The organism is Burkholderia sp. Bp9099 (genome assembly GCF_003857805.1).
Classification (GTDB): domain Bacteria; phylum Pseudomonadota; class Gammaproteobacteria; order Burkholderiales; family Burkholderiaceae; genus Burkholderia.
Genome location: NZ_QTPU01000011.1, coordinates 169,199 through 226,869, shown reverse-complemented (window position 1 = coordinate 226,869; position 57,671 = coordinate 169,199). Strand labels below are relative to the sequence as shown.

Genomic DNA, 57,671 nt, shown 5'->3' with positions numbered 1-57,671 from the left:
CCGCGACGTAACGTGGTCGGCCGCGGGCCGAGCCTCGACGGCCATGCGGTCGACGCGTTCGTCCACGACTTTCCGGTGCGATAGGCGCTGCGTGAAGCGAAGAGGGTGAAGCGGGGAAGGTGTAGCAGCGGGAGTTGAAGCGCGGCGCGCGGCACGGCGGATCATTTTCGCCGTGCCGCGCGCCGCTTTACATCAGTGCGTGACCGACAGGAACAGGTACGCCGCGAACAGCGACAGATGCACGACGCCGTGCAGCACCGTCGTGCGTCCCTGGCTGAGCGTCAGCGTGCTGACGAGCAGCGTCAGCGACAGCAGCACGGTTTCCATCGCGCCGATGCCGAGCGTGAGCGGCTGGCCGACCCAGATGAACACGGCCGCGACGGTCGGGATCGTGAGCCCGATGCTCGCGAGCGCCGAACCGAGCGCGAGGTTCATGCTGGTCTGCAGGCGATTCGCCCGCGCGGCGGTGACGGCCGCGAGCCCTTCGGGCAGCAGCACCAGCGCGGCGATCACGATACCGACCGCCGCTTCCGGCGCGCCGAGCTTCATCACCGCATGCTCGACGGCGGGCGACAGCAGCTTCGCGAGCAGCACGACCGCGACGAGGCTCGCGAACAGCAGCACGAGGCTGATCAGCGCGGTGCGGCCGCTCGGGGGGGCCGCATGCACTGATTCGTTCGCGCTGTCGTGCTCGGTGAGGAAGTAGTCGCGGTGGCGCACGGTCTGCACGAATACGAATGCGCCGTACAGCACGAGCGACGACACGCCGGCGAACGCAAGCTGCGATTTCGAAAAGAACGGGCCCGGCGCGGCGTTCAGGTAGTTCGGCATCACGAGCGACAGCACCGACAGCGACGCGAGCACCGCGAGCGCCTTGCTCGCGCCGCGCCCCTGGAAATCCTGCTCGCCATGCTTCCACGCACCGACCAGCAGGCAGAGGCCGACGATGCCGTTGCAGATGATCATCACCGCGGCGAACACGGTATCGCGCGCGAGGCCCGATTTCTCGGGGCCGGCGCCGAGCATCACCGACACGATCAGCGCGACCTCGATGACGGTCACGGCGACCGCCAGCACGAGCGTGCCGAACGGCTCGCCGACGCGGTGCGCGACGACTTCGGCATGGTGGACGGCGGCGAACACGGCGCCGGCGAGGGCGGCGGCGAACACGGCGATGACGAGGCCTTCGGCCGGCACGACGCGCGACAGCGCGAGTACCAGCCAGGCGGCAAGCGGGGCCACGAGGGTCCAGCGCGGGAGCTGGTTGGACGAGAGCGGCATGGACGGTTTCCTATGCGAGTGGCGGCGCGCGAAGCGCCGTCACGGGTTGACGAAGCCCGGCCGGATGATCCGCCGAACGTGGACGATGATGCTGATGGGCGGCAACGCGGAGCCGTGCTGCCCTGGATTCGCCGCCGTGAAGCGGCGAGGGGCGCGGGCGGGCCGAAGCCCGTCGCTGGATGAAACGGTTCGATGCGACCGGGTGCCGAGGGCGGGGCGCGGGTACGTCACGACAGGCGGGTGGCGCGATTCCGACCCCGAAAGGACGGCAGGCGGTGGACGGCAGCGGCGTGACACGCGGTTTCCCCCTGAAATTCGGCGATTTGTCGAATTTTATCAGGCGTTCGGGGGACACTATCTCATAATCGGACTCTTTCATTGACCTTTCGGTTTCAAAAAAGTGCCCCGATCGTTCGATTTTTTGTTCTTGCGCTTTTCGTAACGGTCTCTTGCACGACAAATTCGGGCTCGCCCTGACATAAATCTACCGACCGGTCGGTTTATAATCGCTCGCACTTCCACTTCATGACGGATCGCAAGCGATGGCTGTTTCTTCTGCACATTCGGTGAATTCGAGCGCGCTGGCGCAGTCGGCGGTCGTCGGCGTGATCGGCGCGGGCGCGATGGGCGCGGGCATCGCGCAGGTGGCCGCGGCGGCCGGTCATGCGGTGCTGCTGTACGACCTGAACGAAGCCGCATGCGACAAGGCGCTGGCCGGCATCCGCGCGCAGTTCGCACGGCTCGCGGAAAAGGGCCGGATGGAACCGGCCCAGGCCGACGCGGCCGGCAGCCGGATTCGCGCGGTGCGCGCGCTGGCCGACTTCACGGGCGCCGCGCTGATCGTCGAGGCGGCGGCCGAGCGGCTCGACGTGAAGCGCGAGATCTTCGCGACGCTCGAACGCCATGTCGACGACAGCTGCGTGCTGGCGACCAACACGTCGTCGATCTCGATCACGTCGATCGCGGCCGGGCTGCGCGCGCCGCAGCGCGTGGCCGGCCTGCATTTCTTCAATCCGGCGCCGCTGATGGCGCTCGTCGAGGTGGTCAGCGGGCTCGCGACCGCGCCGGACGTCGCACAGGCGCTCTACGACACGGCCGCCGCGTGGGGCAAGCGGCCGGTGCTGGCGAAGTCGACGCCCGGCTTCATCGTGAACCGCGTCGCGCGGCCGTATTACGCTGAGGCGCTGCGCGTGCTGAACGAGCAGGGCGGCACGCCGGCCTCGATCGATGCGGTGATGCGCGACGCCGGCGGCTTCCGGATGGGGCCGTTCGAGCTGATGGACCTGATCGGCCACGACGTGAACTTCGCGGTGACCGAGTCGGTGTTCCGCGCGTACTTCAACGATCCGCGCTATACGCCGTCGCTGATCCAGCAGGAACTCGTGAACGCGGGCTTCCTCGGGCGCAAGTCGGGGCGCGGCTTCTATTCGTATGCGGACGGCGCGACGCCGCCCGCGCCCGCGTTCGAACCGCCGTGCGATGCGCCGGCCGACGTCGTGCTGTTCGCGCAGGACGGCCCGGCCGCCGCGCTGCATGCCCGCGTTGTCGAACGCATCGCGCTCGCGCGGCAGAACGGCGCGCATGCCGACGAACTGCTCGCCGTGGCCGGCCGCGCGTCGATCGCGCTGACCGACGGCCGCACCGCGACCGTGCGCGCCGCGCAAACCGGCGTGGCCGACCTCGTGCTCGTCGATCTCGCGCGCGATTACGCGCAGGCCGGGCTCGTCGCGCTGACGCGCGCGCTGCAGTGCAGCGACGCGGCCTATGCGGATGCGGTCGGGCTGTTCCAGCAAGCGGGTTTTCGCGTCGTCGGCATCGCCGACGTGCCGGGCATGGTCGCGATGCGCACCGTCGCGATGCTCGCGAACGAGGCGGCCGACACGGTGAACCAGGGCGTGTGCTCGCCCGCCGATCTCGATCTCGCGATGGAGAAGGGCGTGAACTACCCGTGCGGCCCGCTCGCGTGGGCCGATGCGATCGGCATCGGCCGCGTGTTTCGCGTGTTGTCGAACCTGGCGGCGAGCTACGGCGAGGACCGCTATCGCGTGTCGCCGCGCATCGCCGCGCTGCACGCGGCCGGCCGCACGTTCCGCTAGCCGCCGGCCCGTCACCCCGATCACGATAACGACATCACTCCACTGGAGGAGCACCCCGATGACTCACCCGACGCACCCCGCCGCCGCCCTCGAGCCGATCGAGACCGCCAGCCGCGACGAACTGCAGGCGCTGCAGCTCGAGCGCCTCAAGTGGTCGCTGCGCCACGCGTACGACAACGTCCCGCACTATCGCCGCACGTTCGACGCGGCGGGCGTGCATCCGGACGACCTGAAGACGCTCGCCGATCTCGCGAAATTCCCGTTCTCGACCAAGCACGACCTGCGCGACAACTACCCGTTCGGCCTCTTCGCGGTGCCGCGCGAGCAGGTCGTGCGCGTGCATGCGTCGAGCGGCACGACCGGCAAGCCGACCGTGGTCGGCTACACCGCGCGCGACATCGACACGTGGGCGAACGTGACCGCGCGTTCGATCCGCGCGGCCGGCGGCCGCCCGGGCGACACGCTGCACAACGCATTCGGCTACGGGCTCTTCACGGGCGGCCTCGGGATTCACTACGGCGCGGAGCGGCTCGGCTGCATGGTCGTGCCGATGTCGGGCGGGCAGACTGAAAAGCAGGTGCAGCTGATCCGCGATTTCGAGCCGAAGATCATTCTCGTCACGCCGTCGTACATGCTGAACCTGATCGACGAGATGGTGCGGCAGGGCATGGACCCGGCCGAGTCGTCGCTGAAGATCGGCATCTTCGGCGCGGAGCCGTGGACGCAGGCGCTGCGCGAGGAAGTGGAGACGCGCGTGGGCATCGACGCGCTCGACATCTACGGGCTGTCGGAAGTGATGGGCCCGGGCGTCGCGTGCGAATGCGTCGAGACGAAGGACGGCCCGGTGATCTGGGAAGACCATTTCTATCCGGAGATCATCGACCCCGTGACCGGCGAGGTGCTGCCGGACGGCAGCGAGGGCGAGCTCGTGTTCACGTCGCTGACGAAGGAGGCGATGCCGGTGATCCGCTACCGCACGCGCGACCTCACCGCGCTGCTGCCGCCGACCGCGCGCGCGATGCGCCGGCTCGCGAAGATCACGGGCCGCTCCGACGACATGCTGATCGTGCGCGGCGTGAACGTGTTCCCGAGCCAGATCGAGGAAATCGTCGTCGCGCAGACGAAGCTGTCGGGGCAGTTCCAGATCACGCTTTCGCGCGACGGCCACATGGACCGGCTCGATCTCGCGGTCGAGCTGCGCTCCGAGGCCGTCGCGTGCGTGACCGATGCCGAGCGCGCGGCGATCGCGCGCGAGCTGCAGCACCGGATCAAGACGATGATCGGCGTGTCGGCCGGCGTGACGGTGCTCGCCGCGGGCGGCATTCCCGCGAGCGCGACCGGCAAGGCCCGGCGGGTGATCGACCGCCGGCAGGCCGCCTGAGTTTCGCCGTTCCCTGTTTCTACCCCGAGGAAACCTGTTCGATGGATGGATTGAAAACCCTGGCCGTGGCCGTCGATGCGCGCGGCATCGCGACTGTCGCGCTGCAGCGCGGCGACGTGCTCAACGCGTTCGACGAGACGATGATCGCCGAGCTGACCGACGCGTTTACCACGCTCGGCCGGCGCGACGACGTGCGCGCGATCGTGCTGCGCTCGGACGGTCGCGCGTTCTGCGCGGGCGCCGACCTGCAGTGGATGCAGCGCGCGAGCGCGAACGACGCGGCCGCGAACCTGCGCGACGCCGAGCGGTTCGCCGCGATGATGCGCGCGATCCGGCAGTGCCCGAAGCCCACGGTCGCGCGCGTGCAGGGCCACGCGTTCGGCGGCGGCGTCGGCCTGTGCGCGGCCTGCGACATCGTGATCGCGAGCGATCACGCGCGCTTTTCGGTCAGCGAGGCCCGTTTCGGGATCCTGCCGTCGGTGATAGGCCCGTACCTGGTCGAGGCGGTCGGCCAGCGCCAGGCGCGCCGGCTCGCGCTGACCGCGACGCAACTCGCGGCCGCCGAAGCCGTCGCGATCGGGCTGATCCACCAGGCCGTGCCGCTCGACGCGCTCGACGCCGCACTCGACAAGACGCTCGCCGAGCTGAGCCGCAACGGCCCGAACGCGCTGATGGAGATCAAGCGCTTTTTCGACGCGATCGGCGAGTACCCGCCGTCGGACGAACGCGCGGCGTTCACCGCGCAGACGATCTCCCGCGTGCGGGCGACGCCGGAAGCGAAGGAGGGCTTCGCCGCGTTCTTCGCGAAGCGGCCGCCGGCCTGGGAGCCGGGCGCCGAATAAGGCGGCGGCGCGGCCCGCCGGGCCCGGGGCGCGATTTGCGTCTCGCGCGCGGGCGCTTGCTCTACAATGCGTGACCCCCGGCGCGCCGCCGGCCCAGCCCCGACCGCTTCTTCGCACCCGATGATCGTCAATCGCCTTATCTCCGAGATCCTGTTCGGCTTTACCGGCCTGATCGGCATCATCAATCCGATCGGCATCGCGTTCCTGTTTCTCGAACGCACCGAGGCGCTGACCGAGCACGAGCGCAACCTGCTCGCGAAGAAGGTGGCGTTCAACGCGTTCATCGTGTTGCTGGTCGCGTTCTTCGCCGGCACGCCGGTGCTGCATTTCTTCGGGATCTCGATGGAAGCGCTGCGGATCGGCGGCGGCTTCGCGGTCGCCGTCGCGGGCTGGCAGATGCTGAACGAGCCGGACGGGCCGGCGGGCGGCGGCGATACGCCGATCAAGCCGATCGATGCGAACGCGATCATGACCCGCGCGTTCTTCCCGCTGACCGTGCCGCTGACCGTCGGCCCCGGCTCGATCGCCACCGCGATCGCGCTGAACGCGAACCGCACGCACAAGCTGTCGGAATTCATGCTGTCGAGCATCGTGTCGATCTCGGTGTCGGCGCTCGTCGCGGTCGTGATCTGGCTGACCTACAGCCGTGCCGCGCTGCTCTCCCGCTATCTCGGCACCGAAGGCACCAAGGTCGCGAAGCGCGTGTCGGCATTCCTGCTGCTGTGCATCGGCGTGCAGATCATGCTGACCGGCTTCTCCGAATTCCTGCAGCCGCTCGCCGACCAGATCAAGTAAGCCGTTCGTCGTTCGCGAGTAATCCGTTCGTTCGTCGACGCGGCAACCGGCGCGGCGCCACGCCGCGCATTCTGATCATGGATGCTGCGTGGCGCGTTGGTGTGCGCCGTCGAAGCCTTGCTCGAGTGGGATCGGGCTGCGGTTCCGGCGCGTCGGCGTTCCTGGGCGACCCGGCCGCAGCAGGCCGTCGCGTCGACTACGCGTTCGCGCGCTGCGCGATACCATGCGACGTCTGGCCGATGCAGCGCACGGCGTTCGTACCCGGTGCACCGAACCGGGCCGCGCATCCGGCCGCAACCCCACTTCAATGACGAGGCGAGCGATGGAATACGTGAAATTCGGGTCGACCGGGATGGACGTGTCGAAGCTGGTGCTGGGCTGCATGACGTTCGGCGAGCCGTCGCGCGGCACGCACCCGTGGACGCTGCCGGAAGCGGAAAGCCGCCCGATCATCCAGCGCGCGATCGAGGCCGGCATCAACTTCTTCGATACCGCGAACATGTATTCGGACGGCACGTCCGAGGAGATCGTCGGCCGTGCGTTGCGCGACTTCGCGAAGCGCGACGACGTCGTGATCGCGACCAAGGTGTTCTACCGGATGCGCCCGGGGCCGAACGGCGCGGGCTTGTCGCGCAAGGCGATCATGACGGACATCGACCAGAGCCTGAAGCGGCTCGGCACCGACTACGTCGACCTGTACCAGATCCACCGCTGGGACCACGGCACGCCGATCGAGGAGACGCTCGAGGCGCTGCACGACGTCGTGAAAGCCGGCAAGGCGCGCTACATCGGCGCATCGTCGATGTTCGCGTGGCAGTTCGCGAAGGCGCTGTATACGTCGAAGCAGAACGGCTGGACCCGCTTCGTCAGCATGCAGAACCACCTGAACCTGCTGTATCGCGAGGAAGAACGGGAAATGCTGCCGCTGTGCGAGGCCGAAGGCATCGCGGTGATTCCGTGGAGCCCGCTCGCGCGCGGCCGGCTGACGCGCAACTGGGACGAGTCGTCCGGCCGGCAGCAGAGCGACGAGGTCGGTCAGCGGATGTACGACGCGACGGCCGGTGCCGATCGCGCGGTCGTCGAGGCCGTCGCGGCGATCGCTGCCGCGCGCAACGTGCCGCGTGCGCAGGTCGCGCTCGCGTGGGTCGCACATAAGCGCGGCGTCACCGCGCCGATCGTCGGCATCTCGAAGCCGCATCATCTGGACGATGCGCTCGGCGCGCTGCAGCTGAAGCTGACGGACGATGAAATCGCGACGCTCGAAGGCCCTTACGTGCCGCACGCGGTAGCCGGCTTCAACTGAGTTCGACCGCGCGAAACCGGCGGGATGCCGCCGCCGCGCACGGCGTTCAGCGTGCGGCGGCGAGCATCGGATAGGTGAACAGCGCGAAGTGGATCACGTTCAGCCCCGCATGCGCGAGCGCGGATGCGAGCAGTCCGCCGCGCCGCCATGCGAGGCCGTAGCCGATGCCGGCCACCGTGCCGAGCACGATCCAGGGCCAGCCGCCGGCCGCGTGCGCGGCGCCGAACAGCCCCGCGCCGATCGCGAGCGCGGCCCACGGCCCCCAGCCGAACCGGCCGAGCACGCGCGTGAGCCCGCCTTGCACGTAGCCGCGGAACAGCGCTTCCTCGGCGAGCGTGACGAGCAGCACATTGTTGACGAGCCACATCCAGCCCGACGCCGGCCATTTCGGCGCCCAGCCGACCATGCCGAACGCGAGCGCGCCGGCCAGGCAGGCCGCCGCCGTCGCGACGGCCGCCACGGCGCCGGTGCGCAGCGCGCGTGCCGGGGCGACGTCCGGCGCCACCCACGGCAGCACCCACAGCAGCCACAGGCCGACGAGCGGCTTGTCGAAATTCAGGTACATCGTGAACGGCACGGCATCCGGCGTGAAACGCGTCGGCTCAATCACGCGCGGATTGTGGAAGCCGGGAAGCAGGTGCAGGCTCAGCGCGATCGCGAGCGCGGCAAATACGACGTGCGCGACGATCCGCAGCACGAGCGGGCGGCCCGGCGCGACGCCCCAGGCGGCGGCCGCGAGCAGCGCGAGCGGCGCGAGCACGATCGGTTCGAGCTTGCCGAACGCCAGCGCGCCGGCATAGCCGAGCGCGGCAACGGCGATGCTCAGGCCGTGCAGCGGGCGCTGCCACGCGAACGCGGCGGCAGTGAACAGCGCGAGCCAGATCGTGGCACACGGGAGAAGCGAGAGAGACATGGGGCGATGCAGGGTCGGACGAAACGCCGCGCATCATACCCCAGCGTGACGGCCGCCGGGCCGGCCGCGCGGGGCGGACGGGGCGGGCGCTCAGCGGCCGGCGATCTCGGTGACGCCGTCGCGGGTCGGGATGTCGACGCTGTTGCGCTCGCGCATCCGCCGCCGGTACCAGAAGGTCCACAGCAGCAGCGTGCCGAACACCGTGTAGCCCATGATCGGCGACACGACGAGCACGCGCTCGACGGGCCAGGTGACGACCATCCACAGGCGCAGCAGCATCTCCAGCGTCATGCAGGCGCCCCACACGAAGGTCATCAGGCGCAGCATCTGGCGCAGCCCCGGCTGCTCGGCCCAGACCGTCTCGAAACGCGCGGCGCCGCCGGCCATCTCGCGGGCCACCGTCGCGCGCGCGAGATAGAAGATCAGCGGACGATCGCGGAACAACGACAGCAGGAACACGACGCCGATCGTGCCGGACGCGAGCGATTCGCGCATCAGCAGCGTGCGCGCGCTGCCGCCGAGCGCCATGCCGGCGATCGACAGCGCGATGCCGAGCAGCACGACGACGGCCACCGCATCGATGCGGCGCGAGCGGATGAATTCGACGACGGACCAGACGATGGGCGGAATCGCCGACGCGTACAGCGCGCCGGTTTCGCCGAAATACGGATGCGCGACCCGGTACGCGACCCAAGGCAGCATCAGGTTGACGAAGAGTTCGAGGATCAGACCGGCTCGTGGTTTCACGGAAGCGGGCGCGCGGGTGGCGCGCGGGGCGGTGATGTCGCTTCGAGTATATCGAAGTCCGACCCCGCGCGCCGCACCGGCGCGGTTGTGCACGCACCGAAAACGGGCGGAAACATGCGGCGGCCCGGGGCGGGGCCGCGCCCGGGATGCCCCGGGACCGTTCGGCGCCGCGTCCGGCCGCCGCGCGGCCGTCATCGTCCTGTCAACGGTTCGTCAGGCGGCCGCGGGCTGGACGATGATCTTCACGTTCCGGTCCTTGTGGTTGACCAACTCCTCGAAGCCGTGCGTGACGATGTCGCCGAGCGTGATCCGGCCGGTGATCAGCGGCTGCACGTCGATGCGGCCGTCCGCGATGAAGCGGATCACGTCCGCGAATTCGCCGTTGTACGCGAGCGAGCCGATCACTTCCTTCTCGGTCGACACGATGTCGAAGAAGTTGAACGACGTCGGCTCCTCGAAGATGCCGACCATCACCGACTTGCCGGCCTTGCGGATCACGTCGATCGCGAGCTGCGCGGTGGCCGTGTGCCCGATGCACTCGAACGACACGTCGGCGCCGTAGCCGCCCGTCAGCGCCTTGACTTCCGCGACAGCGTCGGACGCCTTCGGATCGATCACGAACGTCGCGCCGACCTCCAGCGCCTTCTGCTTGCGCGCGGCCGACATTTCCAGCGCGATCACGCGTCCGGCGCCCGCGGCCTTCGCGCACATGATCGTGCACAGGCCGATCGTGCCGGCACCGACCACGACGACGGTCTGGCCGACGATGTTGCCGGCCTTCTTCACCGCATGCAGCCCGACCGCGAGCGGCTCGATCAGCGCGCCGGCCTCCGTCGGGAAGTTGTCGGGCAGCTTGTACAGCAGCTCGGCCGGCACGTTCACGAATTCGGCGAACGCGCCGTTGTTCATCAGCCCGGTGAACGCGAGGTTCTCGCAGATGTTGTACAGCCCGTGCCGGCAATACCAGCAGGTGCCGCAATGCTGGCAGGCGTCGGCCGTCACGCGCTCGCCGACCGCGAAGCCCGTCACGCCGGCGCCGAGCGCCGCGATCTCGCCGCTGAACTCGTGGCCGAGGATGCACTGGCCCTTCAGGCCCGTCAGCGGATGCGGTGCGTCGACGGGAATGAACACGGGCCCGGCGACGTACTCGTGCAGGTCGGAGCCGCAGATCCCGCACCAGTGCACGCGGATCTGGACCCAGCCGGCCGGCGGATGCGCCGGAACGGGAACCTCTTCGACGCGGATGTCGTGGCGGCCATGCCAGACGGCGGCCTTCATGCTGGGAGCGGTGTTCGATGCCGGTGTACTCACGTTGCTGTCTCCGTCAGGTTGTCGTCGGACGCGCGACCCAGGGGGCCGGTTCGTCCGTCGCGCGATTGCGCGAGCGACCGACATGCAGGAACGGGGCCAGCTCGAATCGGCGCTCGGGTGGCGCAGGCGCCGGGCGGGCCGTGTGCGATGCAGCAGGCCGCGCTGCATCGACGTCAGCCGGGGCCGGGCGAGTCAAACGCGAAATTTGCTGCGATTGCGACGGGACGCGGCGGGTGAGACGCCGGGACATTCGTCTCAGCCGTTTGAGACGAAACGCGAGACGCGCGGTTCGGTCGTGGGCGTCGTAGCCGCGGTCGTTGCGGTCCATTGTGGCGATCAGCGAAACGCATCGTTGCGCATGTTTCCCCTTTACTTGAAGTTAACTTCAATTTGTATCATCTGCGGCAATGTCCGATCGCCATGCGTGCATGGCGGTTGCACCGGAGGCGGGGTGCATGACCGAATCGGTCGTTGCTGCCCTGCGAAGGGCCGAGCGCGGCTCGTCTCAATCTTCACGGAATGTCGTCAAGCATGCCAAACGTTATCGAATGCCTGATCTGCGAGTACGTGTCGTACCACATGCTGGTAGCCGAAGAGCGGGACGCGATGCCGTTACCGGCAGACGTCGGGATGGCGCGGCCACAGGAGCGTGCCGATCGCGCGCCGACTCCGGAGCCTGTCGCACCGGGCGTTTCACCGTTGCGGCCGCAACTGTTCGTGTCGGTTCTGGAAGCGGGCGACGACGGCTTGCTGGTGCGCTGGAGCGAAAGCGGGCGCTGCCATTACGGCGAGCAACGCTGGCGCTTGCGCGTCGCGTTGCAGGCGGGCCGCTGCGCGATCTCCGGGCAGGCGATCGAGCCGGGCGAACCGGTGTACCGGCCGGTGCGGCGGCCGGTGCCGGTCAACGGCGACGAGATGATCCACCCCGCGTCGGTGCCGCCTGCGGCTGGCGCCGCGTGTCGCGCGGCACCGGCCCGCGGCGAGGTGACGGATCCGGTCGATGCCCCGGGCTGAGCGACCGGTTGCACTCTCGCGTTACTTGAGATCCTTCCGGTACTGAATGAACCCCGCGTTGTTCGCGAGCTTGTCGTACAGCGCGCGGGCGGTCGTGTTGGTTTCGTGCGTGAGCCAGTACACGCGGCTTGCGCCGGCTTCGCGGGCCCGCTCGTACACGGCTTCGATCAGTGCGCCGCCCGCGCCTTGCCCGCGGGCGTCCGCCGCCGTGAACAGGTCCTGCAGATAGCAGTACGGCCCTTCGGTCCAGCACGAGCGGTGATAGATCGCGTGCACGATGCCGACCAGCGTACCCGACGCGTCGAAGGCGCCGAGCGCGAACATCGGTTCGGCGGGATCCATCAGGCGCGCCCATGTCGTCGCGAACACGGCGTCGCTCAGCGCGGTCTCGTAGAAAGTCTGGTAGCCCTGCCACAGCGGGCGCCACGCGGCTTCGTCGGCGGCCACGAGCGGCCGGACCGTGACGCGCGTCGCGTCGTTCGCGCGGCCGGCCGCGTCGCGCGCACGCGCCCGCGCGTGGCGGATCGCGACGAGCGTCTCGCGCTGCGTACCGCTGGCGTCGAAGTTCTCCGGCGCGAGCCAGGCTTCGAACGCGGCGCGCACGTCCGGCCATTCGCCGTCGACGATCGAGAACCATGCCGTGTCGCGATTGCGGCCCTTGTAGATGATCGCCTGCCGGAACGTGCCTTCGTAACGGAAGCCGAGCCGCGCGGCCGCCTTGCGCGACGGTTCGTTGAGGTCGTCGCACTTCCATTCGTAGCGCCGGTAGCCGAGCGTGTCGAACGCGTACTTCATCAGCAGGTACTGCGCTTCGGTCGAAATCGGCGTGCGCTTGAGTAGCGGCGAGAAGGTGACGGAACCGACCTCGATCACGCCGTTGGCCGGGTCGATGCGCATCAGCGCGAGCGTGCCGACGGCGCGGTTCGTCGCGCGGTCGATCACCGTGTAGTGCAGCGGATCGGCGCTGGCCGCCGCGCCGCGCGCGTAGTCGCGGTAGCTCGACTCGTCGGCGTACGGCCCGTGCGCGAGATAGGTCCAGTCGCTGCCGTCCGGCGCCTGCGCGTACGCGGCGTACAGGTCGGCGGCATGGCGGTCGACGTCGAGCGGTTCGAGGCGGCAGTAGCGGCCCTCGAGCACGATGCGCTCCGGGCGAGGGCGCGCGGACCAGTCGGGAACGGGGTGGCCGATGGGCTGCTGGAAGTCGTTGGTGAGCGTGGGCAAGGTCGATCTCGCTTCGGTTGGCGGCCGGCGACATGCCGGCATGCAGACGATCGTAGTCCCGGCGAGGTACCATGAGAAGCGCCAGCCGACAGCAAATTTATGGTGCCACGAAGGTGCTGCCGAGGTGCCACGAACGCGCCGCGCCGGTGCCACGCCGGCGCCGCGATCGGCGCGCCATGCACCGAGACTTCCACGCCGCGATATCCCGATGACGACTACCTTACCTTCCGGCGACGCACCGCTGTTGCCGCTCGACGCGCCGCTCGCGCGCACGGCCGGCGCGCCTTCGTTGCAGCGGCAACTGCTGCGCCGCGTGCGCGACGCGATTCTCGGCGGCGCGATGCCGGCCGGCACGCGGCTGCCCGGCACGCGCGCGCTGGCCGAGACGCTCGGCGTGTCGCGCAACACGACGGCGGCCGTCTACGAGCAGCTCGTCGCCGAAGGCTTCCTGCAATCCGATCGCCGCGGCACGCGCGTGGTCGGCCTGTCGCGGCCGGCCACGCCGCGCCGGCGGGTCGCACCGCCGGCCGTCGCGCAGCGGCTCGGCCGGATTCGCCCGAGCCTGATCGGCGCCGGCGAGTCGGAAGGCTTCCGGCCGGGCGTGCCCGCGCTGTCGCATTTCCCGGTGGATGCATGGCGGCATGCGATCGACCGCGCGCTGCGCCGCGCCGGCCGCGACCTGCTCGCGTATGGCGACCCGCTCGGCGAACGCGCGCTGCGCGAGTCGATCGCGCGCCACCTGGCCGTGACGCGCGGCGTGCGCTGCGATCCGGAGCAGATCGTGATCACCGAAGGCGCGCAGGGCGCGATCGCGCTGTGCGCGCAGTTGCTGACGAACCCCGGCGACACGGTCTGGGTCGAGGAGCCCGGCTATCGCGGTGCGCGCACCGCGATGCAGGCGGCCGATCTCGACGTCGTGCCGATGCCGGTCGACGCGGAGGGGCTGCGCGCGGCCGACACGGACTGGCGCGAACGGACGCCCCGGCTCGTCTACACCACGCCGTCGAACCAGTTCCCGACCGGCGCGGTGCTGTCGATCTCGCGCCGGCTCGCGCTCATCGACGCCGCACGCCGGCATCGCGCGTGGATCATCGAGGACGATTACGACAGCGAGTTTCGGCATACCGGCGAGCCGATCGGCGCGTTGCACGGGCTCGCGGCCGATTCGCCGGTCGTCTATCTCGGCTCGTTCAGCAAGACGATGTTTCCGGCCTTGCGGATCGGCTTTCTCGTGTTGCCCGACGCGCTGCTCGCCGCAGTGCGGCCAGCGTTGCCGGAGATGCTGCGCGGCGGCACGCGCCACGTGCAGCTCGCGCTCGCCGATTTCATCGAGACGGGGGAGTACGGGCGCCATCTCGGGCGGATGCGACGGCTGTATCGCGACCGGCGGCGCTCGCTGCTCGCCGCGCTGGACGACGCGTTCACCGTGCCGCATCAGGTCGAGGGCGGGCCGTGCGGGCTGCATCTGGCGTTGCGGCTGCCGGCCCGTTATCGCGACCGCGCGATCGTCGAAGCGGCGCGCGCGCACGGGATCGGGCCGTTCCCGCTGTCGGGGTTCTCGATCCACGCGACGTCGCCGGCCAACGGGCTCGTGCTCGGGTTCGGCAATACGTCGGCCGATGCGTTCGCGCCGATGCTGCGGACGCTGTCGACGATCGCGCATCGGGTCGCGGGCGAGTGAGGCGCAGTCGCATCGCCGCGAATTCACCGCAAATCCGCCGCAAATCGCCGGAAGGCGCAGCGGGCGAGCCGGTGCTTACCGCGCGCGTTCCGCGCGCATGATCCGGTGCGCCGCCGCCAGGCCGAGCACGAGCAGCACCGCGACATACGCGACGACCGCGCTCCACGCACCGTGTTGCCAGAACGAGCCGCCGATCGAGCCCAGCACGCTCGACCCGAGGTAATAGGCCAGCAGGTAGAGCGACGCGGCGTGCCCCTTCGCGGAACCGGCGAGATGCCCGACCCAGCCGCTCGCGACCGCATGCGCGACGAAGAAGCCGATCGTGATCAGCACGATCCCGACGATGATCGCGACGAGCGAATGCGACAGTGTCAGCGCGAGGCCGGCCGCGAACACGAGCATGCCGCTGACGAGGACGGGCGCGCGCCCGAGACGATCGGCGAGCGCACCGGCGCTCGACGAAGACACCATCCCGAACAGGTAGGCGCCGAAGATCAGCCCGCAGGCGGTCGCGCTCAGGTTGAACGGCGCGGCCGTCAGCCGGAACCCGGCGTAGTTGTAGACGGTCACGAACGCGCCCATCACGAGGAAGCCGATCGCGAACACGAACGGCAGCCGCGCGTGATGCAGCTGCGCGTTCCACAGCCGCAGATGGTGGCGCAGCGTCAGGTCGGTGCGCTTCACGAAGCGTCGCGACTGCGGCAGCAGCATCACGAACGCGACCGCCGCGACGAGGTCGACCACGCCGATCGTCAGCATCGCGGTGCGCCACGAGAAATACTCTTCGAGCGCGCTCATCCCGATCCGCCCGATCATGCCGCCGAACGCGGTGCCGCCGACGTAGAGTCCCATCGCCAGGCCCAGCCCGTCGGCGGCGATTTCCTCGGCGAGATAGGCCATCGCCACCGCCGGAACGCCGCCGAGCGCGAACCCTTCGAGCGCGCGCCAGAGCAGCAGCAGGTTCCAGTTCGGCGAAATCGCGGCGAGCAGGTTGAACAGCGCGGCCAGCGTCATCGACGCGAACATCAGCCCGCGTCGTCCGACGCGTTCGGACAGCGCGCCGGCGCACAGGATGGAGACCGCCAGCAGCCCGGTCGACAGCGACAGGGACAGCGAGCTCGACGCCGCGCCGATGTTGAACTCGCGTGCGAACGCGGGCAGCAGCGGCTGCACGCAGTACAGCAGCGAGAAGGTGGAAAAGCCGGCGAGGAACAGCGCCAGCGCGATGCGCTTGTAGGCTGCCGAGCGCGGCGACACGCCGGCAGGCAGCGCATCCGGCGCGGCGTTCGCGGCGCGATTCGTGGCGGGTGACATTGCGGGAGTGGACATGACAGGTGCCCGATGGGTCAGGGAATGCCCGAATTCTTGCGCACGCTCATGTATATGTCCAATATATGAAACGAACCGTAGCGATATGTTTTTCGACTGGCTCGAACGCCGCCTCCATCTACCCCGGGATCACGTCAACGCATGGAACTTCGGCATCTCCGATACTTTCTGGCCGTGGCGGCCACATCCAACTTCACGAAGGCCGCGGAAACGCTCGGCATGGGTCAGCCGCCGCTGAGCCAGCAGATCAAGGCGCTCGAGAACGAACTCGGCGTGGCGTTGTTCAAGCGGACCGCGCGCGGCGCCGAATTGACCGTGGCGGGAGAGGTGTTCGCGGAAGAGGCCCGGCGCGTGCTCGACGACGCGGAGCGCGCGGCGCGGGCGGCAAGACGGGCGGCGCGCGGGGAGATCGGGCAATTGCGGGTCGGGTTCACCGGGACGGCGGCCTTCAATTCGAAAGTAGCGGACCTGATTCGCCGCTTTCGCGAAGCGTTTCCCGATACGGATCTGACGTTGCAGGAGGCGACCTCCGGCGTGCTGCTCGACGCGCTGGCGGCCGGGCGGCTCGACGTCGCGATCGTGCGTCCGGAGCGCCGCATCGCGGACACGTTGCTGGCAGCGGACTGGGACGAGGAGCCGATGTTCATCGCGCTGCCGGTCGCGCATCGGCTCGCGCAGCGGCGTCGGATCGATCTGGCGGAGCTGGCCGACGAGGCGTTCGTGCAGGTGCCGCGCGAAGCGGGCAGCGCGCTGTTCGACGACATCGTCGCCGCGTGCAATGCCGCCGGCTTCCAGCCGCGCATGGCGCAGCCCGCGCCGCAAATCGCTTCGGCGGTGACGCTCGTCGCGGCCGGGCTCGGCGTGTCGATCGTGCCGAAGGCGATCACGCAGGTGCGGGTCGCAGGCGTCGTGTATCGGCAGGTCGCGGGCAACGGGCTGCGCGCGAGGCTCGCGATTGCGTCGCGGCGCGACGATCCGTCGGCGGTGGTGCGCAATTTTCTGGCGCTGGCCTGGTAGCGTGGGACGCATTGCGTCGCGCCTCGCCGCCGCGTCGGGGGAATATTCGGATTGACGAACCGCGAACTTTGTCCGGAACGAACGCTGTCGCGGTTCCGCCGCTGCCCGATCACCCGGCATGCGGGTTTCGATTCGTATGTTCCGGAGGTGGCGTGGACTATAAATGGAGGGGTGTACCGGTGCTTGTCGGGCGTCCGCGCGTCTCGCGCGGGTCGGCGCTGCGACTGCCCGGGGGAGGTGCACCGTGGTTCGCCAGACGCTTGCTCGCGCCGTGCTTCGCACCGCGTTGATCGGGGGCGTATTCGCCCTGGTTTTGGCGTCGCCGCCGGCCGCTGCCGGGACCGTCGCGCCGCCCGCCATGCCACCGGTGATGAAGAACAGGCCCGCCGCACGGTCTTACTCGATGCCGGTCGACTTCTCGGCGATCGTCGACCGCTACGGTCCGGCGATCGTGACCATCATGACCGCGGCGACCGACCAGCAGGCCGGCGGACCGTCCTTCGTGTACCTCGATCCCGACGATCCGCTTGCCGCGTTCTTCCGCCGCGGCGCGCCGCTGCCGCCCGCGCAAGGCGCGCAGGCGCCTGCGCCTGACACGTCGCCGCGCGCGATCGCGGGCATCGGTTCGGGCTTCATCGTCGGCGCCGACGGGGTGATCCTGACTTCCGCGCATGTCGTCGCCGACGCGACCGATGTGACGGTGCGACTGGCCGATCGTCGAGAGTTGAAGGCGACGGTGGTGACCGTCGATCCGCAGAGCGACGTCGCCGTGCTGCACATCGACGCGACAAAGCTGCCGGTCGTGCATATCGGCGATTCGTCGCGGGTGCGTGCCGGCGAACCGGTGATGACGATCGGCGCGCCGGACGGCTCGGGCAACACGGTCACGGCCGGCATCGTCAGCGCGACGTCGCATGCGCTGCCGGACGGCAGCGCGTTTCCGTTCTTCCAGACCGATATCGCGGTGAACCCCGACAACTCGGGCGGCCCCGTGTTCAATCGCGCGGGCGACGTGATCGGCATCGCGGTGCAGGTCTATACGGACGCCGACCGTTATGCGAGCACGACGTTCGCGATTCCGATCGCGCTCGCCATCAAGGTGCGTGCGCAGGTGCAGGCGCAGATGCGGGCCAATGCGCAGGCGGCGCAGCGCACGTCGTCCGGCAATGCGCTGGGCGTCGACGTGCAGGATGTCGGCGTCGGGCTGGCCGCGGCGTTCGGCCTGCCGCGTCCGGCGGGCGCGCTCGTCAACGGCGTCGATGCCGGCTCGCCCGCCGCCGCGGCCGGCGTGAAGCCCGGCGACGTGATCGTGAAGTTCGGCGGCAAGCCGATCGGACGGTCGGCCGAGCTGAACGACCTGGCCGCCGCGTTGCCGCCCGGCGGAAAGGCGCCGCTGCGGCTGATCCGCAACCGCACGCCGATGATGCTGACGGTCACGGGAGCGGGAGCGGGAGCGGGAGCGGGAGCGGGGGCCGGCGACGCGATCGACAACGCGGCCGCGACGGGCAGCAGTGCGGGCAGCGCGGGCACGGTCGGCGCGGCCGGTGCCGCCGGCGTGGCGATGGCCGCCGCGCGGCCGGCAGACTCCGGCGATCGGCTCGGGCTGACGATGCATCCGCTGAGCGACGCCGAACGGCGTTCGACCGGGCTCGCGGTCGGGATGATGGTGGATGCGGTGCACGGGCCGGCCGCGAATGCGGGCATCCGGCCCGGCGACGTCGTGCTCGAACTCAACGACACGCTGCTCGAAACGCCGGACGACGTGCAGGCGCTCGAAGCGAAAGGCGGCGTGATCGCCGTGCTGATTCAGCGCGAGAACGCACGCAAGTTCGTGTCGGTGCGGGCGCGGTAGGGTGTTGACGGGGGCGCGGGGAAGAGCGGCGGCGCTCCGTCGATTCGTCATGTGGACGATACAGCGCATCCGACGGCTTGACCGGAAACGGCGAACAGGTTGCGACGCGCTTCATGGGCGCCCCTGATCGCGACGACGCGCAACGCGTGGCACCGGAATCGAGCGCACGTCGGCCGATGTACGTTGCACTCACGCCATGCCAGCGGTCGCATCGTTACGCATGCGATATTCAGTCGGCGTTGTCGACAGGTATTTCCGGAACAGCCTCGCCAGTTGGGCGCCACTGTTGATGCCGCAGCGACGCGCGACCTTGTCGACCGGCAAGCTCGATTCCACCAGCATCCTGCAGCTCATGTTCAAGCGCGCGCGTTGCAGGTAGTCGGATGGCGTCATGCCGATCTCGCTCTTGAACCTTCTCAGGAAGTTGCGCTCGCTCATGGCCGCGACTTGCGCCGCAGCATCGATCGAGACGGGCCGGTCGACGTTCGCCTCCAGCCAGCGCGCGGATGCCGTGATCTGCTCGCTCACACGTGGCGCGTTGCTCGCCGCAACGAACGCATCCGACGGTGCAGGCGCCGGCATCGCCAGAGACCCGGACACTTGCCGCGCGAGCTCGCCGCCCAAATCGTCTTCGACCACGCGCAACGCAATGCGAATGGCATCAGGCTCGCCGCCCGGCGGTCTGGCGGCATGCATGTCGGGCGTGTCGTTGGCGGCACGAAATCCGCTCGGAAGACCGGCCGCATCCAGAAGAAGTTTTCCGTTTGCGATCGGATGAACGGTTTCGCATAGCGGATGCTGGCGGCGCAGCCAATCGATCAGCCGCTTGTCGCGACAGGCCGGATCAGCAGCCGCTCCGCCTGCGACGAACATGATCTGCTTGCCTTCCACGCGCCGCCGCGAATCGATGCTTTCCGTCCAGACGAAGACCGATGAAGAGGCGGCAATTCTGCCGCCAGCAGCGGACACCAGCGATACGTCATAGCGCGCCTCGCCGGACGGACGAGCTGTGGTCAGCGCACTTGCTTTATGAAAAATCTCGATGATCGCCGCGACGTCGTGCAGTGCAAATCCGTTGGACAGCACAATGTCGACTCGCGTCGGCGTCCCTGCGGTGGGAATCCGCGAGCGAGATAGGGTGGAGTGCTCCGATTCCATCGGTGATTCCCCAAGGATGTTGTTGACCGGCAGCGGCCCGCTTCGGGCTCTGCAACTCGAAGCCGTTGACGCATGCCGTCCAGGCGGCCCTCGGCAACCATCGCGCGGCCGGATTCGACAGCCTGTGGCCGCCTGAAACAGGCAAGCACCCATGGACGCGCGGACCCGGGAATTCTAGGAAGGGCGGTCGGGCCGGCTTGACACTCCGTCTCAAAAAAACGGAACTTCTGTCGGATGCGCAGGGCCCGGTCGAATTGCCGGAAGCACGAGCGATCGGGCCCGCCTTCGCGCAGGTGGTGAAATCGCAATTCGCAAACGATTGCGTGATCCTGAAGAAGCGGGAGGGGACGCGCCGTGTGCTACGGCAAAGCACGTACTGGTATGCTTCCCATGCTGCGCGTTCCGGGCGAGCGATTGGATCGATATGGCGTTCAGGAGTGCTGGGCAGATCAAAGCCGGACGAAAATCAGCGAAGAGCGCCGCATTGAACGACGACCCACTACACACAGCGATACCGCCAGGCCGCCTGTTGTTGCCGCCGGAGCGGCCGGTGCTCGCGCCCGGCATCGTGCACAGCAGTTTCAGCGTTCAAGGCGACGCCCGTCGAAGCTTGCTGGCCTGGCAAGAGCGCATGAGTCCTGTCTACGACATATTGCCTTCGTCGAAACAAGCCGAGGATACGTTCGATGCATCGATGTCCCGTTACACGATCGAGAATCTGAGCATCTTCGACTTTCGCACGGGGCCGAACCTGGCCGTGCGATCGTTGGGTCGGGTTTCGACCGAGAGCGTGCGGGACGTCTCGTTCAGCATATACCTTGAAGGGTCGCCGGGGCAGTTCCTGGGCGGCAAACCACGGTCCGACGCGCCGCACGTGCCGCACGTGCCAAGTATCCTCGCCCTGGACATGGATCAGCCGTGCACGGTCCGGAGTTTTCATAGCCGGATACTTCTCCTGTTTGTGCCACGCGCACTGGTGGAAAAGTCATTCCCTGATGCGGCGTCGCTGCATGGCCGCTGGATTCACGCTACCGATCCTCTGACGCGCATGCTGATCGAGCATCTGGTGGCGCTCAATAAAACCATCGTCGGACTGAGCAAGGACGAAGCGCATCGGTCCTTGCTCGCGGCGGTAGAGTTGATCGTTGCGGCCTTCTGCCGCCAGGCGGGTCTTGCCGGCAATGCCCGCGCGGCGGTCCGCGCTGCTGTATACGGGCAAGTACGGCGGCACGTCGAGGCAAATCTGCATGATCCGAATCTGTCGCCCGACAGCGTGTTGGCGTCGCTTAATCTGTCACGCGCCAGCGTGTACCGAATATTCGAGCATGAAGGGGGCTTGGCCGCTTATATCCGCAACCGCAGGCTGCGAATGGCGGCCGATGAACTGGTGCGCTTTCCCCATGTGGAGGTACAGGACGTTGCCTCGGGGTTGGGCTTCAATGATGCATCAAGCTTTACTCGTGCATTCCGTCGAGCCTTCGACATCTCGCCGCGAGATTTGCACGAGTACGCACCGTTGTTCCAGCATGGAGATACAAAACGGGAGCGCTTCACGAAGAGGCAGGGTTGAACGGATTGGCTCGTCGGCTACGACGAACCTGGGTGGCAGCCGTGTTTCGATAGCCGCTCGAAAGCGGCCACTGACCTTGGTCATCGGGGCGAACGATTGCTGCATGCTCATTCGGACACTCGCGCGACCGCTCCAGTCGGCAAACGGCCGTTCCGACGAGAATGATTCGGATCTCGTCATTTGCCAAAGCGCCCCTGACCTGCAGTCAGGATGTTCAGTACCTGGTGAATTCTCAACCCGGCGGATTGGCGCCGCGGCGACATGCTACGATCAATGCGATCCGACTTTCATCCCGACGCACCATGACGACAATGTATGAATTGCTCGGTGTGCGCGAGAACGCCACCGACGAGGAAATCAAGCGCGGCTACCGGAAAGCAGCGATGAAAGCACATCCCGACCGCAACGTCGGGTGCGAAGCGGACGCGCATGCGCGATTTCAGGAGATCAAGGAGGCATACGCGATTCTCTCGGACCCGAAGCTGCGCCGCGTCTATGACACCGTTTACGCAGAGGAAATGCGCCGTCACGCACGGCTTCGCGAAGAAGAGGAACGCCTGAAGGCAGAGCGCGAAGCGGAATATGCGCGGTTCGTGGCATTGGCGATGCGCTTCGCCGAGCAAGGGCACAACCGCGACGTCGTGTTCGGTGTTCTGCTCGGCCGTGATTGCGATGTTCAACTCGCCGAGCGCATTGCCGGCAGTGTGGTCGAGCTGCATGCGTCGCGCCAGCCGGGCGCATCGCGGGACGGGCAGCGTGATGAGCAGATGCCGCAAGGCGACGAGAGGGCGACACAGGAGGCATCGGAGCAGGCGCCAAAGAGCGACGCACGAAGGAGTGACGAACACGCGCATACGGATTTTTTCAGCGCTCTGTGGCACGGCGTGTTCGGGCTGCGCCAGTGAGTCTTGGTGGGGGACTGGTTTTGCGAACGCGGAACTTGGCCGCGGTCGGTGGCATCTTCGGGGGAGGTTCTTCGATCGACTGCTTTATGAATTGACGGCTAGTTGGGCAGTATTCGGCCACAAACGGCCGTTCGACACAGCTTTTTAGATCGTCGACAATCGGTGCAGATAAGGGCGTGGTCTTTAGCGGTTACCGTCGATCAGATCGTTCAGCAGCGCATCGAACGCGGCCTGTGCGTCTTCAAGTTCCTGCAGGGCGGCATCAAAGGTTTGCAGCGCGAACGGCGAAGGCTCGCCGCTGCCTTGCGGCGGAAATTGCTTCTGCATCGAGGCGAACGTACTCTGCACGCGCAGCGTGGCGGCCACCATGCGCTCCATCGCCTGGGTTTCTTCGGCTCGGGCCTGTTCCGGATTCATTCCTCTCTCCTTGGATGGTTTTCTTGAAGACCAGATCGTACACGCTGTGTCCGTTCTTGCCGCCCTTGGCAGAACGATTCCGTTGAAGGTTCCAACGGCACGCTGCGGGAGAAGCAATTTAATCGGGCATGATTCCGCAGTCGCGCCGAGGCCAAGATACTCATCGAGCGTGGCTACAAAATCCCGCTGCAGGTCACAACGATTGGCCGCTTTGGATGAATCTGAAGGGCCGTTCAGGATCGACAACCGACCTCCCCGGAAATCCACGAAGAACGTCTTTTGCATTGCGCACGTCCACGCGACGCGTGCGGGGTGGGCACCCGCTTGCATCCAAACCTGCCGATCGCTTCCGAGCCGGCTGCACCGCGACACGCAACGCTGATCCTGCTGTGCGCGTTCTCGGTGCTGCCGTTGAGCCTGTTCCTGCCGTCGCTGCCTGCGATCGCGCGCGACCTGCGCGCCGACTATGCGCTCGTCGCGCTGTCGCTAGGCGGCTACGCGGCGGTCGCCGTGTCGCTCGAGTTCGTGATGGGGCCGCTCTCGGACCGGTCCGGGCGGCGACCGATCATGCTGACGCGCCTCGGCATCTTCACGCTCGGGTCGCTGGGCTGCGCGATGGCGACCAGTCCACGGCGATCGCGCTGGCTACCGCGGTGTGTGTACGAATCTTCGACGCCCGCGAACGGCGCGCGTGATCGACGCGACAGGACCGGCACGCCGATCCGGCGCGATGCGATCGCTGCCCGGATCGACAAGGAGCGACCCGACCCGACAGCCGTCGGACCGACTGCGCGTCGCATGCGCCCGCACGATGCCTTACGGCTTCGCCCCCATCGTGAACTCGAACGTCGCGACGCCGTCGACGCCACCCGTCACGCGGTCGCCCGGCTGCAGCGCGCCGACGCCGGCCGGCGTGCCGGTGAAGATCAGGTCGCCGGCCTTCAGCTCGACCGAGCGCGACACGTACGCGATCACGTCCGGCACGGCCCAGATCATGTCGGCGAGATCGCCTTGCTGGCGCGTTTCGCCATTGACCGCGAGCCAGATCCGGCCGCTTGCCGGATGGCCGGTCGCGGTCGCCGCGCGCAGCGCGGTCACGGGGCCTGACGCGTCGAAGCCCTTCGCCCAGTCCCACGGCCGGCTCAGCTTCTTCGCTTCGGCCTGCAGGTCGCGGCGCGTGAGGTCGACGCCGACGCCGTAGCCCCACGCGTGCGACAGCGCATCGGCCGGGTCGATCGACCGGCCGTCCTTGCCGATCGCGACGACCAGTTCGATTTCATGATGGAGGTCGCCGGTCAGCGGCGGATACGGGACGGTGCCGGCGGCCGGGACGATCGCGTCGGCCGGCTTCGTGAAGAAGAACGGCGGTTCACGGTCGGGATCGGCGCCCATTTCGCGCGCGTGGTCGGCGTAGTTGCGGCCGACGCAGAACACGCGGCGCACCGGAAAGCGCGCGGACGACTGTTCGACTTCGACGGAAGGACGCTCGGAAGCGTCGATGACGTATGCGGACATCGGATGACCTCGTTCGATGAATAGACGGATGCCGTTGCCCGCGCAATGCGCCGCGGGCCGGCATGCATGGAACGATACCCGACGCATGCGCGCCGGGATGCGACGCAACTGCGCTTTAACCGGACAAATCTACGCGTCGCCGGCCGTCGGCGCTGCGTCGGCGTCCGGCAGCGCGGCGTTGGCATCCCGGTACGCCTTCGGCGACACGCCGACCCGCGCCCGGAAGCGCCGCGCGAAATACCCTTCGTCGCGGAAGCCGACCGAGCGCGCGATGTCGGCGATGCGCCGGCTCGTATGCGCGAGCAGCGACTGCGCGAGCGCGATCCGGCGCTCGGTCACGAGATCGGTGAAGGTGCTGCCGGTTTCCTTGCGCACCAGGTGCGCGAGGTAGTTCGGCGACAGGAACGCGGCCTCGGCGGTGGCCGCGAGCGTCAGGTCCTCGCGGGTCAGGTTCGCGCGCACGTGGCGCAGCACGCGAGCGAGGGCGTCGCGCCGGCCCGCGCGCTGGGCGCCACGCTGCGCGAGCTTGTCGAGCGCGCCCGCGTACTGCGTGCAGACGAGGCCGATCAGCTGCAGCAGGTAGCCGCGCAGCAACGTGGTCGAGCCGAAGGTGCGCACGCGGTCGGCATCGAGCATGCACAGCGCGAGGCGCCGCGCCTCGTCGAACGCGTCGCCGGTCAGGATGAAGTCGAGATGTTCCTGGAAGCGGAACGGCGTCAGCTCCGGAAAGCGCTGCGCGGGGACATCCTCGAGATCGAGCGGATCGACGTCGAGATCGGCGCGCAGGAACGCCTGGCTGAAGTTGATGACGATGAAGTGCGCGCCTTCCGGATGCGGAATCAGGTGTTCTCGGTGCGGCAGCACGAACGCGAGGGCGCCGCGCGGAAACGGCCGCGTGACGCCGCCGATCCGCTGCTCGGTGTCGCCGCCGAGGTTGAACTGGATCTGGAAATACGCGTGCCGGTGCGGCTCGGTGATCGCCTGGCGCGACGCCTGGTCGCGGATGTAGAAATCGAGCCGGTCGCTGCGTTCGGGCATCCCGTACAGGCGCGGCGGGGCGGTGGAGGGCATGAAGGATTCTGCTGTTGGTGACGCGGTTGAGCCGCGATGGTACAGCGAACCGGGCGCGGCCGGAATCCGCGGGCCGATCCGCGCAGGCCGGGCGGGCGGGGACACGCTCCATCCGGCCCGGCGACACCGCAATCAGGCGGCCGAACAAAGTCGATGTCGTTCCGGTTCGTCGCGACAGGGAGCAGGGGCGCGCCCGGTTTCGGTCAGCCGGCGATCAGCGGTGCGACGCGCCGCCGCAGTTCCGGCACGACCTCGGCATCGAACCACGGATGGTGCTTGAACCACGCCTGGTTGCGCGGCGACGGATGCGGCAGCGGCAGCACGTCGGGGCCGTAGTCGCGCCACGCGTGAACGGTGTCGGTCAGCGTCGCCTGGCGCGTGTCGCGCAGGAAATGCCGCTGCGCGTACTGGCCGATCAGCAGCGTCAGCCGGATCGACGGCAATTCGGCGAGCAGCCGGTCGATCCACAGTGGCGCACATTCAGGACGCGGCGGGTTGTCGCCGCTCGCGCCGCGGCCGGGGTAGCAGAATCCCATCGGCACGATCGCGAAGCGGGTCTCGTCGTAGAACGTGTCGGCGTCGACACCGAGCCAGTCGCGCAGCCGCTTGCCGCTGGCATCGTCCCACGGGATGCCGCTCGCATGGACGCGGGCGCCGGGCGCCTGCCCGACGATCAGGATGCGGGCGTCGCGATGGGCGCGCACGACGGGGCGCGGGCCGAGCGGCAGGTCGGCTTCGCAGGCGCGGCACGCGCGGATTTCGGTGAGCAGCACGTCGAGCGGCGTGCGCGTTCGTTTCGGCATCGATTCTGAACGGGGACGGACTGGCGGCGCGGATGCAAACGCGTCCATGCGGCGCGGCGAGCCGGAGCGGACCGGCGCATCGGGTCAGGCATTCCGCGGGGCGCGGCATGGTGCTGCGCGGTGGCCACGGCATCCGTGCCGGGATCACCTGTCCGCCGCACCGCCTTCGGCGACCGCAGCATCATACAACGCCGTCTGCGCGATCGCCGCGGCGATGGCCGCGTCGTCGTGCGTGCCGTCGAGCATGCCCCAGCGCCGGTATTGCAACAGGAACCACCGGCCTTCCTGCGGATCCGGCCGGTTCACGGCGCCGCCGTCGTGGAAGCGGATCGGCAGCGGCGGCTGCGCGAACGGCCCCGGGCCGTAGTCGCCGAGCAGGCGCGGCGCGATCAGCCGGGCCGGCACGCCGAGCGCATCGGGCGACGCGAGCCAGCCGGCCGCGTCGCGACGGTGCGCGGCGCTGTCGAGCCACGCGCACGCATCGACGAGCGTGCGGATCAGCGCGCGCGCGGTGGCCGGATACAGCGCGACGAAATCGCGCCGGGCCGCGAGCACCTTCTCCGGATGATCGGGCCAGATCTCGCTGGTGACGGCGACGGTCCGGCCCGCGCCGCACGCTTCGGCCACCGCGTGCCACGGCTCGCCCGCGCAGAAGCCGTCGAGTTCGCCGCTCGCGAGCGCCGCGACCATCTCGGGCGGCGGAATCACGACGCTGCGCACGTCGCGCAGCGGATCGATGCCGTGCGACGCGAGCCAGTGGTTCAGCCACATCGCATGCGTGCCGGTCGGGAAGGTCTGCGCGAGCAGCGGCTTGCGTCCGAGCGTCGCGAGCGCCGCGCGGACGTCGCCGCTTGCGCGGTAGGCGTCGGCGAGGCCGCGGGCGAACGTGATCGCCTGGCCGTTGCGGTTCAGCACCATCAGCGCGGCCATGTCGGCCTGCGGGCCGCCGATGCCGAGCTGCAGCCCGCACACGAGCCCGTACAGCGCGTGCGCGGCGTCGAGTTCGCCGCTCAGCAGCTTGTCGCGCACGGCGGCCCAGGACGGCTGGCGGCTCAGTTCCAGCGTCAGGCCGTGGCGCGCGCCGAGATTCAGCTGCTGCGCGACGATCAGCGGGGCCGCGTCGCTCAGCGCGACGAACCCGAGACGAAGATGCGCGCGTTCCGGCGCGGCGGGAGGCGAAGGGTTCATGGCATTCATGACGGTTGGGTCGCATCGAGCAGTTGCCGCGCGACGTCGACGATGCGCAGGCCCTGGTCCATCGCGCGCCTGCGCAGCAACGCATACGCATCGTGCTCGGACAGCCTGCGCTGATCCATCAGCAGGCGCTTCGCGCGATCGATCAGCTTGCGTTCGGCGAGCTCGCGCTCGACGTCGGCGAGCCGGCGGCGCAGCGCATCGTCGTGCGAGAAGCGCGCAAGCGCGACTTCGAGGATCGGCGCGAGGCGCTCGGCCGACAGCCCTTCGACGAGATACGCGCTGACGCCGGCGCCGACCGCCGCGTGAATCAGCGCCTGGTCGGCATCGTGACTGAACATCAGCACGGGGCGCGGCGCGGTCGCGTGCATCACGGCCAGTTGCTCGAGCGTGTCGCGCGACGGCGAATCGGTATCGATGATCACGACGTCGGGGCGCTGCTCCTCGACGGCCGCGGGCAGGCGCGCGGGCGTCGCGACGTCGTTGAGCATCTCGTAGCCGAGGCGCGCGAGCGCGTCGCCGAGTTCGCCGATCGGCTTGTCGGTGTCGGTGACGAGCAGCACGCGCAGGCGTGCGGGCGGGGCGGACGAACTCATGACGCGAACGGGGACGGACCGGCTTCGGTGCAAGGGTTGAACGGGGGTTGCGGGGTGCGGGCGGAAGTCGATGTGCCCGGAACCTCGCGCATGCATCCCCGGCAGCCGGCGCGAACGCGGCTGCGGTGAGCGGAACGGGCGTGCGGACGGTGCCGCGTGACGCGACCCATGCTACGCCGCCCGCGACAGGAGCGCCTCGCCGGCGGCGTCGGCGCACTGCACGGCGGTTTCGCCGATCGCCGCGCCGACCAGCATCACGGCCGGGCTGCCGAGCCCGGCCGCCGCGACGCCGCGCGCGAGGCCGCCGAGCGTGCCTGCCCAGCGGCGCTCGTGCGGCGTGCCGGCCCACTGCACGGCGGCGGCCGGCGTCGACGCGGGCAAGGCGGCGAGCAGGCCCGCCGCGATGCTGTCGACGCGGCTCATGCCCATGTAGATCGCGAGCGTGGTGCCGGTCGCCGCGAGCGCCGCCCAGTCGGGTTCGCCGTGGTCCTGGCGGTGTGCGGTGACGAACGTGACGCCCTGGCAGTGCTCACGGTGCGTGAGCGAGATGCCGAGGCTCGCGGCGGCCGCGAAGCCCGACGAGATGCCGTTGACGATGTCGACGGGAATCGCGGCGGCGCGCAGCGTCGCGAGTTCCTCGCCGGCGCGGCCGAACAGCAGCGCGTCGCCGCCCTTGACGCGCACGACGTGCGCGCCGCGCAGCGCGTAGCGGCGCATCAGTTTCTCGATGAACGCCTGCGGCGTGGAGCGGCAGCCGCCGCGCTTGCCGACGCGGATCACGCGCGCGTGCGGCGCGAGTTCGACGATGCCGGGCGCGACGAGATCGTCGAGCAGCAGCACGTCGGCGGCCGCCAGCGCCTTCACGGCCTTCAGTGTGAGGAGATCGGGATCGCCGGGCCCGGCGCCCAGCAGCGTGACTTTTCCAGTCGTCATGTCGTGTTCCAGTGCCGCGTGCGTGCGGCGGTCGATAGCGCATTGTTGCTTGCGGCGGCGGCGGGCGGTCGAAGCGATCGCGACATCCGGCCGTGCCGGGCACGGGGGGACGTCGTTGTCCTGATCTGTTGCGCCCGCCTGCGATGGCGGGCCCGACTTGCGGGGACTGCCCACCGGCGCCGTTGCCGGTGTGGTCCGGAATCAGCAATATCCGGGCCAACCTGCTCGAACCGGGCGGCGAGCGCGGCAACCGACGTGGTGACAAATGCGGCAATGACTGCCGCGATACACATGCTGCGACCGCCACGACGGACGCCGGCCCGCATGCGGCCGCGGGGCCGCGGCGCACGCGATGCCGCATCGGCGTGCATCGCGGCCCCGTCCACGCGCACCGCGATGTCGCACGGCGACAGTGCTGCAGCGCACCGTATCTGTGCCTCGCTGCATCCCGACGCATCATGCGCGGCGTCGTGCAGCGACGCGTGCAACGGCCGGCGAGCCTTGTGCGGCGGGGCTGCAGATGCGATTCGGGCGGATATGGCACGGCGTTTGCGTAAGCTGGCTCGGGCGGGTCAATGGCGATTCGTCCGCAGTACCGATTACCGACGCGCCCGGCAACGGGCTTCATGGGCAACGGCGTCCTACACATCGGGTCTCGACGAGACCGGGTGTGCAGGACGCCGTTTTTCGTTTGGCGGATGACATGACCGACAAAGCTACCCGTATCGATCTCTTCAGCTTCCGCACCGCGCCGATGCGCGCGTTCCACATGACGTGGATGGCGTTCTTCGTATGCTTCTTCGCGTGGTTCGCATGCGCGCCGCTGATGCCGCTGATTGCGCGCGAGTTCCACCTCACCGCGGCACAGGTCGCGAACATCAACATCGCCGCAGTGGCCGCGACGATCGCCGTGCGGCTGCTGGTCGGCCCGATGTGCGACCGCTTCGGCCCGCGCCGCGTGTATGTCGGGCTGCTCGCGCTCGGCGCGATTCCGGTGTTCGCGGTGTCGTTCTCGCACGACTATGTGACGTTCCTGATCTGCCGGCTCGGCATCGGCGCGATCGGCGCGGGCTTCGTGATCACGCAGTACCACACGTCGGTGATGTTCGCGCCGAACGTGGTCGGCACCGCGAACGCGACCACCGCCGGATGGGGCAACGCGGGCGCGGGCGCGACGCAGGCGATGATGCCGCTGCTCGTCGCGGCCGGCCTGATGCTCGGCTTCGGCGATGACGCGTCGTGGCGCATCGCGCTCGTCGTGCCGGGCGTCGCGATGCTCGCGATGGCCTGGGCGTACTGGCGCTTCACGCAGGACTGCCCGCAAGGCGACTTCGTCGCGCTGCGCAAGCAGGGCGTGACGGTCGACAGCGGCAAGAAGGGCGGCTGGGCGAGCTTCTTCGCCGCGTGCGGCAACTATCGCGTGTGGATGCTGTTCGTCACGTACGGCGCGTGCTTCGGCGTCGAGGTGTTCATCCACAACATCGCCGCGCTGTACTACGTCGATCACTTCAAGCTGTCGCTGAAGGACGCCGGCTTCGCGGTCGGGATGTTCGGGCTGCTCGCGCTGTTCGCCCGCGCGCTCGGCGGCTGGCTGTCGGACAAGATCGCCGCGCGCCGCAGCCTCGACGTGCGCGCGACGCTGCTATGCGCGCTGATCGTCGGCGAAGGGCTCGGGCTGGTCTGGTTCTCGCATGCGCAGGGCATCGGCATGGCGCTCGTCGCGATGCTGACCTTCGGCCTCTTCACGCACATGGCCTGCGGCGCGACCTATGCGCTGGTGCCGTTCATCGACCGCAAGGCGCTCGGCGGCGTCGCGGGGATCGTCGGCGCGGGCGGCAACGTCGGCGCGGTGGCCGCGGCGTTCCTGCTGAAGGGCGTCGGCGACGTGCAGCACACGCTGAGCCTGCTCGGGCTCGCCGTCACCGCGACCGCGCTGTGCGCGATGGCCGTGCGCTTCAGCGAGGAACACAAGGCACGCGAGGCCGAGCTGCGCGACCGCGCGCTCGCCGCCGCCGGCGCCGCGAACTGATCGACCGAAGGAAACGTCATCATGAAACTCATCGTCATCGGCCACGGGATGGTCGGCCACAAGCTCCTCGAATGCGTCGCCGCGCAAGCCGGCGCGGCGGGCGCGCTGCAGGTCACGGTGCTCGGCGAGGAACCGCGCCCGGCGTACGACCGCGTGCATCTGTCGGAATTCTTCGCGGGCAAGTCGGCCGACGACCTGTCGCTCGTCGAACCCGGTTTCTTCGAACGGCATCCGCAGTTCGACCTGCGCCTGAACGCGTGCGTCGCGTCGATCGATCGCGACGCGCACACGGTCACGCTCGCGTCCGGCGAAACGCTCGCGTACGACAAGCTGGTGCTCGCGACGGGCTCGCGTCCGTTCGTGCCGCCGGTGCCGGGGCGCGATCGCGCGGGCTGCTTCGTGTACCGGACGATCGAGGATCTCGAAGCGATGCAGGCGTGCGGCACGCACGCGAAGCGTGGCGTGGTGATCGGCGGCGGACTGCTCGGCCTCGAATGCGCGAAGGCGCTGCGCGACATGGGGCTCGACACGCACGTCGTCGAATTCGCGCCGCGGCTGATGGCGGTGCAGGTCGACGACGGCGGCGGCCGGATGCTGCGCGCGAAGATCGAGGCGCTCGGCGTGACCGTGCATACGGGCAAGAACACGCTCGAAATCGTCGACGGCGAAGAAGGCACGCACCGGATGGCGTTCGCCGACGGTTCGCATCTCGATGCCGACATGATCGTGTTCTCGGCCGGCATCCGCGCACGCGACGAACTGGCGCGTGCGTGCGGCCTCGAAATCGGCCCGCGCGGCGGCGTCGCGATCGACGACGCGTGCCGCACGAGCGACGCCGACATCTACGCGATCGGCGAATGCGCGGCCTGGAACGGGATGGTGTACGGGCTCGTCGCACCGGGCTACGACATGGCGCGCGTGGTCGCGAAGCAGTTCGGCGGTGCCCCGGAAGAAGCGGCCGACGCCGCATTCGCCGGCGCCGACATGAGCACCAAGCTGAAGCTGATGGGCGTCGACGTCGCGAGCATCGGCGACGCGCACGGCGCGACGGCCGGCAGCCGCACCTACCAGTACGCGGACGAGCGCCGCCAGGTCTACAAGAAGCTGGTGGTATCGGACTGCGGCAAATTCCTGCACGGCGCGGTGATGGTCGGCGACGCGACCGAATACGGCACGCTGCTGCAGATGATGCTGAACCGCATCGAGCTGCCCGAGTCGCCGGAATTCCTGATCCTGCCGTCGTCGGACGGCGCGGCGAAGCCCGCGATCGGCGTCGACGCATTGCCGGACGGCGCGCAGATCTGCTCGTGCAACAACGTGTCGAAGTCGCAGATCTGCGCGGCGGTGGCCGACGGCGCGACGAGCCTGGGCGCACTGAAGTCGTGCACGGGCGCGGGCACGTCGTGCGGCGGCTGCGTGCCGCTCGTCACGCAGATCATGAAGGCCGAGATGAAGAAGCAGGGCCTCGCGGTCAACAACCATCTGTGCGAGCACTTCCCGTATTCGCGCCAGGAGCTGTTCCACCTGATCCGCGTCGAGCGCATCACGACCTTCGACGCACTGCTCGCGAAGCACGGCCACGGGCTCGGCTGCGACGTGTGCAAGCCGGCGGTGGCGGGCATCCTCGCGTCGTGCTTCAACGAGTTCGTGCTGAAGAAGGAGCATGCGGGGCTGCAGGATTCGAACGACTACTACCTCGCGAACATCCAGCGCGACGGCACGTACTCGGTCGTGCCGCGCATGCCGGGCGGCGAGGTGACGCCGGAAGGGCTGATCGCGGTGGGCCAGGTCGCGAAGAAGTACGGGCTCTACACGAAGATCACCGGCGGCCAGCGCGTCGACCTGTTCGGCGCGCGCGTCGAGCAGCTGCCGTCGATCTGGGAAGAACTGATCGCGGCCGGCTTCGAATCGGGGCATGCGTACGGCAAGGCGCTTCGTACCGTGAAGTCGTGCGTCGGCTCGACGTGGTGCCGCTACGGCGTCGACGATTCGGTCGGCCTCGCGATCGATCTCGAGAACCGCTACAAGGGCCTGCGCGCGCCGCACAAGATCAAGTTCGGCGTGTCGGGCTGCACGCGCGAGTGCGCGGAAGCGCAAGGCAAGGACGTCGGGATCATCGCGACCGAGAAGGGCTGGAACCTGTACGTATGCGGCAACGGCGGGATGAAGCCGCGCCACGCGGAACTGCTCGCGTCCGACCTCGACCGCGCCACGCTGATCCGCTACATCGACCGCTTCCTGATGTTCTACGTGCGCACCGCCGACCGGCTGCAGCGCACCAGCGTGTGGCGCGACAACCTCGAAGGCGGGCTCGACTACCTGACCGACGTCGTCGTGCACGACAAGCTCGGGATCGCGGCCGAACTCGAAGCCGACATGCAGCACGTGGTCGACACCTACGAATGCGAATGGAAGAAGGCCGTCACCGATCCGGACACGCGCAAGCGCTTCCGCCACTTCGTGAACAGCGACGCGCTGGACACGACCATCGCATTCGTCGAGACGCGCGGCCAGATCCGGCCTGCCACGCCGGCCGAGCGCGCGGGCGGCAGGCCCGTTGCGATTCCCGTCGTCGCCGAACCCGCAACCGTGTGACTTCGACCGACACCAGCGTCTTTTCCAAGGAGCCCATCATGAACGATCGTCATCCCCTGTCCTGGACCCGCGTGTGCCCGCTCGACGACATCGTGCCGAACACCGGCGTGTGCGCGCTCGTCAACGGCGAGCAGGTCGCCGTGTTTCACGTCGCGCATGCCGAAGCAGGCGGCGTGTTCGCGATCGACAACGTCGACCCGGTGTCGCAGGCGGCGGTGATGTCGCGCGGGCTGATCGGCAGCCTCGGCGAGCGCGTGGTGGTCGCGTCGCCGCTGTACAAGCAGCATTTCGACCTGCGGACCGGCGAATGCCTCGAAGCGCCCGAGCAGTCGGTGAACGCGTATCCGTCGCGGGTCGAGGACGGCTTCGTATGGATCGCCGCCTGAACGCCCCGGAGCACGCATGAGCGCCACCCCCGTCAAGAGCGTGTGCCCGTACTGCGGCGTCGGCTGCGGGATGGTGCTGCACGTCGAGGATGACGAAGTCGTCAAGGTATCGGGCGACTCCGACCATCCGGCCAACTTCGGACGGCTGTGCACGAAGGGTTCGTCGGCGCATGTCGCGCTGCGCCGCTCGGGGCGGCTCGACCGCGCGTTCGTGCGGCGCGCGCGCGAGGACGACCTCGTGCCGCTGCCGGTCCGCGACGCGATCGCCGAGACCGCGCGGCGGCTGCGCGCGGTGCTCGACGCGCACGGGCCCGACGCACTGTCGTTCTACGTGTCGGGGCAGATGTCGATCGAGGCGCAATACCTCGTGAACAAGCTCGCGAAGGGCTTCGTCGGCACCAACAACATCGAGTCGAACTCGCGCCTGTGCATGGCGAGCGCGGGCACCGGCTACAAGCAGTCGCTCGGCGCGGACGGCCCGCCGGGGTCGTACCAGGACTTCGATCGAGCGAACCTGTTCTTCGTGATCGGCGCGAACATGGCCGACTGCCACCCGATCCTGTTCCTGCGGATGATGGATCGCGTGAAGGCCGGCGCGAAGCTGATCGTCGTCGATCCGCGCCGCACCGGCACCGCCGACAAGGCCGACCTGTTCCTGCAGATCCGGCCGGGCACCGATCTCGCGCTGACGAACGGATTGCTGCACCTGCTGCACGCGAACGGCCGCACCGATGCCGCGTTCATCGATGCGTACACCGAAGGCTGGGACGCGATGCCCGCGTTCCTCGCCGACTACACGCCCGAGCGCGTCGCCGAGATCACTGGCCTCGCCGAAGCCGACATCCGCACGGCCGCGCAATGGATCGGCGACGCGCAGGAATGGATGAGCTGCTGGACGATGGGGCTCAACCAGAGCACGCACGGCGTGTGGAACACCAACGCGATCTGCAACCTGCATCTCGCGACGGGCACGATCTGCCGGCCTGGCAGCGGGCCGTTCTCGCTGACCGGCCAGCCGAACGCGATGGGCGGGCGCGAGATGGGCTACATGGGGCCCGGGCTGCCGGGCCAGCGCTCGGTGCTGTCCGACGACGACCGGCGCTTCGTCGAGCACCTGTGGCGCGTGCCGGCCGGCACGCTGCGCAAGGACGCGGGCCGCGGCACCGTCGACCTGTTCGAACGGATGGCGGCCGGCGACATCAAGGCGTGCTGGATCGTCTGCACGAATCCGGTCGCGACTGTGCCGAACCGGCAGAACGTGATCGCCGGGCTGCAGGCCGCGGAGCTCGTGATCGCGCAGGACGCATTCCTCGACACCGAGACCAACCGCTACGCGGACATCCTGCTGCCCGGCGCGCTGTGGGCCGAGGGCGACGGCGTGATGATCAACTCCGAACGCAACATGACGCTGATGCGCGCCGCGGTTGCGCCGCCCGGCGACGCGCTGCCGGACTGGCGCATCGTCGCGGAAGTCGCGCGCGCGATGGGTTTCGGCGATGCGTTCGACTATGCGTCGGCGGCCGACGTGTTCGACGAGATCGTGCGCTTTTCGAATCCGGCGACCGGCTACGACCTGCGCGGCGCGAGCCATGCGGCGCTGCGCGAGGGCCCGGTGCAATGGCCGGTCGCGCCGGGCACCGCGCGCGAGCGGCACCCGATCCGCTACCTGAACGACGGCGTGAGCCAGACGCTGCGCGCGGCAGCCGACGGCGGCGATGCGCCGCGCCTCGCGTTCCCGACGCCGTCGGGCAAGGCGCGCTTTTTCGCGCGGCCGCACGTCGATCCGGCCGAGCTGCCGGACGATACGTTCCCGATCGTGCTGAACACCGGCCGGCTGCAGCATCAATGGCACACGATGACGAAGACGGGCAAGGTCGCGATGCTGAACAAGCTCAATCCGCGCCCGTTCGTCGAACTGCATCCGGACGACGCGAGCGCGCTCGGCATCGCCACGCAGGACAGCGTCGAGATTCGCTCGGCGCGCGGCCGCGCCGTGCTGCCGGCCGTCGTGACCGAGCGCGTGCAGCGCGGCAACTGCTTCGCGCCGATGCACTGGAACGACGTGTACGGCGACGACCTGTGCATCAACGCGGTGACGAACGACGCGATCGATCCGGAATCGCAGCAACCCGAACTGAAGTATTGCGCGGTCGCGCTCGCGCGCGTCGACACGGACGCGTTCGCGTCCGCCGCCGACGACACGGCGCGACCCGATGCCGCCGCCGGCGACGCGCGGCCCGTGCCGGCGGCGGTGCAGATCACGGCTTCACAGGAATCCGACATGGCAGACCTCGACACTTTCGCGGCCGCGCTCGGCGTGGCCGATCTCGCGCCGCCGCCGCTCACCGACGCGGAGCGCCTGTACGTGGCCGGCCTCGTCAGCGGGCTGAAGGCGAGCGCCGGCCGGCGCGACGGCGGCGTGCCGGTGCTGCCGGCCGGCGCGCCGCTCACGCCGCCGGTGCGGCTCTGGCTCGACGGGATGCTGGCGGGGCTGTTCAGCCGCGCGATGCCGGCCCACACCGCGCAAGGCGCTGTGCCCGCACTGCCGACCGAGGCCGCCGCGCCCGGCGGCGTGCGGATCGTGCGCACGCGCCCGAAGGTCGTGCTGCTGTGGGCGTCGCAGACCGGCAACATCGAATCGCTGACCGAGGACTACGCGACGCAGCTGATGAACGCCGGCTTCGAGATCCGCACCGCGTGCATGTCCGACTATCCGGTCGCGTCGCTGGCCGGCGCGCAATACGTGCTGCTGATGACGAGCACGTTCGGCGACGGCGACGCGCCCGACAACGGCAGCGAGTTCTGGGACGCGCTGCAGGCCGGCAGCGCCGCGCGCCTCGACGGCGTGCACTTCGCGGTGCTCGCGTTCGGCGATCGCAATTACGACCAGTTCTGCGGGCACGGCCGCCGGCTCGATGCAAGGCTCGCGGAACTCGGCGCGGCGCGCCTGTGCGCGCGCGTCGATTGCGACGTCGAGTTCCAGCGCGATGCCGACCAGTGGCTCGAGCGCGTGGTCGCCCGGATCAAGGAGGCGGATGCGGCGCTGCATGCGGTGCCGACCGCCGGGATGAGCGCGTCGGGGCTGCTGCCGACCAAGGCGCATCCGGCGCCGTCGAAGCTCGTCGCGAACCTGCGGCTCAACCGGCCGGGCGCCGCGAAGGACACGCGCTACGTGTCGCTGTCGACCGAAGGCGCGAACCTCGAATACGAAACCGGCGACGCGCTCGGCGTGTGGCCGACCAACTGCCCGGAGCTGGTCGACGAGCTGCTGTCGGTCACCGCGCTGAAGGCCGATGCGCCCGTGTCGGTCGCGGGCGTCGGCGACGTGCGGCTCGGCGATGCGCTGGCGCGCCACTTCGACATCACGCGCCCGCATCCCGACACGCTCGCGTTCATCGCATCGCGCAGCGCGAACGGCGCGCTGAAGGCGCTGCTCGGCGACGATCGCAAGGCCGACCTGAAGCAATGGTTGTGGGGGCAACAGCTCGCGGACGTGCTGCACGAATTCCCGGTCGAGCTGTCGGGCGCGGAGCTGGTCGGGATGCTGAAGCGGCTGCAGCCGCGCCTGTATTCGATCGCGTCGAGCCCGAGCGCGCACCCGGGCGAGATTCACCTGACGGTGTCGGCCGTGCGTTATCACAATGGCCGCCGCGCGCGCAAAGGCGTCGCGTCGACGTTCCTCGCCGATCGCGCGGACGACGGCCGCGTGCCGGTGTTCGTGCAGAAGTCCGCGCATTTCCGGCCGCCGGTGAACGGTGACGTGCCGGTCGTGATGGTCGGGCCCGGCACCGGCGTCGCGCCGTTCCGCGGCTTCCTGCACGAGCGGCAGGCGCGCGGCGCGCGCGGCCGCAACTGGCTGTTCTTCGGCGAGCAGCATGCGCAGACCGACTTCTACTACGGCGACGAACTGAGCGCGATGCGCGACAGCGGTTTCCTCACGCGGCTCGATCTCGCGTTCTCGCGCGACCAGGCCGACAAGATCTACGTGCAGGACCGGATGCGCGAGCAGGGCGCCGAGCTGTACAAGTGGCTGGAGGAAGGCGCGCACTTCTACGTGTGCGGCGACGCCGCGCGGATGGCCAAGGACGTCGATACCGCGCTGAAGGCGGTCGTCGCCGAGCACGGCGGGATGTCGGACGAAGCCGCGAACGACTACGTCGCGAAGCTCTCGAAGGCGCGGCGCTACATGCGGGACGTGTACTGAGCGCGCGCGGCGCGGCTCGACGCGGCCCGCCCGGTTGCGGGCCCGGCTTCCGCGACGCGTTGATCCGCGACGGTTCGCGCCGTCGGGAAGGTCATCGACGGCGAACGTCGTACGCGACAGGCCGGGCGGCGCGCAGGGCGTTCCTGCGTGACCCGCCTGCCGCCGCCGGCCTGCGTCACTGCTGCCGGTCCCACGCGCGCGCCTGCTCGGCGCGCACGAACGCTTCCGACGACTGCGGCAACAGGTTGCGGAATGCGCCGCCGTCGTTTTCGATCACGTCGACCATCTTCGCGATCATTTCCTCCGGATCGTGCTGCTCGAGCGGGAAGGTCAGCCGCTCGGGCGTCACCGTGTGGACGGCCGGATCGCGCCAGCGCCGCGGCGTTTCCATCATGCGGTCATTGAAGCCGGTGCTGTACGGGCCCGGGTTCACGACCGCGACGCGGATGCCGTGCGGCGCCAGTTCCGCGTGCATCGCCTCGGCGACCGATTCGACCGCGTGCTTCGACGCGCAATAGGCGCCCGTGAACGGCCCCGTGATCAACCCCGCGATCGACGACACGAACACGATCTTGCCGTGCCCGCGCGCGAGCATGCCGCGGGCGATCTGCTGCGTGAGTTCGAGCGGCCCGAACAGGTTGACGTCGAACAGCTCGCGCACGATCTCGACCGGCAGGTCGACCAGCGCGCCGGCCTCGCCGACGCCCGCGTTGTTCACGAGCACGTCGACTTCGAATTCGGCCGCGCGGGCGCGGTCGTAGGCCGACGTCACGTCGAGCTTCACCGCGCGCAGTGCGGTGCCGCGCTGCGCGGCGGCGTCCGTCAGCGCGTCGATCTCGGCGGTCGTGCGGACGCCGGCCGTGACCGCGTGACCGTGTTGTGCGAGCCGCAGCGCGACTTCGCGGCCGAAGCCGCTGCCCGCGCCGGTGATGAGGATGCGTTTCTGAGCCATGTGCTTACCTCGAGGTGGGAAAGGTTGCGTGAAAGCGATCGCGGCAATGCCGCGCGATCGCGTCGTCCTGCTCGACGCTGCCGCCAGATATGCCGATCGCGCCGACGCAGCGCCCGTCGCCGTCGACGAGCGGCTCGCCGCCGCCGAACGTGACGAGCCCGCCGTGGCTGTGCTCGATCCCGCGCAGCGGGCCGTCGCCGGACATCGCGCCGAGCGAGGCGGTCGATGCGCGGAAGCGGATCGCCGTCAGCGCCTTGCGTTGCGCGAGGTCGATCGCACCGAGAAAGCAATCGTCGGTGCGGATGAATGCGAGCAGGTTCGCGCCGGCGTCGACGATCGCGATCGACACACCGGCGACCTGCAGCGACGCGGCCTGCGCGAGCGCGGCTTCGATCGTCTGCCGGACAGCTGCGAGCGGCAGGGCGGGGCTGTGATGCGGATTCATTCGATGCTCCGGTGGAAGACGACGGGGCCAGTGTAGGTAGTTCTTGTATATGGGAGAATCGGCATTCCACTCGAAGGAGTTTCAAGTTTTTTTAATGATGAGCAGACGCGATCCGATGGCCGGGCTGCACGTGTTCATGACGGTCGCGACGGCCGGCAACTTCACGCGTGCTGCCGCCGCGCTCGGCCTGACGCCGGCTGCCGTCAGCCTTGCGATCGGCCAGCTCGAAGGCGAACTGAACGTGAAACTGTTCAACCGCAGCACGCGCGGCGTGAGCCTGACCGAAGCCGGCCAGCATTACCGGCAGCAGACGGAGCCTGCGTACCGGCAGGTCGTGCAGGCGCGCGACGCGCTGAAGGAGGTGCGCAGCGAGCCGGGCGGGCTGTTGCGCGTCACGGCGCTGCCGCTGGCCCGCTTGCTCGTGATCGCGCCGGTTCTGGCCGCGTTCCGCGCGCGCTATCCGAAGGTCCGGCTCGAAATCCGCTACGAGAACGAGCTGGTCGATATCGCGAAGGAGGGTTTCGACGCGGGGATTCGTCTTGCCGACCGGCTGCAGCCCGGCATGATCGGCGTGCGGATCGCGCCCGCGCTGACCTGCGCGCTGGTCGCCTCGCCCGGCTATCTGGCGCGGCACGGCACGCCCGCGTCGATCGCCGAGCTGGCGCGCCATGCGTGCATCCGGTTCCGGTTCTCCGAGAGCGGGCGCCTGCACAAGTGGCTGCTGCGCGACGGGCGCCGCGACGTCGATCTCGACCCGGAAGGCGTGCTCGTGACGAACGACGCGGATGCGGTGATCGATGCCGCGCGCGAGGGCGTCGGCATCGCGTTCGCGTTCATGCGCGAGCGCATCGACGCGGACCTGCGCGACGGCACGCTCGTCGAGGTGCTGCCGGGCGCGTGCCGGACGCTGCCGCCGATGTGGCTCTATTACGTGAATCGCAAGCACGTGCCGGCGAAGCTGCGCGCATTCATCGACATACTGCGGGAGCGGGCCGGCGCCGACTGGCACGATGACGGCGCGACAACGGGACCGTAAGGCGGGCACGGCAATCCGTCCCCATTCCCCGAATCCCGCGCCGGTCGCGGGTTTGCTCTCGCGGGCTCGGTCGGGCCGGGAGAATTTCTCCCAAAAGCGTCGCAAGTCGGTCATTCGACGAAAAATTCCCCGCGGTTCCCGGTATGATGCGCACCTTGCGCATGAATTTGACGCGTCGTTGATGCGACCGCCGCGCCCGAACGGCTCAGTACGGGATCGAAAGATTCTGTAATATAAAATCCGTATACTCGTAATTTCTGATTCAGGCGCCGCCTGGCTTCGTCCCAGGCCGACCGCCCACGCAGAACAACCAGATTCGTCGCCGCGAGGCCACCCCTGCGCCGCGACAAGCTACGCACCACCACTGAACACTCTATGTCTTCCCGCCACCCTGGCCAGCCCGGCCGTGCCGCGGCAGCGATCGCCCGTGTCGCGACGCTGATCCGCAATGAGCGCGTGCTGTCGCCGCTGCTCGCGCTCGGCATCGGCCTGCTGCTGATCGTGGTGTTCCAGCACCTGTCCGAATCCGTCGACTACCGCTCGGTGATCCGCCAACTGCGCCACCTGTCCGCGGGCGAGTGGGGCGCGTCGCTGGCCGCGACGGCCCTCAGCTATCTCGCGCTCGTCGCCCGCGATGCGGTCGGCCTGCGCTACGTCGCCGCGAAAGTGCCGCGCGCCGCGCTGTGGATCGGCGCGATCGCCGGCTCCGCGCTCGGCAATGCGACCGGCTTCGGCGCGCTGACGGGCGGCGCCGTGCGCGCGCGCGTGTACGGCGTGTCGGGCGTCACCCCCGCGCAGATCGGCCGGATGACCGTCTTCACCAGCGGCACGCTCGCACTCGCACTGGTGCTGATGACGGCGGTCGGCATGGTCTGCGTGCCGCAGACGCTCGCCGCGATGCTGCATGTCGCGCCCGGCGTGCTGACGTGGAGCGGCGCCGCGCTGCTCGTGGTGCTGGCCGTCATGACGATGCTGTGCGGCAACGTCGCGCGCCCGGTCGTCACGCGCTTCAAATGGCTCGCGTTCGACGTGCCGGCGCGGCGCGACCTCGTCGCCCAGGTCGTCTATGCGGTGCTCGACGTCGTGGCCGCGGGCCTGACGCTGTGGGTGCTGTTGCCGTCCGCTCCAGTCGGCTTGCCGACTTTCATCACCGTGTACGCGGCCGCGCTGCTGCTCGGGATGATCGGCCATACGCCGGGCGGGATCGGCGTGTTCGAGGCCGCGATGGTCTTCACGCTGGGCCGCGAAGTGCCGGCGCACGCGATGGTCGCCGCGCTGATCGCCTATCGCGCGATCTACTTCGGCGTGCCGCTCGTGCTGTCGGCCGGCCTGCTGGCCGGGTTCGAGGGCCGCGCGCTGCGCCGCCGGCTCGTGACGCGGCAGGCCGCGCGCGTGTCGCAGCTGGCGCCGCTGTTCCTGAGCCTCGTGACCTTCGCGGTCGGCGGGATGCTGGTGATCTCGAGCGCGACGCCCGCGTTCTGGCACCGGATCGCGATCCTGCGCAACATCGTGCCGCTGTGGGTGCTCGAAGGCTCGCAGGTGATCTGCAGCGTGCTGGGCGTCGCGTTGCTGTTCGTCGCGCGCGGGCTGCTGCGCCGGCTCGACGGCGCATGGTGGATGACTTTCGCGCTGACGCTCGCGAGCCTCGCGCTGTCGCTGGCCAAGGGCCTCGCGTTCGTCGAGGCCGGCGTGCTCGGCACGCTGCTGGTGCTGCTGCTCGTCAGCCGCCGCCGCTTCAACCGGCATTCGTCGCTGCTCGCCGAGCGCTTTACGGTGAGCTGGTTCGTGTCGGTGACGATGGTGCTCGTGCTCGCCGTGTGGGTGCTGTGCTTCGCGTTCCGCGACGTGCCTTACACGCGCGATCTGTGGTCGCATTTCGCGTTCGACGAGCGCGCGCCGCGGGCGCTGCGCGCGACGCTGGCGGCCGGCGTGTTCGTCGCGATGTTCGCGCTGTGGCAACTGCTGCGGCCGGCGCCCGGGCGTTTCGTGAAGCCCGCCGAGCAGGACCTGATCGACGCGGAGCAGATCATCCGCGCGCAGGAGTGCAGCGATGCGGGCCTCGCGCTGATGGGCGACAAGTCGTTCCTGTTCTCCGAATCGCGCCGCGCGTTCCTGATGTATGCGAAGAACGGCCGCACGTGGGCCGCGCTGCACGATCCGGTCGGCCCGCGCGAGGAATGGCCGGCGCTGATCGGCAAGTTCATCGCGCTGGCGCACGCGCACAGCGGCCGCGCGGCGTTCTACCAGGTGCGCGCGAACGCGCTGCCGCTGTATCTCGACGCGGGGCTCACGCTGATGAAGCTCGGCGAGGAAGCGCACATCGCGCTCGACCGCTTCGACCTGAAGGGTTCGAACCGGTCGCACCTGCGCTATGCGCTGCGCCGCGGCGACAAGGACGCGCTGACGGTCGAGGTGATCGCGCCGCGCGACGTGCCGGCCGCGCTGCCGTCGCTGCGCGACATCTCCGACGGCTGGCTCGACAGCCGCGACGCGCGCGAGAAGAGCTTCTCGGTGGCCGCGTTCCACGACGGCTATCTCGCGACGCAGTCGGTGATGCTCGTGCGCCAGGCCGACAAGCCGATCGCGTTCGTCACGTTCATGACGACCGACCTCAACACCGAGGCGACGGTCGGCGTGATGCGTCATCTGCCGGACGCGTCGCCGTATGCGATGGAGTATCTGTTTACGCAGCTCGCGCTGCATCTGAAGGAAGCGGGGTTCCGCAAGCTGAGCCTGGGCATCGCGCCGTTCTCGGGGATGGGGGCGGCGAAGATGCCGTCGCCGTGGCACCGGTTCGGGCTGATGGTCTGGCGCTTCGGCGGCCGCTTCTACAACTTCCGCGGCTTGCGTGCATTCAAGAGCAAGTTCGAGCCGCACTGGGAGCCGCGCTATCTCGCGGCCTCGGGCTCGGTCGGCGTGTTCGTCACGCTCGCGGATCTGTCCCTGCTGGCTGGAGGTCGGCGTTCATGATGTTGAAGAAGGGTATCGCGCGGGCGGCAGTCGCCTGCGCGGGAATGATGCTGGCCGGCGCGGCGTTCGCGGCGCAGGCCGCGGCGCAACCGGAAACCGTGTCGGGCGGCCGCTACGGCCCCGTGACCGTGACGAAGCCGGGCGGCCCGCTGCGCGGCTTCGTCGTGCTGTTTTCGCGCGGGCGGGGCTGGGGCGCCGCCGACCAGCAGGCGGCCGACGCCCTCGCGAAAGCGGGCGCGATGACGGTCGGGGTGGATTCGGAGCGCTATGCGGCGAACCTCGCCGCGAAGCAGGAAACCTGTCACCACCTCGACGGCGATGCCGAAGCGGTCAGCCACCAGCTCGAACGCCTCGCGCAATCGGCGCGTTACTACACGCCGATCGTCGCGGGCGTGGGCCAGGGCGGCGCGATCGCGAAGCAGATCCTGTCGATGGCGCCGGAAAACACGATCGCCGGTGTCGCGTCGGTCGCGCCGGCGGCGAAGCTCGATGCGCGCTTCAAGCCGTGCCCGCCCGATCCGACGATCGTGCGCCGCGCGATGCCGGGCTTCGTCGAAACGGCCGCGGCCGGCGACACTGCGACGCTCGTGTCGCTCGTCACGTCGCACCTGCACGACACCAGCAGCACCGATGAGCTCGACGTGTCGGACCTGCCGCTCGTCGAGCTGCCGGCCAAGGGCGGCAGCGACCGCCTCGCGATCGTGATCTCGGGCGACGGCGGCTGGCGCGATCTCGACAAGACGATCGCCGAGGCGCTGCAGCGCGACGGCGTGGCGGTGGTCGGCATCGACAGCCTGCGCTACTTCTGGAGCGAGAAGCCGCCCGCACAGGTGAGCCGCGACCTGGCGCGCGTGATGCGCACCTACATGGCGCGCTGGCATGCGAACCGCGTGGCGCTGGTCGGCTACTCGTTCGGCGCGGACGTGATGCCGTTCGCGTACAACCGGCTGCCGGCCGACCTGCGTGACAAGGTGGCGGTGATGTCGCTGCTCGGCTTCGCGCCGGCGGCGGATTTCCAGATCCGCGTGACGGGCTGGCTCGGGATGCCGGCGAGCGACAAGGCGATGAAGGTCGCGCCGGAAATCGCGAAGGTGCCGCCGCAGCTCGTGCAATGCTTCTACGGCGCGGAAGAGAAGGACACGATGTGTCCGGCGCTCGCGAACACCGGTGCCGACGTGATCAAGACGGGCGGCGACCACCACTTCGGCCACGACTACATCGCGCTCGAGAAGAAGATCCTTGGCGCGTTCGGCAAGCCGGTGGCGGCGCGCTGAACGCCGGCGCCCGCTGAGTGGCGGGCGCGGCGCTTGCGGTTCATCGGACGGGCGGCCTGCGGGCCGCCCGTTTTCATTTCCCGGCTTGCGTCTCGACTTGCGGCGCCGCGTCCTGCCGCGGCGCCGCCGTTCTCGCATCGCGCTGATAGAAGCCGGGAAACCGGTCGAGCTGCCGGCGCGCGGCGGCAAGATCGGCATCGGCGCCGAGCACCGCGCTCGAAAACCCGGTGCGCTCCATCAACAGCAACTGATCGACCAGCACGTCGCCGGTCGCCCGCAGGTCGCCGGCGAAGCCGAAGCGCTTGCGCAGCAGATACGCCTGGCTGTATGCGCGGCCGTCGGTGAAGGACGGGAAGTGCAGGTCGATGCGCGCGGCCTGCGCGATGCGAGCGGCGAGCGGCCGCAACTCCTCGTCGTTGCCGATCGTCAGGATCGTGCGGGTCGCGGTGTCCGGCGCATTCGTATCGTCGGCGTGTTCGGCCGGCGTGAGCAGCCGGATGCGTGCGTTCGAGCTTTGGTCGGTCGGGATCATGCGTGCTCCGCCTGGTGACGGGCGTCGTTGGCCGCGGCCTTGAAGGGCTCGGCGCCGATGCGGCGCACCGTGTCGATGAATCGTTCGCTGCGGCCGTCGGCGTCGAGCCGCGCGTCGAGATAGACATTCACGAGCGCGTCGACGACATCGACGATCTCGTCCGCCGAGAACGACGGGCCGATCACCTTGCCCGGCCGAGCGGGGCCGCTCGCGCTCGAGCCGTCCGAGCCGCCGAGCGTCACCTGGTACCACTCGGCGCCGTCCTTGTCGACGCCGAGGATGCCGATGTGCCCGCTGTGATGATGGCCGCAGGAGTTGATGCAGCCGCTGATGTGCAGGTCGATGTCGCCGACGTCGTGCAGCATGTCGAGATCCTGGAACCGCTCGGCGATCGCATCGGCGATCGGGATCGAGCGCGCGTTCGCGAGCGCGCAGAAATCGCCGCCCGGGCACGCGATCATGTCGGTCAGGAGTCCGACGTTTGCGCTGGCAAGGCCGATCGCGCGCGCTTGCTCCCACAGCAGGAACAGGTCGTCGACGTGCACCCACGGCAGCACCACGTTCTGAGTATGCGTGACGCGTGCCTCGCCGGCCGAGAAGCGCTCGGCGAGTTCGGCGAGTGCGTCGAGCTGTTCGGGCGACGCGTCGCCGGGCGCCTGCAGGCGGCGCTTGAACGACAGCGTGACGATGCGCAGCGCCGGGTCGCGATGCGCTGCGACATTGCGCGCGAGCCAGCGCGCGAAGGCCGGATGGCGGCTGGCGTGCGCGGCCATGCGCGCTTCGGCATCCTGCAGATCGAGTGTGCGGGGCGCGAGGCGCGGCGGCACGAACGATGCCGCGATGCGGTCGAACTCGGCCTGCGGGATCGTGTGCGGGCCGCCGTCATGCTCGACGATCTGGCGGAATTCTTCCTCGACGTCGTCGATATAGCGCTGTCCCTCGCTCTTCACGAGGATCTTGATGCGCGCCTTGTACTTGTTGTCGCGCCGCCCGTAGCGGTTGTACACGCGGACGATCGCTTCGATGTAGTTCATCACCTGCTGCCACGGCAGGAACGCGCGCAGCAGCGTCGCGATCAGCGGCGTGCGGCCCATGCCACCGCCGGCGCTCACGCGAAAGCCGAGTTCGCCCGCGTCGTTGCGCACGAGCTTCAGCCCGACGTCGTGCCAGTCGGTCGCCGCACGGTCCTCGGCCGCGCCGGTGATCGCGATCTTGAACTTGCGCGGCAGGAACGCGAATTCCGGATGCAGTGTCGTCCACTGGCGCATCACCTCGGCGAACGGGCGCGGATCGGCGATCTCGTCCGGCGCGACGCCCGCACGTTCGTCGCACGAAATGTTGCGGATGCAATTGCCGCTCGTCTGGATCCCGTGCATGTCGACGGTCGCGAGCAGGTCCATCACGTCGGCCGCCTTCGCGAGCGGAATCCAGTTGAACTGCACGTTGGTGCGGGTCGTGAAGTGCGCGTTGCGGGTCGGCAGGCGCAGCGTGCCGAGCTGCGCCTGCGCGTCGCACGCGGCGCGGTAGGTGGCGTCGTCGGGCACGTCGTAGTCGCGTGCGATACGGGCGAGCACGCGCAGCTGCGCGCTCGACAGTTCGCCGTACGGCACGGCCACGCGCAGCATCGGCGCATGGCGCTGCACGTACCAGCCGTTCTGCAGGCGCAACGGCCGGAACGCGTCCTCGCTCAGCGTGCCGTGCTGCCAGCGTTCGAGCTGGTCGCGGAACTGGGCGGCGCGACTGTGCACGAGCGCCCGGTCGAAATCGGTATATCGGTACATGACGTGATACGCGAGAGGAGCGGCGGCGCAGAGGCGCGCGCCGCTCGGGAGGGGACGTTGCGACGGGTGTCGGGCAACAGGGACAGCGTAGGGAACGCGGGGCGGCGGGACAAGCAGCAGATCGGAGCGGAAACGGCGCAGCAGATCGTAGCGGAAAGGGCGCAGATCGGAATGGAAACGGCGCAGCAGATCGGCGGAGCGCGCCGTTGTGTGCCGGGGCATGCATTGCGCATGCCCCGCGTCGGGTTCAGGTTTGCGCCGGCGCGTCGACGATCAACGCCGGATCGAGCGCGCGGATGCGCTGGTCGATGAAGTAGCCGCCGCCTTCCTGATAGCGCAGATAGAGCCGGCCGCACGATACGCAGCGGCTGACGTTGCAGCGGTTGTACGGAAAGTGGCGCGGTGCGATCGGCGCGTCGTCCGACGCATAGCGCGTGCCGGCCGGATGATATTCGTCGTAGGTCGGCTCGGTCTCGCCGGGCGGCGCAAGCGTGGCCACTTCCGTCAGTTGCGTGTCCTGCAGCGACAGCGGCAGGGTCGTCCAGCCGGCGAGCGAGGTTCTCGTGCACGTGCACGGCTGCGTAACGTGTGCCGCTTCGGCCGCCAGTTTCAGCAACGCGTCGTGATCGAGGTAGGGCAGTTGGCTCATGGGCAATCGTGAAGGAGCGGCGGGACCAGCAATGTAACCCGCGCGCGGCTTCGCTGCATGGACGTGATGCGGGCGGCGCGCAGCGTGCGCACGAGGCGCGATCAGCCCGACTTGCGTACCGCCGGCCCGGTGACCAGCTCGCCGAGCACGCGGATCGCGCGCTCGATGTCGCGGCTCCACGGATGGCCGAAGTTCACGCGCACGCAGCGCTCGAAGCCGTGCGCGGCCGAAAACAGCGGCCCCGGTGCGAAGCTGATGCCGCGCGCGATCGCCTGGCGGTGCAGTTCCATCGCGTCGATCGCGTCGGGAAACGACAGCCACAGGAAATACCCGCCGTCCGGCCGCACCCACTCGACGCCGGGCGGCAGCCAGCGCCGCAGCGCGTCGTCCATGCGCGCGAGCTGCGCCTGCAGGGTGCCGCGCAGCTTGCGCAGGTGACGATCGTAGCCGCCGTGCTCCAGATAGTTCGCGATGCCGGCCTGCGCGGGAATGCTCGCCGACAGCGTGGTCATCAGCTTGAGCCGCTGCACCTTCTCCGCGAACCGGCCGGCGGCGGCCCAGCCGATCCGGTAGCCGGGCGCGAGCGTCTTCGAGAACGAACTGCAATGCATCACGAGGCCGTGCCGGTCGAATGCGCGCGCGGGCAGCGGGTAGTCGGGGCCGAAATGCAGCTCGCCGTATACGTCGTCCTCGATCAGCGGCACCTCGCGTGCGGCCAGCAGCTCGACGAGCGCGCGCTTCTTGTCGAGCGACAGCGTGACACCGGTCGGATTCTGGAAATTGGTCATGAACCAGCACGCGCGGATGTCGTGCCGGTCGAGCGCGTTCGCGAGCGCATCGAGATCGAGGCCCGTGCGTGGATCGACGGGAATCTCGACCGCGCGCAGGTCGAGCCGCTCGATCGCCTGCAGCGCCGCATAGAAGCCGGGAGACTCGACCGCGACGACGTCGCCGGGCCGCGTGACGGCCATCAGGCACAGGTTCAGCGCTTCGAGCGCGCCGTTGGTGACGACGATCTCGTCGACGGGCTGCGCGACACCGGTTGCCAGATAGCGCCGCGCGATCTGCTGGCGCAGCGCCTCGCTGCCGGGCGGCAGGTCGACGACCGTGCTCCACGGGCTGACGAGCCGCGTCGCCTGCGCGAGCGATTTCGCGAGGCGCGGCAGCGGAAACAGCTGCGGCGCGGGAAATGCGGAGCCGAGCGGCACGATGCCGGGCTGCGTCGCGGCGTCGAGCACCGAGAACACGAGGTCGCTGATGTCGACCTTGCGCGTGGCGCCGGCACGGCTCGCGCGGCGTTTCGCGGGCGGGTTCGCCGCCGGGCCCGCGCCGGGCGCTACGTAATAGCCGGAACGCTCGCGTGCGCGGATCAGCCCCCACTGTTCGAGCAGGTAGTACGCGCGAAACACCGTCGATTGGCTCACGCCATGCTGCGCGATGATCTGCCGCAGCGACGGCAGGCGCGTGCCGACCGCGAGGTTGCCGTTGCGGATTTCGTCGGCGATCGTCTGGGCGAGGGTTTCGTAGCGTTTCATCGGCGCGGGCGGAGCATGCTTGGTGCCGCTCGCGCGGGGCCGATGCGGCGCCGCGCCGGCGGGCGCGCGTCATTGTCCGACGAGCGGCCCGAAAAGGAAAGCGCGACGGCCGGGCCGGTCGCGCTGTCGTGGCGATGCCGATGCGTGCGCATCCGTCGCGCGTGATCGCGGCGTTCATGCCTGCGTGGCGCGGATGCGCATGCGATGGCTCGACGCGCATGCAGGCGGAGGTGGCGACACGACGCGATGGATGACGCGCGTCGCCGAATGCATCGAATGCACCGAACGCTCCGAACGCATACGCAGTACATGCCGCGTGGCGCCGTGGCTGCAAGCGGAGTTGGCACACGTCGCGTCTTGCCTTTCACCTGATGATTCTCCGTTCGCGTGGCCGGGTTCGAGCGCGTGCAGCGACGTGCGATCGCACGCGTACACGGATGACGCGCTCCGAATAGGCGGATGCAGTGCGCGTGCGGCTTGTTCCAATTGCGCGGCGATATTTTTTGTGGTCTTGTTGCACGATCAAGCATCGACTCGAAAAAAGGACAGTCGAATGCATACGGGGAATTCGGACGAGGACCGATTGATCAGGGGAATCGGCGCGCGCCGTGCGCGCCGCGCCGCGTGCCGGTGGCTTGTCGTCCTGACGCTGGGCTGGCAGGGCCTGCCTGCTTGCGCCGCTTCCCCCGAGACCGTCAGCGACAACGTACTGCGTGTCCTTGCGTGGCCCGGCTACGCGGACAACGATGTCGTCAATGCATTCGAGACGCACTTTCATGTGCACGTCGAAGTAACCTTCGTCGATTCCGACGAAGCGTTGTGGACGCGGATGCACAGCGCGTCGCCGCCGCCGTACGACGTGCTTGCGGCCAACACGGCCGAGATCCAGCGCTATGCGAGCGACGGCCTGCTCACGCCGATCGACCTGTCGCAGATCCCCAACCGCCGGCGGCAACTGCCGAATTTCCAGCAGCTCGCGACGATCGGCGGACTCGTGCGCAACGGCTCGACCTATGCGATTCCGTTCACGTATTCGTCGATGGGACTGATCTACGATCGCAAGCAGGTGCCGGTCGCGCCGCGCTCGATGCTGGAACTCTGGAATCCGCGTTACCGCGGCAAGGTGCTCGACTTCAACAGCGCGCCGCATAATTTTTCGTTCACCGCGCTCGCGCTCGGCTATCCCGACCCGTTTCACCTGTCGCCCGCGCAAACGCTTGCCGTTGCGCACAAGCTGGTCGAACTGCGGCGCAACCTGCTCACGTATTACACGCTTCCGGACGAGGCGACCACGCTGTTCGTCCAGCATCGCGCGGCGCTGATGTTCGGCAACTATGGCACGCAGCAGGTCGAACAGCTGCGTCGCGCCGGTGCGGATGTCGGCTACGTGATTCCGGACGAAGGCGCGCTCGCGTGGCTCGACTGCTGGGGCGTCACGCGCGGCGCGGAGCATCGCGAACTGGCGTTCGCGTGGATCAACTACATGCTCGAACCGGCGATCGGCGTGCTGCTGACCGAACGCCAGGGGCTCGCGAATACGCTCCAACCGCCACCCGGTCTCGAGGCCGGCCACCAGCACCTCGTCTGGATCCAGCCGGTCGAGGACATCGCGCGGCGTGAGTCGCTATGGAGCCGCATCGTGTCGGGCGACCGGCCGGAGCGGTTCGAAAAATGATCAGGCTCGGGCTCACCTGGAAGCTGTCGATGCTGTTCGCGTGCATCGGCGTGATCGCGTCCGGCACGACCGGCTACTACACCTACCGCGCGAACCGGACGATGCTCGTGCAGGAAGCGCAGCACAGCCTGCTGATGTCGACGCACTTGCTCGGACAGCGCTTCACGACCGCGCTGTCCGACGTGGCCGACGATGTGCTCGTGCTCGCGCAATTGCCGGCGTCGGCGTCCGTCGCGAGCGGGGAAGGCGCCGATCGCGCGCCGCGCACGCGGCTCGAACAGGTGTATTACAGCTTCATGAAGAACCACCCCGAGTACCTGCAGATCCGGCTGATCGCGCGCGGGGATTTCGGGCTCGAGCGGATCCGCGTCGATCGCGACGCGCACGGCATCGTCGTGTTGCCGGAGAGTGCATTCCAGGAAAAAGGGCAGTTTCCTTACGTATTCGATACGCTTGCGACGGCGCCCGGTCATATCTACCTGTCGCCGATCGCGATCAATCACGAGACCGGCTCGCATGCGGCCGAAGGGCTGCCGATCCTGCGCGTGGGCACGCCGGTGGTCGACGAAGGCGGCCGGGTCGTCGGCGCGCTGGTCGTCGACGTCGAGCTGACGCGCATGTTCGACCGGCTTGAACGCGATCTGCCGCCAGACTACGTGGTGTATCTCGCGAACAAATGGGGCGATTTCCTCGTGCACCCCGATCCGTCGCAGATCTTCGGCTTCGATCGCGGGCACCGCGTGCTGATGCAGGACAGCTTCCCCGACACGCGGCTGCTGTTCGTCGGGGCGCGCACGAACGTGGCGCTCAACGGTCTCACGCAGCCCGACGCCGCACCGGGCCAGATGTTCGCGTTCGTGCGCACGCCGTTCGGCAACAACGAGGGCAACCGCTTCGTGGTGCTCGGCATGGCGCGTCCGCTCACGGACGTGCTGGCGCCGGCCGGGATGCTCGGCGAGCGGATCATCCGGATGGTGCTCTTGATGAGCGTGGCGGCGGTGATTCTCGCGATCCTGTTTGCGAGCGCGATCACGCGGCCGTTGCAGATGCTCGCGCGCGCGGCGACCCACGTGTTCGACGATCCGGCCGCCGAACGGTTGCCGGTCGCGCGGGCCGACGAGATCGGCGTGCTGGCGCGCTGTTTCGACAGCATGCGCGTCGAGATTCGTACGCAGGTCGCGATGCTGCGCGCGAAGCAGCTGGAGCTCGCGCATCTCGCCGGTCACGACCCGCTGACCGGCTTGCCGAACCGCCTGTTGTTCATGGAGCATCTCGATGCCGCGATCCGGCATGCGGCCGCGGTGCGCGAGGGGCTGGCGGTGATGTTCGTCGATCTCGATCGCTTCAAGCAGATCAACGACCAGCACGGGCACGCGGCCGGCGATCGCACGCTCGTCGCGGTCGCGAAACGGCTGAGCCTCGCGCTGCGCAGCGGCGACATGGCCGCGCGGCTCGGCGGCGACGAATTCATCGTGCTGATTTCGGACGTGCGATCGCCCGCGGTGATCGGCGATATCGCGTCGCGTATCCAGATCGTGATGGCCGAGGAACTGGAATTCGGCGACCGGCACCTGGCCGTGGGCGCGAGCATCGGCGTGAGCGAATATCCGGCGGATGGCGCGTCGGCCGAGGAACTGCTGGTCAAGGCCGACGCGGCGATGTACGCGGCGAAGGCGTCCGCGCAGTGCGCGTGCGTGCGTTACCAGGAACTGCTCGGCGGCGGTATCGCCACCGACGACGGCGGCCGCGTGGCGGCGGAGGGCAGCCGCTGACGGCGGGCCGGCCCGGCGCGCGGCAAAAACGCGGCGAGCCCGTCACGGGACGGGCTCGCTGGATCCGGGCGGACCGCGCGCGATGCGCGCGGCGGCGGACTTAGTGGCCGAAGTAGACCGAGTCGCGCGCGTTGCGCACCTTGACCGCCGGTGCGCCGCCCTGGACGACCGGGGCCGGCTGCGCGCCGTAGCCGCTGTTGTCGGCAGCGTGTGTGCGCGCTTGCGCGGCCTGGATGTCGGCCGGGTAGTACGGGCTCGACTGGCTCGGCTTGTAGCCGGCATTTTCGAGCTGGACGAGTTCGTTGCGCACCTGGGCGCGGGTCACGGTGCTTTGGGCGAAGGCGCCGAACGAAGCGGACAGGGCGACAGCGGCGACGACCGCGGAAACGAGCGATTTCATGATGACCTCCGATGTTCTATTGGGTTCGCCGGCGACACCATGTCGTAAGCGATTGATTACATCGTAGGCGTCGCTGGATTCAGGGTAAACGTGGATTCCGGCGAAAGATCATTGTCGGTGAGGCAACAATTCCAACATAAGTTCGATCCGTCCCCGTTCTGCGTTGCGGGAATTGCAAACTGACGGCGGACAGGCGGCGAGACATCGCGCACGGGCGAACGCCCGGTGGCGGGGCACCGGCAGGTGGGGCGGCTGGCGGGGGGCGTTGGCGGATCAGACGCCGTCGGCGTCGTCGATTTCCTTGCGCTCGCGGCGTTCCTCGTTGCCGCGGCGCGCCCGCAGGCGCTGGCGCGACAGGACCGCGATCACCTGCTGGGTGGGCGCGCCGGACGGCAGCTCGTTGCGGATGCGATCCGGCACCATCGGCAGGCCCGCGCGCTGCCGGCGCAGTGCCTTCGCGATTGCCCGGCGGCATTCGTCCCCGTGGCAATCCCATTCATCGCGGATTCTCTGGCAATAACGGCATTGTTCCATCGGGACAGTCTAACGCGTCTTGGCGATCGGAGCTGAAGGCGCAACGGACGGGGCTTGGACGGGCGCGGGCGCCGGAGCAATCCTGCGCGTGTCCGGCGACGGCGTTCGACATGATTCGAGGCTGAATCTTGCCCGAGCGCGGCGCGGGGCATCGGGCGAGGTCACGCGATGGCGCGCAATCGAAGCGCATGACACCGGTTCAATCAAATTCATGATGCGTCGCTCTATCATGTGAAAAATACATGCATCGCAACAAGGAGGCGAGATGACGCTTGCGCAGTTGCAGGCCCTGGCTGCCGTGGTCGAACTCGGCTCGCTGACGGCCGCGGCCGACCGGCTCAGCCGCAGTCAATCCGCGATCAGCCACGCGTTGACCGAACTGGAGGACATCACCGAGGTCAAGCTGCTGTTGCGCGACCGCCAGCCGGTCGTCCTGACCGCTGCCGGCGAACGCCTGTGGCCGTACGTACAGAACGTCGTCCGGGAAGCGCAGACGCTGCGCCAGCAGTTCGGCCTGGCGCGCGGCAAGCTCGAGGGTCGGCTGGTGGTGGCGTCGCTGCCGAGCGTCTCGCTCGCGTTCGTCGTACCCGCGCTCGAAGCGTTGAAGGCGGCGCATGAGGGCGTGACGGCCGTGCTGCTCGAAGGCACGGACGCGGAAGTCGAAGGGTGGCTCGACGACGGCACCGCCGACATCGGCGTGGTCGCCGGCACGAAGACTTTCGCGAACAACCTGCCGTTGCTCGACGAGGATTTCGTCGCGGTGGCGGCGAACGGCATGTTCGACGGGCGCGAGAGCGTGTCGGCGAAACGGTTGGCCACGATGCCGTTCATTTTTTCGAAGGCGGGGTGCGGGCCGGTGATCGCGGATTACTTCGCGCGCAACGGTGCATCGCTTCGCGCCGCGTTCAACGTGGTCGAGATGCGGACCATTCTGTCGATGGCGGAGGCGGGAATGGGCGTGTCGATCGTCCCGCGCATCACGCTCACCTATACCCGGTTCGGCGGCCGGGTGCTGGCGTTGTCGCCCAGGCTGCATCGTTCCGTGCGACTGGCGTGGAATGCGAGCGGCAACGCGGTCGCCGACGCATTCGTGAAACTGGTCGACGCGCAACGCGCGAAGGCCGGTAAGGCGATGCAGGCACGCGCGAAAAAGGACAAGTAGCGGGCCGGCGGAACGACGCGATGACGGGGTGAAGCGCGCTCATGCATGACTTGCAGTTTATTCATGCCGACAGACGCCGACATGCAATACATTGCTGGACACTCGCCCCGACTTCATCGCGCTGAAGGAGACTGCCGTGCCGGCCTTGCCCACCCTGATTGCTTTCGGACTCGTATCGCTCGGCATGGCCCTGACGCCCGGCCCGAACATGCTTTACCTGATCTCCCGCTCGATCTGCCAAGGCCGCCGTGCGGGGCTGGTGTCGCTCGGCGGCGTCGCGCTGGGGTTCGTCTTCTACATGTTCTGCGCGGCATTCGGCATTACCGCACTGGTGCTGACCGTGCCGTACGCGTATGACGCGCTGCGTTTGTCCGGCGCGCTGTACCTGTCGTATCTCGCGTGGCAGGCGCTCAAGCCGGGCGGCCGCTCCGCGTTCCAGGTGCGGCAACTGCCGCACGACAGCGGCGTGCGGCTCTTCACGATGGGCTTCGTCACCAACCTCGCGAACCCGAAGATCGCGGTGATGTACCTGTCGCTGCTGCCGCAGTTCATTGCGCCCGGGCACGGCAGCGTGCTCGCGCAATCGCTGGCACTGGGCTGCGTGCAGATCGCGGTCAGTGTCTGCGTGAATGCGCTGATCGCGAGCATGGCCGGCTCGATCGCGGGGTTTCTTGCCGGTCGGCCCGTCTGGGCGCGGGTGCAGCGCGGGTTGATGGGGACCGTGCTGGCCGGACTGGCCTTGCGTATCGCGCTGGAATCGCGAAGCTAGGGGCACGGTGGCGGCAATGCGGCTTGCGGTGGAAACCGGCGTGCCGATGCGCATGCAAGGTGCGGCGGTCGAATGGACGCAGCCGCTCCGCATGGCGCAGCCGTCACGTATTCGCCGTATCCATCAGCGCGTCGCGCGCGCCGTCCCGCACGCGCCAGCCCCGGCTGCCCGCCGCGCGATCACGCGCCGCGGGCGGCCGTCGCATCAGCGCTCGCGGCGCTTCTTGCTCAGCTCGATCGTCTCGAACAGCTCGTACTGTGCGCTCGGGTGCTGATCCGCGCCCGGCGCATGGTAGTAGCGCATCGTGATCGTCGTGTGGCCGCCCGGCTTGCCCGGATCGTGGTCGAACACCGCGATCCCGTAGCCGGTGCCCGTATCGCGGCGCGCGGACCAGATCGCATCCTCCAGCGCATCGGCCGGCTTGCGCACGAACGTGTTCGGCGCGGTGCCCGGCACCGGCCGGTTCGGCTTCGTGAAGACCTTGGCCTGCGCGAAGCCGGTCGCCGGGTTCTCGCCGTACACGTCGAGCGGCGCACTGGTGCCGCCGCCGCCGAGGATCAGGTGGATCGTGCCGTGGCTCGTGTCGAAGGTCGTGCGCTCGGGATCGGTCGACCCGACCGGACGCGGCTGCAGCGTCTCGACGACTTCGCCGGTCGATGCACCGACGCCCGCGCGGTGATTACAGCCGCGCACCGGGTAGCTGCGCTCGTAATCGTGATCGTGACCGCACAGCACGAGGTCGACGCCGTAACGGTCGAACAGCGGCAGCCACGCCTCGCGGATGCCCTTGTCCGAGCCGTTGCCCGTCTTCGACGAACTCAGCGCGTCCTGGTGCATCTGCACGACGATCCAGTCGATGTCGTCATCGTGCGACGCTTGACGCAGCGTGTGCTCGAGCCAGCGCGTCTGCACGCCGTCGCTGTAGCCGCGCACGTAGAACGACGTGCCCGGTTCGATCGGCGCGCGGCCGGTGCTCGCGGCCGGCACCAGCGGAGCCGGGCCGCCGACGAACGCGGCAGCGTCCTGGTACACGACGTCGTCGGCGTCGAGCGAGATGAACAGCACCGAGCTTACGCGGAAGCTGTACCAGCGGCCCGGAAAGCGCGTGCCGTTCTCCGGCAGCGTGTAGCGCGCGAGGTACGAGTCGAGCCCCTGCGGGCCGTTGTTGAATTCGATCTCGTGATTGCCCGGGCACGGCATCCACGGGCGGTTCGCGGCCGACGTCTGGTTGTTGTTGCCGAAGTCGCGCCACACCTCCGGCTGATGCGCGGGGTTCAGGTTCGCGTAGCAGAGGTCGCCGTTCAGCAGGTGGAACAGCGGCTGGAACTGCTCGACGGCCTGCACCGCGAAGCGGCTTTGCGGCGACGACAGCACCCATGTGCCGTTCGGCGTCGCGAGGTCGCCGTAGCTCGTGAAGCGGAACGGTGCACGCCCGCGCGGCGCGGTCGTGAAGGTTGCGGCAAACGGCTGCGCGGCGTTGCTGTCGTTGTCGGCCGTCAGTTCGTAGCGGTAGCGCGTGTTCGGCTTCAGGCCGTGCACGCGTGCGTGGTACGTGAACACCGTTTCGCCGTTCAGGCCGTCGGTGTAAAGGCGCTGCACGCCGTGCACGGTGCGTGCCGGTTCGCCGTCGGCGACGATCCGCGCCCGCGGATTGACGGCCGGCGCGAGCGATGCCCACGAGATCGCGACTTCCGACGCCGGGTCGCTGCCCCATGTCAGGTGCACCTGTTCGGGGGTGCCGTCCGGGTTCGACCCGGCGGCACGGGCGGCCGCGAGCCCGCCCGCGGCGGTGGCGAGGCCGGAGACGCCGGCCAGTTTCAGGAAGCCGCGACGCGATACGGAAGCGGCCGGCTCGTTCGACTCGGCGGGGAAGTTGTCCTGGTTCGACATGATCGTATTTTCGTTGAGTGACACGCGAAATGCGGAACCGCCCGGCCGTGCGCGAGCGCGTCCGGGGCGTGGGCCGGAAACGAGCGGGATCCCGGTGACACGCATTGTCGAAGCGCAGTTTTGCCGGGTTGTGACA

46 protein-coding genes and 1 pseudogene (1 of these 47 cut by a window edge) are annotated in these 57,671 nt (G+C 69.0%); 24 read left to right on the top strand and 23 right to left on the bottom strand.

Going from position 1 to position 57,671, the window contains the following annotated elements:
- Positions 1 to 11, top strand: partial view of an amidohydrolase family protein gene (locus DIE17_RS15060; protein WP_124667940.1) — the 3' portion only. Its footprint begins 844 nt before the window's first position; 11 of the gene's 855 nt are visible here — the last part of the coding sequence; its start codon lies beyond the left edge, outside the window; its stop codon occupies positions 9 to 11.
- Positions 12 to 192: 181 nt separating this feature from the next.
- Here DIE17_RS15060 and DIE17_RS15055 read toward each other — a convergent pair whose 3' ends face one another.
- Positions 193 to 1,281: a calcium:proton antiporter gene (locus tag DIE17_RS15055; RefSeq protein WP_124484620.1), complete on the bottom strand. Its 1,089-nt coding sequence runs from the start codon at positions 1,279 to 1,281 to the stop codon at positions 193 to 195.
- A gap of 542 nt (positions 1,282 to 1,823) precedes the next feature.
- Between DIE17_RS15055 and DIE17_RS15050 the strand changes: the two genes are divergently transcribed.
- From DIE17_RS15050 to DIE17_RS15030, 5 genes are all read left to right on the top strand, one after another.
- Positions 1,824 to 3,377: a 3-hydroxyacyl-CoA dehydrogenase gene (locus DIE17_RS15050; protein WP_124921073.1), complete on the top strand. Its 1,554-nt coding sequence runs from the start codon at positions 1,824 to 1,826 to the stop codon at positions 3,375 to 3,377.
- A 58-nt stretch (positions 3,378 to 3,435) separates the two neighbouring features.
- Positions 3,436 to 4,758 carry a phenylacetate--CoA ligase PaaK gene (paaK, locus tag DIE17_RS15045; protein WP_124667942.1) on the top strand — a complete coding sequence of 441 codons (1,323 nt, stop codon included), beginning with the start codon at positions 3,436 to 3,438 and terminating at the stop codon, positions 4,756 to 4,758.
- Positions 4,759 to 4,799: 41 nt separating this feature from the next.
- Positions 4,800 to 5,600: an enoyl-CoA hydratase-related protein gene (locus tag DIE17_RS15040; protein WP_124522073.1), complete on the top strand. Its 801-nt coding sequence runs from the start codon at positions 4,800 to 4,802 to the stop codon at positions 5,598 to 5,600.
- Positions 5,601 to 5,720: 120 nt separating this feature from the next.
- Positions 5,721 to 6,395 carry a MarC family protein gene (locus tag DIE17_RS15035; protein ID WP_044843309.1) on the top strand — a complete coding sequence of 225 codons (675 nt, stop codon included), beginning with the start codon at positions 5,721 to 5,723 and terminating at the stop codon, positions 6,393 to 6,395.
- A gap of 322 nt (positions 6,396 to 6,717) precedes the next feature.
- Positions 6,718 to 7,698: an aldo/keto reductase gene (locus tag DIE17_RS15030; protein ID WP_124667943.1), complete on the top strand. Its 981-nt coding sequence runs from the start codon at positions 6,718 to 6,720 to the stop codon at positions 7,696 to 7,698.
- Positions 7,699 to 7,744: 46 nt separating this feature from the next.
- Here DIE17_RS15030 and DIE17_RS15025 read toward each other — a convergent pair whose 3' ends face one another.
- From DIE17_RS15025 to DIE17_RS15015, 3 genes are all read right to left on the bottom strand, one after another.
- Positions 7,745 to 8,611 carry a CPBP family intramembrane glutamic endopeptidase gene (locus tag DIE17_RS15025; RefSeq protein WP_124667944.1) on the bottom strand — a complete coding sequence of 289 codons (867 nt, stop codon included), beginning with the start codon at positions 8,609 to 8,611 and terminating at the stop codon, positions 7,745 to 7,747.
- A gap of 90 nt (positions 8,612 to 8,701) precedes the next feature.
- A complete protein-coding gene (locus tag DIE17_RS15020; protein WP_124667945.1) occupies positions 8,702 to 9,358 on the bottom strand; it encodes a VC0807 family protein in 657 nt (218 codons plus the stop codon).
- A gap of 213 nt (positions 9,359 to 9,571) precedes the next feature.
- Positions 9,572 to 10,636: a 2,3-butanediol dehydrogenase gene (locus DIE17_RS15015; protein ID WP_124667946.1), complete on the bottom strand. Its 1,065-nt coding sequence runs from the start codon at positions 10,634 to 10,636 to the stop codon at positions 9,572 to 9,574.
- Between the two features lie 564 nt (positions 10,637 to 11,200).
- Between DIE17_RS15015 and DIE17_RS15010 the strand changes: the two genes are divergently transcribed.
- Positions 11,201 to 11,683, top strand: a complete 483-nt coding sequence (locus DIE17_RS15010) for a DUF3331 domain-containing protein (protein ID WP_124667947.1) — start codon at positions 11,201 to 11,203, stop codon at positions 11,681 to 11,683.
- Between the two features lie 21 nt (positions 11,684 to 11,704).
- Here DIE17_RS15010 and DIE17_RS15005 read toward each other — a convergent pair whose 3' ends face one another.
- A complete protein-coding gene (locus DIE17_RS15005) occupies positions 11,705 to 12,904 on the bottom strand; it encodes a GNAT family N-acetyltransferase (protein WP_124667948.1) in 1,200 nt (399 codons plus the stop codon).
- Between the two features lie 208 nt (positions 12,905 to 13,112).
- Between DIE17_RS15005 and DIE17_RS15000 the strand changes: the two genes are divergently transcribed.
- A complete protein-coding gene (locus DIE17_RS15000) occupies positions 13,113 to 14,585 on the top strand; it encodes a PLP-dependent aminotransferase family protein (RefSeq protein WP_124667949.1) in 1,473 nt (490 codons plus the stop codon).
- Between the two features lie 75 nt (positions 14,586 to 14,660).
- Here DIE17_RS15000 and DIE17_RS14995 read toward each other — a convergent pair whose 3' ends face one another.
- Positions 14,661 to 15,914, bottom strand: a complete 1,254-nt coding sequence (locus tag DIE17_RS14995; RefSeq protein WP_124921072.1) for an MFS transporter — start codon at positions 15,912 to 15,914, stop codon at positions 14,661 to 14,663.
- Positions 15,915 to 16,055: 141 nt separating this feature from the next.
- Between DIE17_RS14995 and DIE17_RS14990 the strand changes: the two genes are divergently transcribed.
- Positions 16,056 to 16,931, top strand: coding sequence for a LysR family transcriptional regulator (locus DIE17_RS14990; protein WP_124667951.1), 876 nt, complete (start codon positions 16,056 to 16,058; stop codon positions 16,929 to 16,931).
- Between the two features lie 244 nt (positions 16,932 to 17,175).
- Positions 17,176 to 18,783 (top strand): trypsin-like peptidase domain-containing protein, encoded by a 1,608-nt coding sequence (locus DIE17_RS14985; protein ID WP_185733829.1) that lies wholly within the window; start codon positions 17,176 to 17,178, stop codon positions 18,781 to 18,783.
- Between the two features lie 189 nt (positions 18,784 to 18,972).
- On the opposite strand, the gene DIE17_RS14980 is transcribed toward DIE17_RS14985, so the two are convergent.
- Positions 18,973 to 19,941, bottom strand: coding sequence for a GlxA family transcriptional regulator (locus DIE17_RS14980; RefSeq protein WP_124667953.1), 969 nt, complete (start codon positions 19,939 to 19,941; stop codon positions 18,973 to 18,975).
- 484 nt (positions 19,942 to 20,425) lie between these two features.
- On the opposite strand from DIE17_RS14980, the gene DIE17_RS14975 reads away from it, so the two are divergent.
- A complete protein-coding gene (locus DIE17_RS14975) occupies positions 20,426 to 21,511 on the top strand; it encodes a helix-turn-helix domain-containing protein (RefSeq protein WP_260439242.1) in 1,086 nt (361 codons plus the stop codon).
- 302 nt (positions 21,512 to 21,813) lie between these two features.
- Complete coding sequence (locus tag DIE17_RS14970; protein WP_124667955.1) at positions 21,814 to 22,416, top strand: J domain-containing protein; 603 nt, start codon at positions 21,814 to 21,816, stop codon at positions 22,414 to 22,416.
- A gap of 183 nt (positions 22,417 to 22,599) precedes the next feature.
- Here the strand turns inward: DIE17_RS14970 and DIE17_RS14965 are convergent, their stop codons facing one another.
- Positions 22,600 to 22,833 (bottom strand): hypothetical protein, encoded by a 234-nt coding sequence (locus DIE17_RS14965; RefSeq protein ID WP_011549124.1) that lies wholly within the window; start codon positions 22,831 to 22,833, stop codon positions 22,600 to 22,602.
- A gap of 324 nt (positions 22,834 to 23,157) precedes the next feature.
- Here DIE17_RS14965 and DIE17_RS14960 point away from each other — a divergent pair.
- Positions 23,158 to 23,466 (top strand): annotated as a pseudogene (locus tag DIE17_RS14960) (MFS transporter); the annotation flags it as partial.
- A 183-nt stretch (positions 23,467 to 23,649) separates the two neighbouring features.
- Here DIE17_RS14960 and DIE17_RS14955 read toward each other — a convergent pair.
- The 6 genes from DIE17_RS14955 to cobA form a co-directional block, all read right to left on the bottom strand.
- Entirely contained in the window at positions 23,650 to 24,348 is a 699-nt protein-coding gene (locus DIE17_RS14955) for a fumarylacetoacetate hydrolase family protein (protein WP_124667956.1), read from the bottom strand.
- Positions 24,349 to 24,477: 129 nt separating this feature from the next.
- A complete protein-coding gene (locus DIE17_RS14950; protein WP_044843331.1) occupies positions 24,478 to 25,419 on the bottom strand; it encodes a helix-turn-helix transcriptional regulator in 942 nt (313 codons plus the stop codon).
- Between the two features lie 203 nt (positions 25,420 to 25,622).
- Positions 25,623 to 26,222 carry a uracil-DNA glycosylase family protein gene (locus DIE17_RS14945; RefSeq protein ID WP_124484636.1) on the bottom strand — a complete coding sequence of 200 codons (600 nt, stop codon included), beginning with the start codon at positions 26,220 to 26,222 and terminating at the stop codon, positions 25,623 to 25,625.
- A gap of 144 nt (positions 26,223 to 26,366) precedes the next feature.
- Positions 26,367 to 27,410, bottom strand: coding sequence for a CmpA/NrtA family ABC transporter substrate-binding protein (locus DIE17_RS14940; RefSeq protein WP_124522048.1), 1,044 nt, complete (start codon positions 27,408 to 27,410; stop codon positions 26,367 to 26,369).
- A 5-nt stretch (positions 27,411 to 27,415) separates the two neighbouring features.
- Complete coding sequence (locus DIE17_RS14935; RefSeq protein ID WP_124667957.1) at positions 27,416 to 28,012, bottom strand: ANTAR domain-containing response regulator; 597 nt, start codon at positions 28,010 to 28,012, stop codon at positions 27,416 to 27,418.
- Between the two features lie 171 nt (positions 28,013 to 28,183).
- Positions 28,184 to 28,945, bottom strand: a complete 762-nt coding sequence (cobA, locus tag DIE17_RS14930) for a uroporphyrinogen-III C-methyltransferase (RefSeq protein ID WP_124667958.1) — start codon at positions 28,943 to 28,945, stop codon at positions 28,184 to 28,186.
- A 703-nt stretch (positions 28,946 to 29,648) separates the two neighbouring features.
- On the opposite strand from cobA, the gene DIE17_RS14920 reads away from it, so the two are divergent.
- From DIE17_RS14920 to DIE17_RS14905, 4 genes are read left to right on the top strand one after another with little or no spacing between them, the layout of a single operon-like run.
- Entirely contained in the window at positions 29,649 to 30,974 is a 1,326-nt protein-coding gene (locus DIE17_RS14920; RefSeq protein ID WP_124522042.1) for an MFS transporter, read from the top strand.
- A gap of 21 nt (positions 30,975 to 30,995) precedes the next feature.
- A complete protein-coding gene (gene nirB, locus DIE17_RS14915; RefSeq protein ID WP_124667959.1) occupies positions 30,996 to 33,569 on the top strand; it encodes a nitrite reductase large subunit NirB in 2,574 nt (857 codons plus the stop codon).
- A gap of 38 nt (positions 33,570 to 33,607) precedes the next feature.
- Positions 33,608 to 33,955: a nitrite reductase small subunit NirD gene (nirD, locus tag DIE17_RS14910; RefSeq protein WP_124484642.1), complete on the top strand. Its 348-nt coding sequence runs from the start codon at positions 33,608 to 33,610 to the stop codon at positions 33,953 to 33,955.
- 16 nt (positions 33,956 to 33,971) lie between these two features.
- Complete coding sequence (locus DIE17_RS14905) at positions 33,972 to 38,159, top strand: bifunctional nitrate reductase/sulfite reductase flavoprotein subunit alpha (protein ID WP_124667960.1); 4,188 nt, start codon at positions 33,972 to 33,974, stop codon at positions 38,157 to 38,159.
- A gap of 175 nt (positions 38,160 to 38,334) precedes the next feature.
- Here the strand turns inward: DIE17_RS14905 and DIE17_RS14900 are convergent, their stop codons facing one another.
- Both DIE17_RS14900 and DIE17_RS14895 read right to left on the bottom strand, forming a co-directional pair.
- The gene (locus DIE17_RS14900; protein WP_124484644.1) at positions 38,335 to 39,111 is read right to left on the bottom strand and encodes an SDR family oxidoreductase; all 777 of its coding nucleotides are present in this window, start codon (positions 39,109 to 39,111) and stop codon (positions 38,335 to 38,337) included.
- A 4-nt stretch (positions 39,112 to 39,115) separates the two neighbouring features.
- On the bottom strand, positions 39,116 to 39,556 hold the full coding sequence (locus tag DIE17_RS14895) for a heme-binding protein (RefSeq protein ID WP_124484645.1): 441 nt from the start codon (positions 39,554 to 39,556) through the stop codon (positions 39,116 to 39,118).
- Between the two features lie 97 nt (positions 39,557 to 39,653).
- On the opposite strand from DIE17_RS14895, the gene DIE17_RS14890 reads away from it, so the two are divergent.
- The 3 genes from DIE17_RS14890 (at position 39,654) to DIE17_RS14880 (ending at position 44,836) form a co-directional block, all read left to right on the top strand.
- Complete coding sequence (locus DIE17_RS14890) at positions 39,654 to 40,592, top strand: LysR family transcriptional regulator (RefSeq protein ID WP_124667969.1); 939 nt, start codon at positions 39,654 to 39,656, stop codon at positions 40,590 to 40,592.
- Between the two features lie 375 nt (positions 40,593 to 40,967).
- Positions 40,968 to 43,562, top strand: a complete 2,595-nt coding sequence (gene mprF / locus DIE17_RS14885; protein WP_124667961.1) for a bifunctional lysylphosphatidylglycerol flippase/synthetase MprF — start codon at positions 40,968 to 40,970, stop codon at positions 43,560 to 43,562.
- Positions 43,559 to 44,836: a virulence factor family protein gene (locus tag DIE17_RS14880; RefSeq protein ID WP_124667962.1), complete on the top strand. Its 1,278-nt coding sequence runs from the start codon at positions 43,559 to 43,561 to the stop codon at positions 44,834 to 44,836. Before mprF ends, DIE17_RS14880 begins: the two co-directional genes overlap by 4 nt.
- A 73-nt stretch (positions 44,837 to 44,909) precedes the next feature.
- Here DIE17_RS14880 and DIE17_RS14875 read toward each other — a convergent pair whose 3' ends face one another.
- From DIE17_RS14875 to DIE17_RS14860, 4 genes are all read right to left on the bottom strand, one after another.
- Positions 44,910 to 45,368, bottom strand: a complete 459-nt coding sequence (locus DIE17_RS14875; protein WP_124667963.1) for a DUF934 domain-containing protein — start codon at positions 45,366 to 45,368, stop codon at positions 44,910 to 44,912.
- On the bottom strand, positions 45,365 to 47,149 hold the full coding sequence (locus tag DIE17_RS14870) for a nitrite/sulfite reductase (protein ID WP_124667964.1): 1,785 nt from the start codon (positions 47,147 to 47,149) through the stop codon (positions 45,365 to 45,367). The genes DIE17_RS14875 and DIE17_RS14870 overlap by 4 nt, the downstream gene beginning before the upstream one ends.
- 247 nt (positions 47,150 to 47,396) lie before the next feature.
- Positions 47,397 to 47,798 (bottom strand): hypothetical protein, encoded by a 402-nt coding sequence (locus DIE17_RS14865; protein ID WP_124667965.1) that lies wholly within the window; start codon positions 47,796 to 47,798, stop codon positions 47,397 to 47,399.
- Positions 47,799 to 47,899: 101 nt separating this feature from the next.
- A complete protein-coding gene (locus tag DIE17_RS14860) occupies positions 47,900 to 49,333 on the bottom strand; it encodes a PLP-dependent aminotransferase family protein (protein WP_124667966.1) in 1,434 nt (477 codons plus the stop codon).
- 553 nt (positions 49,334 to 49,886) lie between these two features.
- Here DIE17_RS14860 and DIE17_RS14855 point away from each other — a divergent pair.
- Positions 49,887 to 51,008 carry an extracellular solute-binding protein gene (locus DIE17_RS14855; RefSeq protein ID WP_124667967.1) on the top strand — a complete coding sequence of 374 codons (1,122 nt, stop codon included), beginning with the start codon at positions 49,887 to 49,889 and terminating at the stop codon, positions 51,006 to 51,008.
- A complete protein-coding gene (locus DIE17_RS14850) occupies positions 51,005 to 52,780 on the top strand; it encodes a sensor domain-containing diguanylate cyclase (protein ID WP_124484653.1) in 1,776 nt (591 codons plus the stop codon). The genes DIE17_RS14855 and DIE17_RS14850 overlap by 4 nt, the downstream gene beginning before the upstream one ends.
- A gap of 100 nt (positions 52,781 to 52,880) precedes the next feature.
- On the opposite strand, the gene DIE17_RS14845 is transcribed toward DIE17_RS14850, so the two are convergent.
- Together DIE17_RS14845 and DIE17_RS14840 are read right to left on the bottom strand one after the other, a co-directional pair.
- Positions 52,881 to 53,180, bottom strand: a complete 300-nt coding sequence (locus DIE17_RS14845) for a DUF4148 domain-containing protein (RefSeq protein ID WP_124667968.1) — start codon at positions 53,178 to 53,180, stop codon at positions 52,881 to 52,883.
- A 273-nt stretch (positions 53,181 to 53,453) separates the two neighbouring features.
- On the bottom strand, positions 53,454 to 53,714 hold the full coding sequence (locus DIE17_RS14840; RefSeq protein WP_006760082.1) for a hypothetical protein: 261 nt from the start codon (positions 53,712 to 53,714) through the stop codon (positions 53,454 to 53,456).
- Between the two features lie 265 nt (positions 53,715 to 53,979).
- Between DIE17_RS14840 and DIE17_RS14835 the strand changes: the two genes are divergently transcribed.
- Positions 53,980 to 54,876: a LysR family transcriptional regulator gene (locus DIE17_RS14835; RefSeq protein WP_124921071.1), complete on the top strand. Its 897-nt coding sequence runs from the start codon at positions 53,980 to 53,982 to the stop codon at positions 54,874 to 54,876.
- Positions 54,877 to 55,012: 136 nt separating this feature from the next.
- Positions 55,013 to 55,645 carry a LysE family translocator gene (locus DIE17_RS14830; RefSeq protein ID WP_124666848.1) on the top strand — a complete coding sequence of 211 codons (633 nt, stop codon included), beginning with the start codon at positions 55,013 to 55,015 and terminating at the stop codon, positions 55,643 to 55,645.
- Positions 55,646 to 55,849: 204 nt separating this feature from the next.
- On the opposite strand, the gene DIE17_RS14825 is transcribed toward DIE17_RS14830, so the two are convergent.
- Positions 55,850 to 57,535: a metallophosphoesterase family protein gene (locus DIE17_RS14825; protein WP_124921070.1), complete on the bottom strand. Its 1,686-nt coding sequence runs from the start codon at positions 57,533 to 57,535 to the stop codon at positions 55,850 to 55,852.
- Positions 57,536 to 57,671 lie beyond the last annotated feature (136 nt).

Coding starts and splice junctions, on each gene's coding strand:
- DIE17_RS15055 (WP_124484620.1), bottom strand. CDS start 1,281: ATGCCGCTCTCGTCCAACCAGCTCCCGCGCTGGACCCTCGTGGCCCCG.
- DIE17_RS15050 (WP_124921073.1), top strand. CDS start 1,824: ATGGCTGTTTCTTCTGCACATTCGGTGAATTCGAGCGCGCTGGCGCAG.
- paaK (WP_124667942.1), top strand. CDS start 3,436: ATGACTCACCCGACGCACCCCGCCGCCGCCCTCGAGCCGATCGAGACC.
- DIE17_RS15040 (WP_124522073.1), top strand. CDS start 4,800: ATGGATGGATTGAAAACCCTGGCCGTGGCCGTCGATGCGCGCGGCATC.
- DIE17_RS15035 (WP_044843309.1), top strand. CDS start 5,721: ATGATCGTCAATCGCCTTATCTCCGAGATCCTGTTCGGCTTTACCGGC.
- DIE17_RS15030 (WP_124667943.1), top strand. CDS start 6,718: ATGGAATACGTGAAATTCGGGTCGACCGGGATGGACGTGTCGAAGCTG.
- DIE17_RS15025 (WP_124667944.1), bottom strand. CDS start 8,611: ATGTCTCTCTCGCTTCTCCCGTGTGCCACGATCTGGCTCGCGCTGTTC.
- DIE17_RS15015 (WP_124667946.1), bottom strand. CDS start 10,636: ATGAAGGCCGCCGTCTGGCATGGCCGCCACGACATCCGCGTCGAAGAG.
- DIE17_RS15010 (WP_124667947.1), top strand. CDS start 11,201: ATGCCAAACGTTATCGAATGCCTGATCTGCGAGTACGTGTCGTACCAC.
- DIE17_RS15000 (WP_124667949.1), top strand. CDS start 13,113: ATGACGACTACCTTACCTTCCGGCGACGCACCGCTGTTGCCGCTCGAC.
- DIE17_RS14995 (WP_124921072.1), bottom strand. CDS start 15,914: ATGTCCACTCCCGCAATGTCACCCGCCACGAATCGCGCCGCGAACGCC.
- DIE17_RS14990 (WP_124667951.1), top strand. CDS start 16,056: ATGGAACTTCGGCATCTCCGATACTTTCTGGCCGTGGCGGCCACATCC.
- DIE17_RS14980 (WP_124667953.1), bottom strand. CDS start 19,941: ATGGAATCGGAGCACTCCACCCTATCTCGCTCGCGGATTCCCACCGCA.
- DIE17_RS14970 (WP_124667955.1), top strand. CDS start 21,814: ATGACGACAATGTATGAATTGCTCGGTGTGCGCGAGAACGCCACCGAC.
- DIE17_RS14965 (WP_011549124.1), bottom strand. CDS start 22,833: ATGAATCCGGAACAGGCCCGAGCCGAAGAAACCCAGGCGATGGAGCGC.
- DIE17_RS14955 (WP_124667956.1), bottom strand. CDS start 24,348: ATGTCCGCATACGTCATCGACGCTTCCGAGCGTCCTTCCGTCGAAGTC.
- DIE17_RS14950 (WP_044843331.1), bottom strand. CDS start 25,419: ATGCCCTCCACCGCCCCGCCGCGCCTGTACGGGATGCCCGAACGCAGC.
- DIE17_RS14945 (WP_124484636.1), bottom strand. CDS start 26,222: ATGCCGAAACGAACGCGCACGCCGCTCGACGTGCTGCTCACCGAAATC.
- DIE17_RS14940 (WP_124522048.1), bottom strand. CDS start 27,410: ATGAACCCTTCGCCTCCCGCCGCGCCGGAACGCGCGCATCTTCGTCTC.
- DIE17_RS14935 (WP_124667957.1), bottom strand. CDS start 28,012: ATGAGTTCGTCCGCCCCGCCCGCACGCCTGCGCGTGCTGCTCGTCACC.
- cobA (WP_124667958.1), bottom strand. CDS start 28,945: ATGACGACTGGAAAAGTCACGCTGCTGGGCGCCGGGCCCGGCGATCCC.
- DIE17_RS14920 (WP_124522042.1), top strand. CDS start 29,649: ATGACCGACAAAGCTACCCGTATCGATCTCTTCAGCTTCCGCACCGCG.
- nirB (WP_124667959.1), top strand. CDS start 30,996: ATGAAACTCATCGTCATCGGCCACGGGATGGTCGGCCACAAGCTCCTC.
- nirD (WP_124484642.1), top strand. CDS start 33,608: ATGAACGATCGTCATCCCCTGTCCTGGACCCGCGTGTGCCCGCTCGAC.
- DIE17_RS14905 (WP_124667960.1), top strand. CDS start 33,972: ATGAGCGCCACCCCCGTCAAGAGCGTGTGCCCGTACTGCGGCGTCGGC.
- DIE17_RS14900 (WP_124484644.1), bottom strand. CDS start 39,111: ATGGCTCAGAAACGCATCCTCATCACCGGCGCGGGCAGCGGCTTCGGC.
- DIE17_RS14895 (WP_124484645.1), bottom strand. CDS start 39,556: ATGAATCCGCATCACAGCCCCGCCCTGCCGCTCGCAGCTGTCCGGCAG.
- DIE17_RS14890 (WP_124667969.1), top strand. CDS start 39,654: ATGAGCAGACGCGATCCGATGGCCGGGCTGCACGTGTTCATGACGGTC.
- mprF (WP_124667961.1), top strand. CDS start 40,968: ATGTCTTCCCGCCACCCTGGCCAGCCCGGCCGTGCCGCGGCAGCGATC.
- DIE17_RS14880 (WP_124667962.1), top strand. CDS start 43,559: ATGATGTTGAAGAAGGGTATCGCGCGGGCGGCAGTCGCCTGCGCGGGA.
- DIE17_RS14875 (WP_124667963.1), bottom strand. CDS start 45,368: ATGATCCCGACCGACCAAAGCTCGAACGCACGCATCCGGCTGCTCACG.
- DIE17_RS14870 (WP_124667964.1), bottom strand. CDS start 47,149: ATGTACCGATATACCGATTTCGACCGGGCGCTCGTGCACAGTCGCGCC.
- DIE17_RS14865 (WP_124667965.1), bottom strand. CDS start 47,798: ATGAGCCAACTGCCCTACCTCGATCACGACGCGTTGCTGAAACTGGCG.
- DIE17_RS14860 (WP_124667966.1), bottom strand. CDS start 49,333: ATGAAACGCTACGAAACCCTCGCCCAGACGATCGCCGACGAAATCCGC.
- DIE17_RS14855 (WP_124667967.1), top strand. CDS start 49,887: ATGCATACGGGGAATTCGGACGAGGACCGATTGATCAGGGGAATCGGC.
- DIE17_RS14850 (WP_124484653.1), top strand. CDS start 51,005: ATGATCAGGCTCGGGCTCACCTGGAAGCTGTCGATGCTGTTCGCGTGC.
- DIE17_RS14845 (WP_124667968.1), bottom strand. CDS start 53,180: ATGAAATCGCTCGTTTCCGCGGTCGTCGCCGCTGTCGCCCTGTCCGCT.
- DIE17_RS14840 (WP_006760082.1), bottom strand. CDS start 53,714: ATGGAACAATGCCGTTATTGCCAGAGAATCCGCGATGAATGGGATTGC.
- DIE17_RS14835 (WP_124921071.1), top strand. CDS start 53,980: ATGACGCTTGCGCAGTTGCAGGCCCTGGCTGCCGTGGTCGAACTCGGC.
- DIE17_RS14825 (WP_124921070.1), bottom strand. CDS start 57,535: ATGTCGAACCAGGACAACTTCCCCGCCGAGTCGAACGAGCCGGCCGCT.